General features: G+C 73.4%; 48 protein-coding genes and 1 tRNA gene (1 of these 49 only partly in view). 11 read left to right on the forward strand and 38 right to left on the reverse strand.

The features are described from left to right. Positions 1–351: 351 nt before the first annotated feature. A complete protein-coding gene (locus ABTY61_RS33610) occupies positions 352–1,473 on the reverse strand; it encodes an NHL repeat-containing protein (RefSeq protein WP_350508937.1) in 1,122 nt (373 codons plus the stop codon). A 115-nt stretch (positions 1,474–1,588) separates the two neighbouring features. Beyond that, a complete protein-coding gene (locus tag ABTY61_RS33615; protein ID WP_350508938.1) occupies positions 1,589–2,245 on the reverse strand; it encodes a TetR/AcrR family transcriptional regulator in 657 nt (218 codons plus the stop codon). Positions 2,246–2,337: 92 nt separating this feature from the next. Between ABTY61_RS33615 and ABTY61_RS33620 the strand changes: the two genes are divergently transcribed. Further along, positions 2,338–2,973 carry an NAD(P)-dependent oxidoreductase gene (locus ABTY61_RS33620; protein WP_350508939.1) on the forward strand — a complete coding sequence of 212 codons (636 nt, stop codon included), beginning with the start codon at positions 2,338–2,340 and terminating at the stop codon, positions 2,971–2,973. Between the two features lie 232 nt (positions 2,974–3,205). On the opposite strand, the gene ABTY61_RS33625 is transcribed toward ABTY61_RS33620, so the two are convergent. Then, on the reverse strand, positions 3,206–3,706 hold the full coding sequence (locus tag ABTY61_RS33625; RefSeq protein WP_350508940.1) for a DUF3592 domain-containing protein: 501 nt from the start codon (positions 3,704–3,706) through the stop codon (positions 3,206–3,208). 342 nt (positions 3,707–4,048) lie between these two features. On the opposite strand from ABTY61_RS33625, the gene ABTY61_RS33630 reads away from it, so the two are divergent. Continuing rightward, positions 4,049–4,216, forward strand: a complete 168-nt coding sequence (locus tag ABTY61_RS33630; RefSeq protein ID WP_350508941.1) for an SflA family class IV lanthipeptide — start codon at positions 4,049–4,051, stop codon at positions 4,214–4,216. A gap of 2 nt (positions 4,217–4,218) precedes the next feature. Next, positions 4,219–6,753 (forward strand): class IV lanthionine synthetase LanL, encoded by a 2,535-nt coding sequence (gene lanL / locus ABTY61_RS33635; protein ID WP_350508942.1) that lies wholly within the window; start codon positions 4,219–4,221, stop codon positions 6,751–6,753. Here the strand turns inward: lanL and ABTY61_RS33640 are convergent. Together ABTY61_RS33640 and ABTY61_RS33645 are read right to left on the reverse strand one after the other, a co-directional pair. Then, positions 6,750–7,112, reverse strand: coding sequence for a hypothetical protein (locus ABTY61_RS33640; RefSeq protein ID WP_350508943.1), 363 nt, complete (start codon positions 7,110–7,112; stop codon positions 6,750–6,752). The genes lanL and ABTY61_RS33640 overlap by 4 nt on opposite strands. Positions 7,113–7,242: 130 nt before the next feature. Continuing rightward, positions 7,243–8,052 (reverse strand): hypothetical protein, encoded by an 810-nt coding sequence (locus tag ABTY61_RS33645; protein ID WP_350508944.1) that lies wholly within the window; start codon positions 8,050–8,052, stop codon positions 7,243–7,245. A 349-nt stretch (positions 8,053–8,401) separates the two neighbouring features. Between ABTY61_RS33645 and ABTY61_RS33650 the strand changes: the two genes are divergently transcribed. Both ABTY61_RS33650 and ABTY61_RS33655 read left to right on the forward strand, forming a co-directional pair. Then, entirely contained in the window at positions 8,402–8,584 is a 183-nt protein-coding gene (locus ABTY61_RS33650; RefSeq protein WP_350508945.1) for a hypothetical protein, read from the forward strand. Positions 8,585–8,641: 57 nt separating this feature from the next. Continuing rightward, positions 8,642–9,037, forward strand: a complete 396-nt coding sequence (locus ABTY61_RS33655) for a hypothetical protein (RefSeq protein ID WP_350508946.1) — start codon at positions 8,642–8,644, stop codon at positions 9,035–9,037. Between the two features lie 87 nt (positions 9,038–9,124). Here ABTY61_RS33655 and ABTY61_RS33660 read toward each other — a convergent pair whose 3' ends face one another. From ABTY61_RS33660 to ABTY61_RS33680, 5 genes are all read right to left on the reverse strand, one after another. Further along, positions 9,125–9,814, reverse strand: coding sequence for a DUF4232 domain-containing protein (locus ABTY61_RS33660; RefSeq protein ID WP_350508947.1), 690 nt, complete (start codon positions 9,812–9,814; stop codon positions 9,125–9,127). A 172-nt stretch (positions 9,815–9,986) separates the two neighbouring features. Next, positions 9,987–11,759: an ABC transporter ATP-binding protein gene (locus ABTY61_RS33665; RefSeq protein ID WP_350508948.1), complete on the reverse strand. Its 1,773-nt coding sequence runs from the start codon at positions 11,757–11,759 to the stop codon at positions 9,987–9,989. 140 nt (positions 11,760–11,899) lie between these two features. Continuing rightward, positions 11,900–12,160 carry a lasso peptide biosynthesis PqqD family chaperone gene (locus tag ABTY61_RS33670; RefSeq protein WP_350508949.1) on the reverse strand — a complete coding sequence of 87 codons (261 nt, stop codon included), beginning with the start codon at positions 12,158–12,160 and terminating at the stop codon, positions 11,900–11,902. Between the two features lie 36 nt (positions 12,161–12,196). Continuing rightward, positions 12,197–12,631 (reverse strand): lasso peptide biosynthesis B2 protein, encoded by a 435-nt coding sequence (locus ABTY61_RS33675; RefSeq protein ID WP_350508950.1) that lies wholly within the window; start codon positions 12,629–12,631, stop codon positions 12,197–12,199. Positions 12,632–12,752: 121 nt separating this feature from the next. Then, on the reverse strand, positions 12,753–14,585 hold the full coding sequence (locus ABTY61_RS33680; protein ID WP_350508951.1) for an asparagine synthase-related protein: 1,833 nt from the start codon (positions 14,583–14,585) through the stop codon (positions 12,753–12,755). A gap of 480 nt (positions 14,586–15,065) precedes the next feature. Between ABTY61_RS33680 and ABTY61_RS33685 the strand changes: the two genes are divergently transcribed. Together ABTY61_RS33685 and ABTY61_RS33690 are read left to right on the forward strand one after the other, a co-directional pair. Beyond that, positions 15,066–15,203, forward strand: coding sequence for a hypothetical protein (locus tag ABTY61_RS33685; RefSeq protein WP_350508952.1), 138 nt, complete (start codon positions 15,066–15,068; stop codon positions 15,201–15,203). Between the two features lie 490 nt (positions 15,204–15,693). After that, positions 15,694–16,632, forward strand: a complete 939-nt coding sequence (locus tag ABTY61_RS33690) for a hypothetical protein (protein WP_350508953.1) — start codon at positions 15,694–15,696, stop codon at positions 16,630–16,632. Positions 16,633–16,692: 60 nt separating this feature from the next. On the opposite strand, the gene ABTY61_RS33695 is transcribed toward ABTY61_RS33690, so the two are convergent. From ABTY61_RS33695 to ABTY61_RS33720, 6 genes are all read right to left on the reverse strand, one after another. After that, entirely contained in the window at positions 16,693–17,607 is a 915-nt protein-coding gene (locus ABTY61_RS33695) for an alpha/beta fold hydrolase (RefSeq protein ID WP_350508954.1), read from the reverse strand. Between the two features lie 284 nt (positions 17,608–17,891). Continuing rightward, a complete protein-coding gene (locus ABTY61_RS33700; RefSeq protein ID WP_350508955.1) occupies positions 17,892–19,457 on the reverse strand; it encodes an AAA family ATPase in 1,566 nt (521 codons plus the stop codon). A gap of 65 nt (positions 19,458–19,522) precedes the next feature. Beyond that, entirely contained in the window at positions 19,523–20,104 is a 582-nt protein-coding gene (locus ABTY61_RS33705; RefSeq protein WP_350508956.1) for a hypothetical protein, read from the reverse strand. 20 nt (positions 20,105–20,124) lie between these two features. Further along, on the reverse strand, positions 20,125–20,310 hold the full coding sequence (locus ABTY61_RS33710; protein ID WP_350508957.1) for a hypothetical protein: 186 nt from the start codon (positions 20,308–20,310) through the stop codon (positions 20,125–20,127). Further along, positions 20,307–22,097, reverse strand: coding sequence for a hypothetical protein (locus ABTY61_RS33715; protein ID WP_350508958.1), 1,791 nt, complete (start codon positions 22,095–22,097; stop codon positions 20,307–20,309). Before ABTY61_RS33715 ends, ABTY61_RS33710 begins: the two co-directional genes overlap by 4 nt. Positions 22,098–22,137: 40 nt before the next feature. Then, the gene (locus ABTY61_RS33720) at positions 22,138–22,614 is read right to left on the reverse strand and encodes a hypothetical protein (protein WP_350508959.1); all 477 of its coding nucleotides are present in this window, start codon (positions 22,612–22,614) and stop codon (positions 22,138–22,140) included. 196 nt (positions 22,615–22,810) lie between these two features. Here ABTY61_RS33720 and ABTY61_RS33725 point away from each other — a divergent pair, with 196 nt between their 5' ends. Beyond that, entirely contained in the window at positions 22,811–24,715 is a 1,905-nt protein-coding gene (locus ABTY61_RS33725; protein WP_350508960.1) for a caspase family protein, read from the forward strand. A 19-nt stretch (positions 24,716–24,734) separates the two neighbouring features. Here ABTY61_RS33725 and ABTY61_RS33730 read toward each other — a convergent pair whose 3' ends face one another. The 6 genes from ABTY61_RS33730 to ABTY61_RS33755 form a co-directional block, all read right to left on the reverse strand. Further along, positions 24,735–28,904 (reverse strand): CHAT domain-containing protein, encoded by a 4,170-nt coding sequence (locus ABTY61_RS33730; RefSeq protein WP_350508961.1) that lies wholly within the window; start codon positions 28,902–28,904, stop codon positions 24,735–24,737. Next, positions 28,901–29,554, reverse strand: coding sequence for an RES family NAD+ phosphorylase (locus ABTY61_RS33735; protein ID WP_350508962.1), 654 nt, complete (start codon positions 29,552–29,554; stop codon positions 28,901–28,903). Before ABTY61_RS33735 ends, ABTY61_RS33730 begins: the two co-directional genes overlap by 4 nt. A gap of 4 nt (positions 29,555–29,558) precedes the next feature. After that, entirely contained in the window at positions 29,559–30,221 is a 663-nt protein-coding gene (locus ABTY61_RS33740) for a hypothetical protein (protein WP_350508963.1), read from the reverse strand. Continuing rightward, positions 30,218–31,369: a macro domain-containing protein gene (locus ABTY61_RS33745; protein WP_350508964.1), complete on the reverse strand. Its 1,152-nt coding sequence runs from the start codon at positions 31,367–31,369 to the stop codon at positions 30,218–30,220. Before ABTY61_RS33745 ends, ABTY61_RS33740 begins: the two co-directional genes overlap by 4 nt. Before the next feature lie 154 nt (positions 31,370–31,523). Then, on the reverse strand, positions 31,524–32,222 hold the full coding sequence (locus ABTY61_RS33750) for an NUDIX domain-containing protein (protein WP_350508965.1): 699 nt from the start codon (positions 32,220–32,222) through the stop codon (positions 31,524–31,526). Beyond that, complete coding sequence (locus ABTY61_RS33755; protein ID WP_350508966.1) at positions 32,219–32,602, reverse strand: DUF4406 domain-containing protein; 384 nt, start codon at positions 32,600–32,602, stop codon at positions 32,219–32,221. The genes ABTY61_RS33750 and ABTY61_RS33755 overlap by 4 nt, the downstream gene beginning before the upstream one ends. A 49-nt stretch (positions 32,603–32,651) precedes the next feature. Between ABTY61_RS33755 and ABTY61_RS33760 the strand changes: the two genes are divergently transcribed. Continuing rightward, entirely contained in the window at positions 32,652–33,413 is a 762-nt protein-coding gene (locus ABTY61_RS33760) for a DeoR/GlpR family DNA-binding transcription regulator (protein WP_350508967.1), read from the forward strand. A gap of 85 nt (positions 33,414–33,498) precedes the next feature. Here the strand turns inward: ABTY61_RS33760 and ABTY61_RS33765 are convergent, their stop codons facing one another. The 4 genes from ABTY61_RS33765 to ABTY61_RS33780 form a co-directional block, all read right to left on the reverse strand. Then, a complete protein-coding gene (locus ABTY61_RS33765; RefSeq protein WP_350508968.1) occupies positions 33,499–34,860 on the reverse strand; it encodes a threonine/serine exporter family protein in 1,362 nt (453 codons plus the stop codon). Further along, complete coding sequence (locus ABTY61_RS33770) at positions 34,857–35,084, reverse strand: hypothetical protein (protein ID WP_350508969.1); 228 nt, start codon at positions 35,082–35,084, stop codon at positions 34,857–34,859. Before ABTY61_RS33770 ends, ABTY61_RS33765 begins: the two co-directional genes overlap by 4 nt. Beyond that, complete coding sequence (locus tag ABTY61_RS33775; protein WP_350508970.1) at positions 35,020–36,645, reverse strand: aminotransferase class V-fold PLP-dependent enzyme; 1,626 nt, start codon at positions 36,643–36,645, stop codon at positions 35,020–35,022. The genes ABTY61_RS33770 and ABTY61_RS33775 overlap by 65 nt, the downstream gene beginning before the upstream one ends. 63 nt (positions 36,646–36,708) lie before the next feature. Next, positions 36,709–39,561, reverse strand: a complete 2,853-nt coding sequence (locus ABTY61_RS33780) for a helix-turn-helix transcriptional regulator (protein ID WP_350508971.1) — start codon at positions 39,559–39,561, stop codon at positions 36,709–36,711. A 168-nt stretch (positions 39,562–39,729) separates the two neighbouring features. Here ABTY61_RS33780 and ABTY61_RS33785 point away from each other — a divergent pair, with 168 nt between their 5' ends. Further along, the gene (locus ABTY61_RS33785) at positions 39,730–42,543 is read left to right on the forward strand and encodes a helix-turn-helix transcriptional regulator (protein ID WP_350508972.1); all 2,814 of its coding nucleotides are present in this window, start codon (positions 39,730–39,732) and stop codon (positions 42,541–42,543) included. Positions 42,544–42,632: 89 nt separating this feature from the next. On the opposite strand, the gene ABTY61_RS33790 is transcribed toward ABTY61_RS33785, so the two are convergent. Together ABTY61_RS33790 and ABTY61_RS33795 are read right to left on the reverse strand one after the other, a co-directional pair. Further along, on the reverse strand, positions 42,633–44,807 hold the full coding sequence (locus ABTY61_RS33790) for an MMPL family transporter (RefSeq protein ID WP_350508973.1): 2,175 nt from the start codon (positions 44,805–44,807) through the stop codon (positions 42,633–42,635). A gap of 106 nt (positions 44,808–44,913) precedes the next feature. Further along, on the reverse strand, positions 44,914–45,498 hold the full coding sequence (locus ABTY61_RS33795; protein ID WP_350508974.1) for a sigma-70 family RNA polymerase sigma factor: 585 nt from the start codon (positions 45,496–45,498) through the stop codon (positions 44,914–44,916). Between the two features lie 353 nt (positions 45,499–45,851). On the opposite strand from ABTY61_RS33795, the gene ABTY61_RS33800 reads away from it, so the two are divergent. After that, a complete protein-coding gene (locus ABTY61_RS33800) occupies positions 45,852–46,004 on the forward strand; it encodes a hypothetical protein (RefSeq protein ID WP_350508975.1) in 153 nt (50 codons plus the stop codon). 135 nt (positions 46,005–46,139) lie between these two features. Here the strand turns inward: ABTY61_RS33800 and ABTY61_RS33805 are convergent, their stop codons facing one another. The 10 genes from ABTY61_RS33805 to hypB form a co-directional block, all read right to left on the reverse strand. Next, positions 46,140–46,442 carry a hypothetical protein gene (locus ABTY61_RS33805; protein WP_350508976.1) on the reverse strand — a complete coding sequence of 101 codons (303 nt, stop codon included), beginning with the start codon at positions 46,440–46,442 and terminating at the stop codon, positions 46,140–46,142. A gap of 22 nt (positions 46,443–46,464) precedes the next feature. Beyond that, entirely contained in the window at positions 46,465–47,001 is a 537-nt protein-coding gene (locus ABTY61_RS33810) for a hypothetical protein (protein WP_350508977.1), read from the reverse strand. A gap of 130 nt (positions 47,002–47,131) precedes the next feature. Next, positions 47,132–48,808: a DUF885 domain-containing protein gene (locus ABTY61_RS33815; RefSeq protein WP_350508978.1), complete on the reverse strand. Its 1,677-nt coding sequence runs from the start codon at positions 48,806–48,808 to the stop codon at positions 47,132–47,134. Positions 48,809–48,885: 77 nt separating this feature from the next. Beyond that, positions 48,886–50,574: a phospholipase D-like domain-containing protein gene (locus tag ABTY61_RS33820; protein WP_350508979.1), complete on the reverse strand. Its 1,689-nt coding sequence runs from the start codon at positions 50,572–50,574 to the stop codon at positions 48,886–48,888. Positions 50,575–50,810: 236 nt separating this feature from the next. Next, a tRNA-Met gene (locus ABTY61_RS33825) sits at positions 50,811–50,887 on the reverse strand. 224 nt (positions 50,888–51,111) lie between these two features. Next, complete coding sequence (gene hypE, locus ABTY61_RS33830) at positions 51,112–52,212, reverse strand: hydrogenase expression/formation protein HypE (RefSeq protein WP_502895472.1); 1,101 nt, start codon at positions 52,210–52,212, stop codon at positions 51,112–51,114. After that, positions 52,205–53,329 carry a hydrogenase formation protein HypD gene (gene hypD / locus ABTY61_RS33835; RefSeq protein ID WP_350508980.1) on the reverse strand — a complete coding sequence of 375 codons (1,125 nt, stop codon included), beginning with the start codon at positions 53,327–53,329 and terminating at the stop codon, positions 52,205–52,207. The genes hypE and hypD overlap by 8 nt, the downstream gene beginning before the upstream one ends. Then, positions 53,326–53,655, reverse strand: a complete 330-nt coding sequence (locus tag ABTY61_RS33840) for a HypC/HybG/HupF family hydrogenase formation chaperone (RefSeq protein ID WP_350508981.1) — start codon at positions 53,653–53,655, stop codon at positions 53,326–53,328. Before ABTY61_RS33840 ends, hypD begins: the two co-directional genes overlap by 4 nt. A gap of 6 nt (positions 53,656–53,661) precedes the next feature. Continuing rightward, complete coding sequence (gene hypF / locus ABTY61_RS33845) at positions 53,662–55,968, reverse strand: carbamoyltransferase HypF (RefSeq protein WP_350508982.1); 2,307 nt, start codon at positions 55,966–55,968, stop codon at positions 53,662–53,664. Beyond that, positions 55,965–56,610, reverse strand: partial view of a hydrogenase nickel incorporation protein HypB gene (gene hypB / locus ABTY61_RS33850; RefSeq protein WP_350508983.1) — the 3' portion only. It continues 128 nt past the right edge of the window; 646 of the gene's 774 nt are visible here — the last part of the coding sequence; its start codon lies beyond the right edge, outside the window; the stop codon is at positions 55,965–55,967. Before hypB ends, hypF begins: the two co-directional genes overlap by 4 nt.

A 56,610-nucleotide genomic window follows, 5' to 3' on the forward strand; every position in this document is an offset into this window, starting at 1 on the left:
GTCCTGGGCCACGCGTCGGCCGAGGGTGTGCAGGCCCAGCAGGCCTTCAAGGAGCTGGGCTTCGACTCGCTGACGGCAGTGGAGATCCGGAACCGCGGGCGAGAACTTCGGAACCACGACTGCTTGATCAAAACGTTACACCGCCGCGGGTCCCCCGGCCAGGGAGCCGAGCCGGACACGCAGCGGCGCAGCCGGGGCGCACGGACTCACCCCGGCCCGGTCGAGCCGCCGGTGTCCGCGAACACGGGCGGGACTCCCCTGCCGCCCGGCCGGCAGGGCGGTTCAGCCGGACAGCCGGTCGCGGCCCCCGCGACCGGCTGTCCTTCGCAGGGCACCGGGTGGTCCCCGCTCTCAGTGCAGGACGTCGAGGGCGTTGTCCGCGTCGTTGACGAAGTAGACCGCGTCGTGGTCGAGGTCCAGCGCGAGGCCGAAGAGCGCGCCCGCGCCGGGCGGGGTGCCCTCGCTGTTGATCGCCTTGACCGCCACCTGGCGCCCGGCCCGGTCGGTCTCGACGATGTTGCCGTCCCCGCCGTTGACGGTGAGGATGTCGCCCCTGGGCGTGATCGCCATGCCCAGCGGGGCGTTGAGGTTGCCGCCCGAGGTGAGGACCCGGCCGATGCCGGCGCTGTCCTTGCGGGTGAAGGCGTCCGGGATCGCGGTGATCCGGCTCAGCACGGTGTCGGCGACGTAGAGGGTGCCGTCGTGGAGACCGACCCCGGTCGGGCCGACCACCAGCGCCGCCGGGTCCGTCCGCTCCGGGAAGCCGGAGCCGATCACGGCGGTGGCCTCCCGGACCGGCGGCTGGTCGCCCTCGGTCCGCAGGGTGATCCGCAGGACCGTGCCCTGGTCGACCTCCTGACCGCCGCCGTCGACCGTCCCGTTGAGCACGTTGGTGACGAACAGCTGGCTCCGCCTGCCGGTACTGACGGCGGTCATGTCCCAGGGGCCGTTGATGCCGTCCCCGATGATGGTCTCCCGGACGGTGCCGTGCTTGTCGAGCACCAGCAAACAGCCGGCCTGGGCGGTCGCGGACGTGCCGTCGCTGGTGGGCAGGCTGCCGACCACCACCCAGCCGCCGGGCAGCACGGTCAGCGCCGTGGTGAGGCCGACCCCGCCGGGGCACGGTCCCGGCAGGTTGTCCGGGTCGATGGTGGCGAAGGTCGTCCGGGTGCCGTTCGGTGCGATCTGGACCAGCGTGGTACCGGTGCCCTGCAGGCCGGCCGGCGGGTTCGCCGAGTTGTTGAAGTTGCTCACCAGGACGCTGCCCCGGTGCAGGTCGCCGACGGTCTCCCGGATCGTGAACGTGCCGTACGGGTTCACGTCTCCGTTCTCCGGAACGGTGGACGCGACGAGGGACACGGTGTTCAGCCGGTCGAGGAACGGCCGCGGCTCGGCGGCCCCGGCCGGGGCCGCCGCGGCGGTCGGGCCGACGGTCAGCGCGACGCACATCAGCGCGATGGAACGAAGTCTCATGGGTGCTGCCTCCTGGGGCCGCGGGCCGGGCCCGCGGAAGTACTGGGCCAACCCCCCAGGAGGTCACGCTAGGCACCCGTACCGACCCTCTGCGCGACGGCGTCGGCCGAATGCCTCAGGCCTCCGGAGCCTCGATGCCGCCGACCAGGGCGCGGACCGTCGCCGCGGCGAACTCGTCCGGATCGGCGGGGCGCAGCGCCTCGGCCGGTGCCTCGCCGGCGTAGAAGACCTCCAGGAAGGCGCGGTGGAAGCAGGCGCCGATCAACAGCATCGCGGCGGCGTCCGGGTCGACGTCGGCGGCGATCCGGCCGAGCCGCTGTTCGGCGCGCAGGTAGTCGGCCAGGTGGGAGCTGACGTGGTGCGGGCCGGCGTCGTCGAGCTTGCGGCGGTGGGCGGCGAGCAGTTCGGGGCTGGCGAGCAGACCGCCGGCCATCGGGAACGACTGCCGGTAGAACGGCACGGCGATCACCACCACCGCCTCCAGGTGCTCGCGCACCGAGCCCTGCCCGGCCCGGTCGGGGAGTTCGGCGACGGCGGCGGCCAGCCGGGGGGCGCGTTCGCGCAGCACCCGGACGAAGATGTCCTCCTTGTCCCGGAAGTGCTTGTAGAGCGCGGCCTCCGAGCAGCCGGCCTCCCGGGCGATCTCCTTCGTGGTGGCGCGGACGAGCCCGACCGTGCCGATCAGCCGGGCGGCGGCGTCCAGCACCTTTGCCCTGGTCAGGGCTGCTCCGGTCAGCGGCCGGCCGTCCTCGCGGGTCCCCTCGTTCGTCATGGGCACCAGCCTACCTTGACAGGTGGGTGAGCACTCACCCACTCTGGAGGAGAAGAAGGAAGTGAGCACTCACCCACCCCGAGGGAGGGGCCATGAAACTCGCTGTTCTGGGCGCCACCGGCGGCATCGGCCGCCAGCTGGTCACCCTTGCGCTCGCCGACGGGCACCAGGTCACGGCCGCCGTGCGCGACCCGGTCCGACTGCCCGTCCGCCACGACCGGCTGACCGTGGCCAAGGCCGACGCGCTCGACCCCGCCTCGCTGGAGCCGGTGATCGCGGGCGCGGACGCCGTCCTCTCGGCCATCGGCCAGGCCGGCCGGACCGACCCGCTCAAGCCCGCCTCGAACTCCGCCCGCGCAGCCGTCACCGCGATGGCGGCCACCGGGGTGCGCCGCATCCTCGTGGTCAGCGCCGCGCCGCTCAACCGCTCCGGGGCCGGGCAGCCGGTCCTCGCCGCGAAGGCCTTCGGCCCGCTGCTCTGGGCGGTGCTCCGGGACGTGTACACCGACCTGGAGGCGATGGAGCGCGTGCTGCGTGAGAGCGACCTGGACTGGACGGCCGTACGCCCGCCGCGGCTGACCGACCGGCCGGGCCGGGGCCGCTACCGGCACGCCGTCGAGTCCGGCCCAGCCGGGTCCACCGTGCCGCGCGCCGACGTCGCCCGGGCCATGCTGGACCTGGTCGCCGACCCGACCAGCTACCGGCACGCGGTCGGCGTCAGCTCCTGAGCCGGGCGGCGGCCGCCGACCGGTCGCAACGAAGTCAGTCGACCGGGGTCGCGTTGACCTGCGTGGACTGGATCGAGTGAGACAGCTGCGGGTCGGTGTCGGTCGTCCCGGGACAGACGACCTTGACCGGTGCTGTGCGCGGACAGCCCTCAGCGGTGGGTGGGGGTGGAGCGTGCTCGGGAGAGGAAGGTCCTGATGCCGCCGTGGGTGAGCGGCGTGTCGCGGCGGTCCGTCATCCGGACCCACCGCCGGATTCGACGGTGGGCCCGAGGGCTGACAGGTCGGCCTTGTGTCGCGGCGCACCGTACAGCGCCACCGCGGCAACAACCAGAGCGGTCACACCACCGCCTCCGAACATGACCGCCGGAAGCCGGCGCCTGAGGGTCAGGTCGGATGTCGCTTCGAGGTGAGTGGGTTCCGACGGATCGTAGATCACGTCGACGGTGGTGCCGACGTTGCCCGTGACACCGCCGCCGCTCGTCCACTCAGCCGCCAGGCGGGTGCTCGGGTCGAACCCCAGAAGGTACCGGGCGCCGTTCGACCGATGGTCTTGGGCTTGCTCGATGCGAATGATCGTGGCCTGGGCGTGTAGAGCTCGGCTCTCGAAGTCGTGCTCCTGCCTCCCCAGGTGAACCATGGCGCCGATCAGGCCGATGCCGAGGACGGCCAGCGGTATGCCGGCAGCCCAGTGGCGGTTCCGTGGAAGACGCGCGTCTTTGATCCCCCGTCGCATGAGTGGATCATTACATCTCCGGGGCGAGCGCTGCGCATGGAGCGGAACTCCCTTTCAAGAGGCCGCCTGGGAGCCTGCTGCCAGTCGTCGCCGCCCAGCACCAGCCCGCGAACCGACGCTCACCGCGAGACCACCGATGAGAGCGATCAGCCGCGGGCGCGGGCACGTTGACGATTCCTCCACGAATGTGTCCGGGAAGTGGAGTCGATGCGTCCTGACCCCTTGTCAGGCGGAACGTTCCTCCCTACCTTCGTGGATCAGGATCCCCGGCCCGCTGGGCCAGCTCGACGGGCTGCGGACCCGCACCATCACCGGAGGCACCACAAGATCTGGAGGTTTCCCATGCCCGGAACCATGATCGAGGAGATCCGCGACGCGGGTCCACTGCTGGTGGATGACGAGACCATCGCGTTCGAGGACGACGACCGCGCCGACCGCGAGGCCACGGCCTGTCTCGCCGACCCGTGGGTGACCGCCACCACCCGCTTCGCCTGCGACTTCAACTCCTGACGGTGACCGGTTCCACCGTCGGCCGGCGCGGCTGGTCCGACGAGACCTGGTCGTACCTGAACGACCCGCGGATGCCGGCGGTGGAACACGGTTGGAAGCTGCACGTCTCGACCCGCCCCGGCGAGCTGGACACCGTACTGGCCCTCGTCCTGCCGGTCCTGGCCCGGTACGTCTGCCACGCCAAGTGGGCGAGCGGTCCGGAGGTGCTCCGGGAGCTCAACTCCGGGGTGCGGAGCGCTGGTTCGGTCGGGAAGGCGATCACGGTGTACCCGGCCCCGGGCACCGTCGTCGCACTGGCCGGGGAACTCGTCGCGGTGCTGCGCGGGCGGGAGGGGCCGCAGGTCGTGAGCGACCGGCGGGTCGACCCCGGCGCACCCGTCCACTACCGCTACGGGCCCTTCACCGGCGACTACCGGACCGGACGCGGCGGACGGCTGGAGTCGGTCATGCTCGGCCCGGACGGCCGGGCCTTCGACGGACTGGCGACCGGCTCCTACCGCTGCCCGCCCTGGGCCGAGGACCCGTTCGAGCAGCGGACGACCCGGGCAGCCCCGGCGGCCCACGCGGCCCGGCCCCTGGCGGACTCCCCCGGGCTCGGCGGCGGCCGCTACCGGGTCACCCGCGGCATCGCCCGAAAGCCGCAGGGCAACGTCTACCGGGCGGTGGACCTCAGGACCGGACAGGCCGTGGTGATCAAGCAGGCCCGCGCCTTCGTGGCCGAGGACGAGTCCGGGGCGGACGCCCGGGACCGGCTGCGCCACGAGCGGGCGGTGCTCACCGCGCTCGACGGACTCCCCGACGTACCCCGGGTACTCGACTCCTTCCGGCACGGCTCGGACGAGTACCTGGTGATGACCGACTGCGGCGACCGGGACCTGCGCCGGGCCGTCCAGGAGCACGGCCCGTACGGCACCGCACACCTCGCCGAGCTGGCCGGACGGCTGCTGCGCCTCCTGGACGGCATCCACCGCCGGGGCGTGGTCGTCCGCGATCTGAAACCCGACAACATCACCCTGGACGCCGAAGGCCGCTGCCGGCTGGTCGACTTCGGGATCAGCGCCCTGAACGGCACCGGCCCGGACGGCTCGACGCCCGGCTACAGCGAGCCGGTACGCCGCCCGGCGGGCCGAGCGGCCGAGCCCGCCGACGACTTCCACGCGCTGGGCGCGACTCTCGGCTTCGCCGCCACCGGACTGGACCCGGTGATCGTGGACGGCAACGCCGCCGTCAACCGCGACCGCACCCTGGCCGGTCTGACGTGGGCACTTCCCGGTGAGGAGCACAGTCATCTCCTCGCGTTGATAGGCGAGTTGACGAGCCTCGATCCCGCCGTCCGGACCGCCGGGGCCGCCCGGCTCCGCGTCGGGACGGCGGTCGAGCCACCGCGCCCGCCCGCACCACGGCCCCGGATCGACGCCGACCTGCTCCGGGAGATCATCGAGCACACCACCGCGTACTGCGTCGCCGAGGCCCACCGGATCGCCGACCCGGCGCTCGCCGCCCGGGCCGCCGTCCCGACGCCGATCGACGTCTACGGCGGAAGCGCGGGCCTCGGCCTGGAACTGCTCCACCACCTCCGCCGGCCCGGGGTACCGGAGGCCGTCCAGGCGCTGGCGGGGTGGACGGCGGGCCAATCCCGGCGCCTCTCGCCGGGGTTCTACTCGGGCCGGACCGGGGTCGAACTGTTCCTCGCCGAGGCCGGGTTGCCCGGCGGCTGCGTCGGAGACAGGGACCTACCGGCCCACGGCCCGGACGGCGGGCCGCCGGAGGCCGACCTGATCGAGGGCGTCGCCGGGATCGGGGTCGGCCGCCTGCTGCTCGCCCGGCGCGCGCACCAGCCCGCCGAGCGCGACCGGCACCTGGCCGTGGCCGCCGAGTGCGCCCGGGCGCTGTCCTCCGGCCGGGCCCGCCTGTCGCCCGCCGGTGCCGACACGGTCGGCAGCGCCGCACTGCGTGAGGGCCTGGCGCACGGCACGGCGGGCGTCGCCTACTTCCTGCTGGAGTACGGGAGTTCCAGCGGCGAGTCGGCCGCCCTGCGCCGGGCCGAGCAGGCCTGCGCCCGACTCGCCGCCGTCACCCCGGACCTGATCGCCCGGGCGACCGCACCCGGGGCGACCCGCCGCTACGGCTCCTGGTGCCGGGGCCTGGCCGGGGTCGGGGCGGTGCTGGTCCGGGCCGCCGACCGGCTGGCCGAGCCCGGCTACCTGGACCTCGCCCGGCAGGCCGCCCGCACCTGCGCCGTGCTCGCGCCCCGGATGCCGCTGGTCACCCAGTGCTGCGGACTCGCGGGCGTCGGCGAACTGCTGGTGGACGTCGGCCTCGCGTCCGGCGCCGAGGAGTTCTGGGACGCCGCCGGCACCGTCGCGGAGATCATCCTGAGCCGCAGCGGCGGCCGGCCGTCCCGCCCGGTGTTCCCGGACACCGGGCTCGCCCGGCCGAGCGCCACCTGGGCCGGCGGCTCCGCCGGGGTGCTCGGCTTCCTCCGGCGGCTGCACGACCGGGGCGGCCCGCGCCTCGGCCTCCTCGGCACGCCCTAGGATTCCCGGCTCAACAGCCGCCGCCAGCGCGGCAGTTCGGTGCCGCAACAGGCCAGCGCGAGAACCGTGACGAGCCCCGCCGCCCAGCGCGGGAAGAGCAGCCAGGCGGCCGTGACGGCACCCGCGAGCTCCGCGAGCACCATCAGCACGGTCACCCACCCGGGCACCGCGACCACCGTCCCCGGCTTGTCCCCCGGAGTCTGCAGCACGGCGGGCACACCGATCAGCAGCACGTCCACGCCGATCGCCAACGGGACCGAATGCGGCCAGAGCGCGATCGGCAGGCCGATCCACCCGACCAGCTCCAGCCCGGCTCTCAGGCCGGTGGCGTACCAGGGCTCGGTGTGCTGTCGGCTCATCGCTCTCCCCCGTCGTCGGACCGCGGGGGGAGGCTAGCGCACCACCGATCGGCCGTCACCCGCTACGGCACCGACAAACCTCGACGACCGGAACGGCGGCCGACCGGAAGCCTCCGGTCGAAGACCGGCCCTACGGGACGACCTCGCCCTCGACCACCGGCCCGGCCGCGGCCCAGTAGCCGACGTCCGCCGCCGGGCGCGACCGCAGGTCGTCCCGGACCTGCCCGGCCAGCCGTCGGGTGTCGCGCCGGTTGACCGTCGCACCGATGCCCGCACCCAGCAGCAGCGGGGTCACCGACGGCAACCGCCGCATCCAGCTGCGGGTGAGCCGGCGGCGGACCTGCTGGCGGACCTCCGCGCCCAGGGCGAGCGCCGCGAAGCCGGCCGGGCGGGTCAGCAGCATCGCGTCGATCCCCCGGCGGTTCGCCCAGGCGCCCAGGTAGGCCCCGGCCCGCTGGGTGGCGCTGCCCTGCGCCGGGACACCGTAGACCTCGTGCAGTTCGGCGATCAGCTTGACCTCCACGGCCGCCACCGCGAGCGTCTCGGCCGCGATCTCCAGCGGCATCGCGGGCGGCACCGGCAGCATGGCCGCGGCCCCGACCCCAGCGCCGAGCGCGGCGGAGGCCCGGGTGGCCCCGGCGACCAGCAGGTCGGCCAGCCGCTCGGGGTCGGCCGCCTCCGGGTGCTGGGCACGTAGGGTGGCGAGGTCACGAACCGGGATCCGCGGCGCGGCCCGGACCAGCTGCTCGGCGAGGGCCTTGCCCCCGACCGCCGCTCCCCTGGCCGCCGCCAGCCCGCCACTGCCCAGCAGCCGCGCCCCGCTCGCCACCAGCGCCCGGCCCCTGCCGCGCTCCGCCCGGTACTCGGCGACCTGCCACGCCCCGGTCGGCCGCTCGGCCCCCTCGACCAGCTCGGCCAGGCCCTCGGCCAGGCCCTCCATCGGGACCGCATCGGCTCCGCCGACGGCCTCGGGCCGCGCCGGGCCGGCCTCCGAAGCCCGCTGACCTGAACGCCCCGGCCGCTTGAAGCGACCCGGCCTATGGAAGATCGCCATGCCCTTGGGGTACCCCGTCCGCCCACCCGGCACGCCCCACTCCCAGGATCAGCCCGGTGACCCTGGGGACTGGGATGATCGGCGAGACCGACGACCCCGCAACTACACCCCGGCCCCTGTCAGCAACCGCTCCATGGGCCCGACGGGAAGGTACGGCGAGGCCCCCGCGGCCTCCGCGACGCGCGCCGAGGAGCCGGCGAGGAGCCGGAGCAGGGCGGGGAGCGGAAGGTTCCGGTTGACCGGCGACCGCGCGGCGCCGCAGGGTGACGCGATGGCGCCGGTCGGTGTGATCATCGCCGGGACCGCGGACACCGTGATCAGCTGCTCGAACGTCTCCTCGGCGACGACCTGTTGCTCGACGGGCTATTGCCCGCAGCTCGACCCGGTGGTGTCACGGCTCGGGTTCTCGCCGCTCTGAGCGTCCACGATATGGTCGGGGCCGAGAAGCGCAGCGAGACGCACGGGGGAGAATCCGTTGAAGACCTTTTCGTGGGGCAGGCGGAAACCCCAGCAGGGGCCCGCGCAGCGACCGGTTCCCCGACGCGAGTACCTGCCCGGCGAGCGAGAGGCCCTGCTCATCGGCATCCTGCTCGGCACGGACACCGATGTCCGGCTGGACGAACAGTACGACGCGGCCTCGGACTTGGCGGCCTTCCCCTCCGACGCGGTGGTCGCGGCCCTGGCCCGGACCGCCGGTGATCCGGCCCAGCCGGACGAGACCCTGGTGGACCTGTGCGCCGAGTCGATCGCGGAGATCTGGATCCACCGCGGCGCCGTCGACCACGACCTGCTCGCCCGGCTGACCCCGCGCGGCCGGCGCGAGGCGGAGCGCACGGTGGCCCACCGCGCACCGGAACTGCTCGCCCGCTGAGCCCCGCGCCCGGTACGCCCGAGGGCCGTGCGGCCCGGCGACACCCGCCGCCGGGCCGCACGGCCGCGATCCACCAGTGGCACCGGCTTAGTTCGGGGCGGCGGTCATCGAGGTGACGGCCTCCGCCACGGTGGCCCGGTAGATGCTCATCTTGGGCTCCAGGACCTTGGCGTCGGCGCCGAGCGGGAAGTTCTGGGTGTTGGACAGGGGCATGTTGGTGCCCTCGTCGTCGGCCAGCACGTTGATCTCGTCGATGCCGGGGGCGGTGCCGGCGGTGGCACCGCTCGGGTCGAGGTCGATCACCGCGTAGGCCTTCTGGCCCGCCGCGACGGTGAACCGCGTGGTCCCGCTGGCGAGGATCGGCTTGATGTTCTTGCTCTGGTCGCGCGCCGTGGCGTTGCCGAGGTCGACACCCGGGGAGGAGCTCAGGGTGCAGGAGTTCCCGCCGGTGTTGTGCACCTCGATCACCCGCTGGCTGGGCGCCCCGGAGCGGGCCGACACGTGGATCGAGAGGTTCCGGATGTCGCACGGGTGGCCGGGGCCTGAGTTGGTGCCGCCGGACGGCGCGTGCGTGGCGGGGCGCGAGCCCGTACCCGTGGTCGGCGCACCCGCCGTGGCCTTGCCGCCCGCCGTCGGCTTCGCGGCCACCGTGGTGGGCGCGGCGGCCGTCGGCCCGGCGGCCGTGTCGGTGTTGTCGGGCCCGCAGGCGGTCAGCGCCAGCCCCGCGCCGACGAGGACGGTGGCGACGAGCAGCGGACGACGGTGGCGGACGGACATGGTGGCTCCCCGAGGACGGTGTGTGCTGACTGCTTGGAACACTTCACAAGACGTCGGCCCACGGCATTCGGTGGCACACCCCGCGTCACAATCGCCAGGACATGACAGGGACGGGACCGTGACACTCGTTCGGGGGCAACGCAGTTGACAACCGCGCCCCCGTGATGATCAGTCAGCGCTGCCGCTGCCCCGACAGCTGCCGGAAGTCCGGGTGGCCGCGCAGGAGTTCCGCGTAGGTACCGGTGGCGGAGGCGGTTCCCCCGGAGAGCATCACCACACTGTCGGCCGCCTCGATGGTGGACATCCGGTGGGCGATGACCAGCAGGGCGCACTCCTCCCGGAGCTTGTGCAGGTTGACCGTGAGGGCGGCCTCGTTGGCCGGGTCCAGGTGGGCCGTGGGCTCGTCCATCAACAGCAGCCGGGGGCGGGCGAGTACGGCGCGGGCGATGGCGATCCGCTGCCGTTCGCCACTGGAGAGGCGTACGCCGCGTTCCCCGACCTCGCTGTCGAGCCCGTCCGGCAGGCGGTCCACCTTCTCGGTGAGGTTGACGAGGTCGAGCATCTGCCACAGCCGCTCGTCGGTGGAGTCGGGCGCGGCGTAGCGGAGGTTGTCGCGCAGGGTTCCGTGCAGGATCGGGCAGTCCTGTTCGACCCAGCCGATGCGGGAGCGCCACTGGGCGAGGCCGAGGTCGGCGGCGGGCTGCCCGTCGATCCGCAGGCTGCCGCTCCACGGCTCGTAGAAGCGGTTGATCAAGGCGAAGGTGGTCGACTTGCCGGCCCCGGACGGGCCCACCAGGGCCACCAATGCGTTCGGCGGCACGGTGAGGTCGAGCCCCCGGAGGACGGGGGCGTCCCGGCTGTAGCCGAACCGCAGGTCGCGCAGCTCCAGCGCGGGCGCCGGCCCGGTCGCGCCGTCCGGCGGCCGCAGCGGTGGAACGGTGGCAGGACCAGGACCGGCGGCACGGCCGGGCGCGGCAGGAGCGGCAGGCCCGGCGGGCGCGCTGTCCTCGACGGGAAGCGTGTAGACCTCCTGGACCCGCTCGGCGGACCCCTTGGCCCGGTTCACCGAGGCGATGCCCTCCATCAGTTCGGTGACGGGCCCGGTGAGTTGTGAGGCGTACAGCAGCATCGCCACCAGAGCGCCGAGCGACAGGGCGCCCTGGTCGACCCGGGCGGTACCGAACAGCAGCACCAGGATGAAGGCCGCGTTGATGGCGAGCTGGGCCGTGGGGGCGACCACGGCGGTGAGCCGGGCGCTGCGCACCGCCGCGTCGTAGGCCCGGTGCGCCAGCCCGTCCAGGTGGTCGATCTCGCGCTGTTCGGCGCGGTTCGCCCGGACGGTGCGCAGGGCGGACAGGGCGCGTTCCAGCCCGGCCGAGATCGCGCCCACCGCGCTCTGCAGTGCCGTCGACGAGCGGCCGATCTCCGCCGAGAGCCGGTTGATCACCAAGCCGCAGCCGAGCAGCACGCCCAGGATGAGCAGCATCAGCAGCGGGTCCAGCACGAACATCGCGACGACGCTCCCCAGGGCGACGCACAGGTTGGTGGCGATCTGGACCGAGACGTGGGTCAGCGCCTCCCGCAGCACCACCACGTCCGCGGAGGCGCGGGCCATCAGGTCGCCGACGCGCAGCCGGTCGAAGGCGTCCATCCGGACCCGCAGCAGGTGCGAGATCAGGCCGGTCCGCATGCCCAGCACGAAGCGCTCACCGGTGCGCTCCAGCAGGAAGGTGGCGCAGGCGCCGATCAGTGCCTGGGCGAGCAGCAGCAGGACGAGGACGGCGCACGGGAACAGCAGCGGGCGGTGCGCGGTGACGGCGTCGACCACGCCCTTGGCCGCCAGGGGCTGCCCGACGCCCACGCCGGCGGCGGTCAGGGTAAGGAGCAGGGCGACGCCCAGCGGGCGCCGCTGCCCCCGGGTCAGGGTCCACAGCTGTCGGAGCATCGTGCGTACGCCTCGCTTCCTGTCACGTCCTGTCACGTCCTGTCGCGTCCTGTCGCGTCCGGTCACGTCCTGTCGCGTCCTGGAACGTCGCCCCTTCGGTCGGCCCCTTCGGTCAGCCGGTTCCGGTCAGCCGGTTCCGGTCAGCCGGTCTCGACGAGGCCGGAGGTGCGGAGCCGTTCGGTCATCGCCGTCAGGTCCTGGTGCGCCTGGGTCGGCGCGATGTCGAAGTGCTCGGCGAACTCCTCGGCCACCTGGTCCAGGGTGCAGCCGTCCAGCAGGCGCTGGAGGGCGTAGGCACCGGTCTGGTTGAGCTGCCAGTAGTGCCCGGTGCGCCGGCTCAGCAGCACGGCGCCGTCGTGGGTGTCGGTGGACACCGTGTGGTCGGTCAGACGGAGTGTCATGAGGTCCTCCTCGGGAGGTCGGGGCGCGGCCGGCCGTCAGGCCGTGCGCGCCGGCTGCTTGGGGGCGACGGTGACCAGCGGCCGGAAGTAGCCGTCGGGGTAGGGCTCGTCGATGACCCGGCCCTCCGCCTCGACCCAGGCGTGGGCGGCGAAGGGCGTGGTCCGCACCCCGGCCTGCCAGGTGGGCCAGGCGCCCTTGAACCGGCAGAGCAGGGCGGTGGCGATGGACCGCTGGAGGCAGTTGTGGACGGCGCAGCGCAGGCTGACCGCGACGACGGCGGCCCGGGCCGCGGAGGCCTGGGCGGCGGTGCCCGGGCGGGCGCCGGTGCTCAGCAGGCCGAGGACGGCCTGCAGGCGGTCGGGCCGCAGGGTGGACAGCGGCCGGGCGACGGCCACGGCGGTCAGCGGCAGCAGGCGCCGGTGCAGGGGCAGCCGGGCGCGGGCCTGGAGTGCGTAGGGCGGGCTGGTCACAGCATCTCCTCGGGATGGGGTACACGGCGCGGGTGACCGGCGCCGCTCGGGGCCTGGCTGCTCGGGGCCTGGCTGCGCAGTGCAACGCTGGGCAGTGCAACGCTGGGCAGCGCCCGACCGCTCACGGCCGGCCGCTCAGCGTCGGCGTCGCGGCGCGGCGGGCGGCGACCTCCCGCAGCCACAGTTCGGCGCCGATCGTCGCCTCCAGCTGCGCGGACCAGACGTCCTCGGTGCGCGGCGGCGTGATCAGGGTGGTGCGGAGCCGGTCCGGGTCGATCAGGCCCCGGCGCGCCAGCTCGGAGTCCTCGAACAGGTCGAGCAGGTCGGGGACGTGCTCCTGGAGGGCGCGGTCGACCGGCTCCTCGCAGTCGCCCTTGGTGGTCCGGTCGAGGATCACCCCGGGCACCAGCCCGCGCATCGCGGTGGCCAGCACGGGCTTGTACTGCCAGGGGCTGTACCGCTCGTGCGGCCGGACGGCCAGGACGGCCTCGACCACCCGGTCGTCCAGGTACGGCAGTTCGAGCGGGAGCCCGGAGGCGGTGTACTCCCGGCTGACCAGCCGCAGCACCGGGCCCGCGCTGCGCAGCGCGGTGAGGGCCTCGTGCTGTCCCCGGTCCCGGGCCAGCGGGACGACCTGGTCAGCGACTCGGTGGAAGACGGTCCGGGTGGTCCGCACCGCGTCCCCGGTGGCCCAGGGCGTGGCCGGGAGCCGCTCCCCCCAGCCGAGGGCCGGGGCCCGGGACGGCGAGGCGGTGCGGGCGAGGTCGTCGGCGCACTGCCGCCACCAGGTGCCGAGGTCACCGCCGCGCAGCAGTCCGGTGAGGCTGGGCAGCAACGGCCAGCTGTTCAGGGCCCGGTGGGCGTTCAGCTGGCGCCAGGCGGTCACCGGTCGGTGGAGGAAGAGGGTGCGCAGGTAGGCGGTGCCACCGGTGAACAGCTCGTCGGCCCCGTGTCCGGCCAGGTGCCGGGTGGCGCCGTGGTCGACGAGGTGCCGGATTCCGAAGCGGATCGCGTTCATGCCCCGGGTCGCGGCGCGCGGCGCCTCGGTGTCGACCGCCCAGTACGGCGGGGAGAACACCGGCGGGGCGTCGGTGTCCGGCACGGTCAGGTGCTGGGCGTCCGGCAGCAGGCGGGCGGCCTGGGCGGCGTACACCGGGTCGTCGTTGATGGCGCTGCCGCCGGTCCAGCAGAAGGTCAGCAGGTCGGGGCGGTTCTCGGCGGCGAGGAAGCACAGCGAGGTGGAGTCCATGCCGCCGGAGAGGTCGGCCGACAGCCGGCCGGCGGGCCGGCGCAGGGCGACCGCCTCGCGCAGGCGCTCGCGCACCCCGGCGGCCCCCCGGGACAGCGGGAGGTCCGGCTCCGGGGGCTGCCACCAGCGCACGGCCCGGGCGGGGCCGTCACCGGGCAGCAGCAGCCAGGAGTCCGGGGCGACCGCCCGCACGCCGCGCCACCAGCTGCGCTCGCCGAGCGGGGCGAACAGCATCCCGTACGTGACGCTCGCGGCGATCAGGTCCTCGTCCGGCTCCGCGCCGATCAGCCCGGCCAGCACGTCGGCCCGGTCGGCGGCGACCGGCACGCCGTCCAGGTCGGCGGTGTACACCGCCCTGGCACCGGTGACGGTGCCCTGGAACCGCACCCGCCCGTGGACCGAGGCGATCAGGTGGGTGTTGCCGGGCAGGCTGCGGGCGAGCGCGTCCAGGTCGGACAGCTCGCGCACCGTCCTGGTGAGGGAGTCGAGGCGTGCCTGCCCGACCGGGCTCAGCCCGTACACGGCCACCCGGACCGGGCCGGCTTCGGACACCACCAGGTCCTCCGGCGGCCAGGCGCCGACCAGCCAGGGCCGTCCGGAGGCGTGGGCGACCGACTGCGGCGCGGTGTCGCCGAGTTGACGATGCACCCGGGCCCCGTCCGGGGAGTCCGGAAGGACCACCAGGTGGTCGTTGAGCGACTGCACGTGCCCACCCCCAGGTTTCCCGGCGGCGTCCGCGCCGCCGGCGTGTCGGCGGCTCTGCGTGCGCGCCGGTGCCGGTGCCGCGCGACCGTCCCCATCAGGGCGTTCGGCCGTTCGGCGCTCTTCTGCCGGAACCGTGCACCACCGGGGGAGGACGACACAACCGGGCAAGGTCCACTTCCCCTATGGATCACGCCATTCACGCACCGAAAGGATGAGGAAGATTGTCTTTCCATCACATTCGAATTCCGTCAAGAAAGCGCTTGGCATGGACACTCCTGTTGCCACAGTTCACTTCTGTGCCCCAACTACCGTTCGAGCCAATCAGGCCGAAAAACGTTCCGTCATCGATCCACCTGCGGAAACGTGAATCCGCCCGTCAATGGCCGAATCTGATGAGTCGACTGGACACTCCCGGTGGCCACCGGTCCCAATGGAGTCACGCCATCCACGGGCTTCGGCCCCGATGCAGAGGAGATCACCATGGCCAAGAACATTCAGCTGCCCAAGCGCTACACCCCGCCCACGGCCGCCAAGGTCGGCGACTTCAGCAAGGACACGGACGGCACCATCTACACCAAGAAGGACGCGACGACCTTCGGGTTCAAGAAGCCGCGCTGACCTCGGCTCAGCTGATCCAGGCTCGATCACCACGGCCCGCCGGCCTCGCCGGCGGGCCGTTCCCATTTCACGGGGATTCGCATGCCGACACACGAGGGATTGAACCGGCGAGGGCCGCTCGCACGTTGAGTATCGGAACTCCCGTGACGGCCGCGGGAAATACCGAAGTTCCCGACCGGAATCCGGTCCGGGAATTTCGACGTGTACCGACCTACGGTCGCCCCGCGGCCGCAGTGCCCACCCGCGAGCTCCCGCCCGCCGGCTCGCGCCGGTACCCGCACACCCCCGCCCGCACCCGCACCCCCGCCCGCACCCGCACCCGCACCCGCACCCGCCCCTGCGTGCCCGCGACAAGGACTTGGTATGAGCACGGCAAAAGCTCCCCCGTCCCGCGTCCATCATCTGGACGGACGGACAGCCGAGTTGATGTGGTGTCCGGGCTCAGCACGCACGGACAAACTCCCACCCCCTCACACTCGGGAGCAGACGCATGCGCACACCCCTCAAGGCCGCCGCCCACACCCTCACGGCGCTGGCCCTGGCCGCCCTCGGCACCACCGCCCTGGCCACCGGCGCCGAGGCGCAACCCGCCCCCGCGGCCGCCCACTTCGGCGCCAAGCCGCTCCACCCCGGCACCACCCCGCGGGCGGCCACGGCCAGTGGCAACACCCTGTCGGTCGGCACCAACGCCAGTCAGGGCGTGGTGTCCCCCACGCCGAAGGTGTACCTGGTGTTCTGGGGCTCACAGTGGTCCTCCGACCCGGCCGGGGTGGCCCCCGACATGCAGAACATGTTCAAGGGCCTCTACGGCAGCCAGGACACCTGGGGCACCATCCTCAGCCAGTACTGCGAGGGCGTCGCCAAGGGCACGACCAACTGCGGAACCAAGGGCATCCACGTCCAGCACCCGGCCTCCAGCCCGCTGGCCGGCGTCTGGTTCGACAAGGCGGCCGCCGCGCCCGCCAACGCCACCGCCGCCCAGATCGCCGCCGAGGCCGGCAAGGCCGCCGCCCACTTCGGCAACACCACCCAGGCGCCCAACCTCAACGCCCAGTACGTGGTCGTGTCCGCCACCGGCACCCACCCGGACGGCTTCCCCAACTCCGGCTTCTGCGCCTGGCACGACAAGACCAGCAGCTCCTACGGCACCCTGGCCTACACCAACCTGCCGTACATCCCGGACACCGGGGCTGGGGCCTGCACCACCTTCACGGACGGGCGGCTGCTCTCCGGCATCGAATCCACCGAGACCCACGAGTACGCGGAGACCGTCACCGACTTCTGGCCCAGCATCGGCTGGAACGGCGGCGGCGGTGAGATCGGCGACGAGTGCCAGAACCTCGACGCCTACGTCAAGCTGAGCACCGGCACCTTCGACCTCCAGGGCCTGTGGTCCAACAGCGCCAACAAGTGCGTGACGCACGGCTGACGACCGCCGCGCGGAGCGTGGGGGCCGGGCGGAACCCGGCCCCCGCGCCACACCCCCGGGTCACCCCAGGCTCAGCACCGCCCGGGCGAAGGCCTCCGGCGCCTCCTGCGGGACGTTGTGCCCCACCCCGGGCAGGGTCCGCACCTCGCACGGACCGGTGAACCGCCCGGTGCCCTGCTGGTCGGCGGGCGCGATCACCCCGTTGTCCCCGCCGACCAGCACCACCGCCGGCACCCCGATCGGCGGCCGGGCGGCCAGCCGCTCCTCCAGCGCCGCGTAGCGCGGGTCCCCCTCCACCAGGCCGTAGCGGTGCCGGTAGGAGTGGACCGCCACGTCGACGAAGTCCGGGTTGTGCAGGCTGGCCGCCGACGCCGCGAACGCCTCCTCCGCCCCCGCCCAGGTCGGCGACCAGAGGCGCCAGAGCAGCCGGCACAGCTCCTCCCGGTTGCGCTCCAGCCCTTGACGGCCTCGCTCGGAATGAAAGTAGTACTGATACCAGAGGTTGCGCTCCGCCTCCGGCGAGGCGGGCTCCATCGCGCGAGCGATGTCCTGGACGGTGTAGCCGCCCGCCGCGACCAGGCCGTGGATCCGCTCCGGCCACAGCGCCGCCGCCGCGCAGGCCGCCCGCCCACCCCAGTCATAGCCGCCGACCACGGCACGCTGGATCCCCAGCGCGTCCATGAACTCCAGCAGATCCTGCGCGAGCGCGGCCTGCTGCCCGCTACGCACCGTCCCCTCGTCCAGGAACCGCGTCGGCCCGTACCCGCGCAGGTACGGCACCAACACCTCCCGGCCGGCCTCCGCGAGCAGCCTCGCCACCTCGTCGTAGGCCCGCACGTCGTACGGAAAGCCGTGCAGCAGAATCACCGGAGCATCGGTCCTCCGCCGGCGCTCGCCGGTCCGGTGGTAAGCGATCTCCAGCACCGGCGTCGTCACCCGGTTCAGCTCGTACAGTTCACGGGAACTCGCAGTCATCCGGCCATGCTCGCACGCTTCAGGAGCAACTGACCGAAGGTCAGCAACAGGTCCGACCAGCCCCGACCGCAACCTCGGCCGTCAGGGCCGCAGCGACGCCGTGCCGAAGTCGAAGCGCCGGCAACGGGAGCCCGCAGCGAACCCTCCGCGCCCCGGTCTTCCGCCTCTGGTCGGCCGCGTACACGCGAGGGGCCTCCTCACCGCCAGACCCCTCATCGTCGTCGCAGGCCACTCACCCGACAACCGCTGCTGTTTCACCCACGCCGAGCACCTCCGACCGGTGGTTACTCGCTCATGAAGACAACGCGGCGGGGTGTACCGGAGGTACCGGACGTCGTGGTGGTCGTGGTGCGGCCGGCCGGGACGGCTCGGTCGCGGCCCCAGGTGCGGATCTCCTCGATCTGTTCGGGGTTGGTCCGGCTGAGCGGCGTGGTGTTGGCGAAGGTGTCGAGCACGAACGACGGGAGCAGCTTGGCGGCTCCGCCGTTGAGGTGCACCTCGGCGCCGACCTCGTGGAGGGCGGCTTCGATGTCGGAGCCGGCGAATCCCTCGGAGAGGTCGACGAGACGGTCCACCTGGTTCGGGTCGGGCTCGACCTTGACGTACTTGCGGTAGTAGAGATCGATGATCTCCTTGCGGTCCTGTGCGTCGGGGAGGTCGACGAAGAAGAGTTCATCGAAGCGACCCTTGCGGAGGAGCTCGGGCGGGAGGCTGCGGACGTCGTTTGCGGTGGCGACGACGAACGCGCGGGAGTCCGACTCCTGGAGCCAGAAGAGGAACTGGCCGATGATGCGCTGCGGCACGCCGGACATGTCGTGGCTGCCGGCCAGCCCCTTCTCGATCTCGTCGATCCACAGGATGCACGGCGCCACCCGGTCCGCGGTCTCCAGCGCTTCCCGCATCCGGCCCTCGGACTCGCCGAGGTACTTGCCGTGGATGCTCGCCATGTCGAGTCGGTAGAGCGGGAGTTGCCACTGCGAGGCAATGGCCTTGGCGGACAGCGACTTGCCGCAGCCGGGCACGCCGACCAGCAGCACGCCGCGCGGCGGTCGCAGGTCGGTGCCGCGCAGATCGGCGTGCATCAGTTCGTGCTTGCGCTGGAGCCATCCCCGCAGGCTGCTCAGGCCCCCGACGGAGTAGTCCGCGGCCTTGAGCTGGACCCGCTCGAGGCCGGCGAGGTCGCTGAAGATCCGGTCCTTGGCCCGGGCCAGCGCGAGGACGTCGTCGCGCTGGACCGATCCCTTGGCGACGATGGTGGCCATCAGGTTGACCGCTTCGGCCTCGGTCACGCCGAGCAGAAACTCCGAGGCACGGCGCGCGTCGTCCTCGTTCCATTCGATCGGCACCACGCCGTGGTGGTCGTCGAGGAAGCTCTTGATGGTGCCGTACATCTCGTCGGCGTCCGGCAGTTCGAGCTGCAGGCTCATGCCGAGCCGTTGCAGTCCGCTCCAGATCGGGCTGTCGGTGATCAGGACGATGCTGCCGGCGTTGGCATCGGCCAGCCGGGCGAGTTCGGCGACGTGCCGGGTGAAGTGGGTGTCGGTCTCCAGCCCGTCCGGGTCGACCAGGATCAGGGTGGCCTGCGGGCGGCTGGTGAACTGGGCGGCGGCGAACTCCATGGCGCCGGTCAGGGAACGGTCGTCCTGGACGGTGGCGTTGGAGCGCAGGTCGCGCAGGCCGGTGGCCCTGGTGTAGATCCAGAACGGCTGGCTGCTACGGCGCGACCGGGTGGCCACCTCCTTCACCAGCCGCAGCGCCCGCTGCTGCTCGATGGTACGCAGGCCGATCACCGGAACTCGCGCGGTGAGGTAGTTGTCGAGGTCGTCTCGGCTCTCGGCGTAGTTGGACATCTGGGCCTCGGGTCTCAGGTCTCGGTTCGGCGGCACGGCGGTAGGACGGCGGGTCGAGGACGCGGTCAGCCCGGGACGATGCGGCGGCGCGGCCCGTCGGCGGGGTCGTAGGACCAGCCGCCCGGGTCGGCCGGGGGCGTGGCGGTGATGACGGCGGTGAGCGGGTTGTCGCGCAGGGTGCGGCGGCGGGCGTCGACGGCCTGCTGGTCCTGCTCGCGCGACGCCCGGCGCTCCAGCTCGTGCTCCAGGTCCTGCTGGGCCCGGCGGGTCTGCTCGTCGATGATCGCGGTCAGCTTCTCCCTCAGGTCGGCCGGGAGCTGCGGGTGGCCGGCGAGCGCCCGGATCCGGTGCAGCCCGGTACGTGCCTGGGCGAGGGCGCGGCCCGCGGCGAACTCGTCGTCGGCCGCGTTGACAGCCGCGACGAGTGCGTCCGCCCAGGCCTGGAGGCGCTGTTGGAGCGCTTCCCTGATCCGCGCCCCGAGCCGCTGCCAGGTGTCCTCTGGGAAGTCGGCGCGCGTGAGCGCGGGCAGGCCGGTGTCGTCGACCGGTTCGCCCGCCGACCAGCGTTCCAGGAAGTCGGCCCAGGCGTGGTAGGCGCCGCCGAGTGGTCCGGGTGTTCGCCCTGCCTGCTGCCCGGCCGGTGTCACGCGCCGCCGCCAGGCCGGTGTCACAGCCCGCTTCCGGGGCGGCGCACCGTCACCTCGCCCGGCGGCAGCGGTTCCCAGTCCGGCAGGCCCGCGACGATCCGGCGCAGCCGGCTGGTGGAGCGCTCCGTGGTGGGCTTGGGGCTGGCCGCCCACGGGGAGGCCGCGGGGCGACGCGGTGGTGGCGGGGCCGGGTAGGGCGTGGTCACTGCGTTCCTCCGGATTTCGGCGTGGCGGCGGCGGGTCGGACGGTGCGCCCGTCGAACGGGCTGTGGGCGTGGCCGGCGGCGGCCAGTGAGCCGATGAACTCGCGGGTCCGGGTCTCCACCTGGTCCGCGTTCCGGTAGGCGGTCTTCCAGTCGGTGTACTCGGCGCACGCGCCGCGCAGTTGGTGGAGGGAGTCGTTCTTGGCGCGCGCCAGCAACTCCTTGGCCGAGTCCGTGGCCTTCCGGGCGGCCTCGGAGCGGGTGTACAGCACCACTCCGCAGATGCCACCGGCCAGGACCGCCAGGCCGAGGGCGACCGCGATGTTCATCGGGCCGACAACGAACAGCAGCAGCACGAGCGCGCCGCCGAGCATGACCAGCTGGCGCTGCAGCGGGTAGGCCAGCGAAGCCAGGAATGGGGCGGTGTGCTGGTCCCAGTGCTGGGCGAGCGACTGTTCCAGGGCGGGGAGCGGGGTGTTGAACGAACCTGCCCACTGAGGCAGCTTGAAGACCTGGGCCCCGACGGTGTGGCTGGTGGCGAACACCGCGTGGACGTCCGGCGGTTCGGCCATCCGGTAGTCCCGGCTGAAGCCGGCGTGGGCCTGCGCGAACCACTCGTGGCAGGCGGCGACGGCGAGCCGCTGGGTGGAGGCAGAGGCACCGATGGCCGAGGGATTGAGTGCCGCGGTGGACTGGATGGTGAGGTAGTCGAGCGTCTCCTCCAGCGAAGCGGAGTCCACGTCCACGGCCCGCCTGGCGGCGTCCAGGTCGCCGTCGCACGCCACCACCGCCTGGTTGAACGCCAGGTCGCGGCGGAGCGGCAGCTCCTCGTTGTCGTACTCCGAGACCAGCCGGTCCAGGATGTCGTCGATGGCGTCCTCGAGCCGCTCGGACGGGAGGGACTCGCCCGCCATCATCGCGGTGTACTTGGCGAGGATCGCCTGTTGGGCCCGGGCCGCGGCGAGTACGGCGTCCAACTGCGGCCACTGCGGGGACACCTGGGAGAGGCGGGGGAACTCGCCGGCGGCCGATGGTGCGCGCAGGCTGTCGATCTCCGCACGCCACCGACGTACCTGGGCGGCCCGGGCCTCGTCGTCGCCGAGCAGGGTCTCGCGCCACCGCCCGAGCGTCTCATGCAGCATCTCGCGGCCGCCCGCGCCGAAGGCCCCCTGCGAGATGGACTCCAGGATGACCGCGAACTCCCGACCGAGCGCGGCCGGGTCCTGGGCGATCAGGTAGTGCCGCAGCCACCGCACCGCAGCCTGCTGGCGGCCCTGTCTGCGCAGCACCAGCGCGAAGAGGAGCGAGGTGCGCTCCGGTGAGCGCCGGAACGCCTCGTCCACCGCCCGCTCGCACAGCGCCGGGTCGTCGGCGGACCAGGCCGCGAGGGCGACCAGGGCGGGTGCGAGCCAGTAGCGCGGCGTCTGGATCATCAGCTGCTCGCTCACCGAGGTCACCGTCGCCTCGGACACCAGGCCGAGGTCGAAGGCTTGCAGCATGCCGACGGCGGTGCGCCGGACCACCTTGTGGTGGCCGAACTCGTGGTCGACCTTGTCCTGGATGACTCCGATGCGGGTCTCGGCCCGCTGCACGTTGGCGGTCAGCTGGGACTGGTGGACGAAGGCCAGGAAGTCGGCGCGCAGTTGCTGCAGTTCGCTCTGGGTCTGCCGCTGCGCGATGCCGACGGCGGAGACCTGACCAGACACCTGGCCGACCTGCTCGGAGAGCCGGTTCACGAGTCTGTCGACCTGCGCCACCTGGTTGCGCAGGACGTAGTCCACCTCTGTCATGCGGGTCTCCGTTCACGGTGGAGCAGTCGGCGGGGCGGGTTCACGGGCGCACCACGCTGCCGTCCGGGAGCACCGGCAGCACCAGGCCGCCGTCGTACACCTCGACGAAGGCGTAGGCGCCGGTGCGCACCAACATCCGGGCGGCCGCGAAGGGGTGGGGCATCGGATCTCCGGGGGCGAAGTGGTCCACGATCGAGCGGAAGAGGTTCAGCTGATGGTCGACGTACGGTGCACCGAGGTAGCAGGTGGCGAGGAAGCCGAGCGGGACGTCGCCGAACTCGGTGGTGTAGTGCTCCTTGAGCCAGTCGGCCAGCTCGCTGCAGGCGGCCGGGTCGAGTCCGGCGTCGAGTCGGCGTACGGCGTTCAGGAAGCCCACCGGCCTCGCGCGCAGCCGGTCCGCCCCGACGCGGGTCTGTGGCGGTCGCCCGCCGGTGGCCGGACCGCTCGCCGCAGCCCGACCGGGCGCGGTCGCCTGGCCCGGTCGCACGACGCGGCGGGGCTGCTCAATGAAACCCATGAATCCCCCGGTGGCCATGGAGTGACACCGCGCTCACACCGCGCGGCCGAGAAGGGAAGGATAGTGATCGCACTGCCATATTGCGAAGCCGTGCAGGTGATCGCACGCGCATGGCCGGATGACGACCTGTTCCCGCCCACCATTCGCCCGGCCGACCGGACCACCGGGGCGGTGTCCGCCTGGAACACTTCTGCTCATGAGGACGGTTTTTGCACTCCTGGTGGGGATCAACGACTACTCGGCGCTCGGCCGCGCTTCGCTCCAGGGGTGCGTCAATGACGCGGCTGCTGCTGAGCATTGGCTGGACGCGAAGGTGACTGAGCCGGTTGTGCGGACGCTGCTCGATACCGACGCCACTGTGCGTGCGGTCACCGACGGCATCCGCGGACATCTGGGGCAGGCGGGGCGACAGGACACCGCACTGCTCTGGTTCTCCGGCCACGGGACCGAGTTCGACGCCACGGCCGAGCAGCTGAAGGTCGAATCCACCGGCCGCTGCCAGGCCCTGGTCTGCGCCGACGGGCCGTTGCCGGACAAGGAGCTGGGGGCCCTGCTGGACGAGGTCGCTGCCCGCGGCGCCCATGTCGTCGCGGTCCTCGACTGCTGCTTCTCGGGTGGCGCGACCCGGGACGCCGAGGGCAGCGCGCGCCTCCTTCCACCGGATCCGTCCTGGGGGGCGCTCGCGACAGCCCGCGACGTCACCGGTCCTTCGGCCGTGCCGGGTCACGTCCTGCTGGCCGCGAGTCGGTTGAACCAGCCCGCGTTCGAGGACTGGTTCGACGGACGCAGGCACGGCGTGTTCACGCACGCGCTCCTCGGCGCACTCGGCGAGCAGGGCGGCCCGGAGCTGAGCTACCGTCGGCTGATGGCGGCCGTGCAGTGCCGGGTGCAGGGCTCGGGTGACCGCCAGCACCCGGTCCTGCTCCCCCTGGAGGCCGGTGGCCCTGCCGACCGGCCGTTCCTCGGCGGGGCCGTTCGCGCCCCGAGCCCTCACCTGCTCCGCCACGGTGCTTCGGGCTGGGAGGTGGACTGTGGAACCGTCCACGGACTGCGCGGCGGCCCGGACGCCGGCGGTACCGAGTTCAGCGTCGAGCCCGGACCCGGCAGCCAGGACCGGCACCTGCTGACCGCCCGGGAGGTCAGGGTCGACCGGACCCTGGTGGAGCCCTCCGGCTGGTCACCCGATCCGGCGCTCAGCTACCCGGTGACGCTCGCCGCGCTCGCCCTGCCGCCGGTGTCGGTACTGGTGGAGGCACTGGAACGCCCTGCGGTAGCTGACGAGTTGACCGACTCCCTGCGCACCGCCCGCTCGCCGCTGCTGCGCCTCGTGGACGATCCGCGGGACGCGCCCGGGACGCTGCTGCGGGTCGCCCTGGACCGGGCAGAGGCCCGAGTGGAGGCCCGGGTGCTGTTCCGGGACGGCTCCCCCGCCGTCCCGGCGCTGCCGTTGGCGGGTTCGGACGACGCCCGGCGGATCGTCGACTGCCTTGTCCACCTCGCCGGTTGGCATCAGCTGCGCGACCTCGCCAACCCCGATCCCTCGCTCGGATCCCACGTCCGGGTCGAGGTGACACCCTGGGGCGGCGATGGCCCGATCATGCCCGAGGGCTCCGGTGAGATCGTCTGCAGTTACGGTCGCGGGCCAGGCGGCTGGCAGGAGCCGAGGGTGTCCGTCCGCATTCACAACCGTTCGACAGGCAAGGCCCTCTGGTGCGTCCTGCTGAACCTCACGGACAGCTACGCCAGCCGATCGGTCCTCTTCCCCGGGGCCTTCATCGCCCCCGGCGGCACCGGTTACGCGCTGGACGGCGATCCGGTTCACCTCAGTCTCCCGTCCACCCGACCGGTCCGACCCGGCGCCTACGTCCGTGACTGGCTCAAGCTGATCGTGGCGGAGGGCGAACTGAACACCGTGCCGTTCCAGTTCGGGCCCTGGGACCCGACGCTGCCCGCGGACCGGCAGGCAGGCCGGACGGCGGACGGCGTGTTCCGCCCGCTCGCCCCGGGCGGCAGCCGGGACATGCTGCCGGGCTGCCCGGCGGCCTCCCCCGGCCGCTGGGCAGCGCTCACCCTCCCGCTCCGCACGGTCGTCCCGGACTGACCCGCCGTCACCGCCGTCGTCACTGCCCCAGGTGGGTGAAACCGGCCCAGGCCGAGAGGTCGTCCGGCTCCACCACGGCGGCGCGGGCGGCCAGCGCGCCGGGCATACCGGGCGGCAGCCGGCGGTCCGGGTCGAGCATCCACAGCTGGGCCTGGCGCAGCGCCCGGCCTGCCTGTTCCTGCTCGCGGCGCAGGAAATGGTGGGTCATGAACATCAGGACCGAGGTGGCGTCGTCGGGAACCGGCCACAGTGAGCCGATCACCGATCGGGCTCCGGCCACCAGGAACGCCGTGGCAAGGCTGTACGCCTCGTTGTGGCCGCGCCCGGACACGTGGCTCCGGCAGGCCGCCAGGACCACCAGCTCCAGCCCGTCGCCGCCCCGCCCGGCCGCCTCGGTCAGCTCCTCGGCGGCCAGCTCACCGCCGCTGAAGGAGAGGTACGAGCTGTAGCGCTGGTTGGCGGCCACGGTGGCATGGCAGGCCAAGTGCAGGACGCCACCACCGCCGCGGCGCAGCCAGGCGAGCACCTCGGCCGGCGTGCCCGGGCCGTCGGCCTCGCCCGCCGCACGCCGCCCGAGGAAACTGCCCCGCGGGTAGAAGGCCCGCTGCACCGCGTCCGCCTCCTCGCCGGCGTAGCGCAGGTCCCCGGTCGGATTGCCGACCACCAGGGCGGCGCCGGTGTGCGGTAGGGACGGCCGGGCGGCCACGTCGCACAGCAGCCGGGCCGAGGCGGCGTAGGAGATCTCGGCCTGCTCGACGGCGTACCGGCGGCGTCCGGTGGCGTCCGGCTCCGACCAGGCCGCGTGCCACGGCACCAGGCCGAGGGCGCCCATGGGCACCAGGATCAGCGACGGCGGGCGGGTGCGGCCAGGTGGTGGCACGAGCAGGTCCAGCAGTGGCTTGACCGCCGCGTACCAGGCCCAGGAGCACAGCCGGTCCAGTTGCCGGCGCAGCGAGGTCGAGTCGGGAGCGGCAGCGTGCGGGGCCGGCCCCATGTCCCGGACGGACCGGTCGGCCGGGGTGTAGTCCCGCAGGGGTGCGGCGTCCTCCTTCAACAGCGGCAGCGGCAGCCAGTGCGCGCCACCGTCTGCGGTGACCAGGACCGCCGCCCCGCCCCGGTCGTCGGAGGCGGGCATCAGGTAGACCAGGGCGTCCGCCCGGCAACTGCGCAGCGCCTCGCCGATCTCTGCGGGGGCCGGGGTGCCCAGCAGCCGGGCCGACGGCCCGCCGTCCGGGCCGAGGGCGGTCAGCGCGGTCAGAACGCGGCGGCGCAGTTCGCTCGGGACGCCGCCGGACCCGGTCGAGCCGTCCGCTCCGCCAGGCGGTTCGGCGCCGCCCGCGGCCCGCCACTCCTCGGCCAGGTCGGGCCGGCCGGTGGCGGTCAGCAGCTGGGGCACCGTCATCGCGGTGTTCGCGGCGTGCAGCACCAGTCCACGGCAGGCGTCCAGTGCCTGGACGGCGGCTTCGGGGACGTCGTCGGCCAGGCACCAGGCGGCCACTTCCAGGGCCGCGACGGTGGCCGCGGCCGCGCCCTCGGCGGCATGCCCGGTGCCGGACTGGAGCAGCGCCGCCCAGGAGTGTCCGCGCAGCGACTCGAGCCCGGCGAGGCGTCCCCGGCGGCGGTCGTCGCGGGCCGGGTCGGCGCGCAGCCGGTAGGCCCGGCCGAGGGTCAGGCTGCACACCGCCCAGAGCCGGTGCTCGGGGCCGCCGGCCAGCTGGGCGGCCCGCTCCAGCAGGTCGATGCCGGTCCCCAGCTCACGGCGGTCGCCGCTCCGGGAGGCCTTGGCGCAGTGGGTGCTGCCCAGCACGAAGGCGTAGCGCAGCCAGTCGTCGCTTTCCTCGTCGGACAGGTCCAAGGCCTCCCGGAGCAGGGTCATTCCTTCGTCGAGAAGCCGGCGGTCGGGCCGGTCCACCCCCCGTGCGATGCGGGCGATACCCGCGTCCCCCAGCACCCAGGCACGGTGGTCGCGCGGCAGCCGCGCGGCTTGGCGGCGCAGTTCGTCGAGGGTGGCACCACCGTGGTTCGCCATGGCGGCGGTCGGCAGGCCCAGGCTCCTGGCGAGGTGGTCGCGGCCCATCCGGGCGTTCTCCAGCAGCGTCCACAGCTCCCCGCGGGCGGGGTCGTCCTGGTCGAGCGCGCCGTGGACCTCGGCGAACCGCGCGATGGCGCGGTCGGTGCCGGCCAGGTCGCCCTGCCGCGCGTACCGAATGGCCTCGATACCCGCGACCTGGCCGTCGATGAGCGACCGGAGGTAGGGGGTGGTGCCGGGCCGGTCGCGCAACCGGGCAATGGCGCTCGCGGCCGTCTCCACCTCGTCGAGACCGCCGCGTAGTTGACCTCGCTGGCCCTGGACGGCCGAGCGCAGCAGCTCGATGCCATCGGTCACCCGCCCGTCCTGGCCGGTGCGCAGGTCGCGGGCCGCGTCGATGTGCTCCAGCGCCCCTTCCAGGCCCGACCCGTCTCCGGCCGTCGCCTCGTTCAGGCCGATCAGGCCGGCGATGGCGTGGACGTTGCTCAGCCCGGCGGCATCCCCCTTCCGGTGCTGCAGTGCGGCCTTCAGGAGCACGGTCTTCTGCTCGGCGGTGACGTGCGTGCCGTGCGGATCGAGCAACGGCACCAGGCCGTACAAGAACGCGGCCGACTCGCCCGACTCGCGGCTGTCCGGGTCCATCACGTGCCAGGTCCGGTACAGCCGGTCGAATTCCGCGGGCAGCCGGTCGACGCCGCCGATGTCGTTGGCGAGACCGTTGAAGTCCTGATCGCTGAGGTTCAGGAAGGCCCCGCCGTGTCTGACATCCGCCAATGTCCCCATGGTGGCGCGGTGGGCCTCCTGGAAGAGGGCATCGACCTCGGGGCCCGCCTCGGCGAGGCCCTGGCGCACCAGCTCGTGTCTGACCCAGCCGTGGCACATGACGGCCATCCGCCGGAACTCGGCGCCCCGGCTCTCGTCTTCGAGGGCACGCCCGCTGGCCGCGGCGAGCACCGGCAGGCGCGCCGGGTCGCCGTCCGCCCGGTAGCGGGCCCACTGGAGAGACGCCACCAGCAGGCCCAGCGGTGCGGCCGAGCCGCCGTCGCGTTCGGGCTGCCAGCGGTCGAGAGCCCGCTGCAGCAGGTGGAGCGCCCGGTCTCGTCCGGCGTCGTCGTCGCGCTCGGTGGCACGCTGGTAGAGCAGCCGTCCGAAGCAGTCCAGGTACGTGGGCAGTAGTTCGTCGACGGCATCCGGCTCGGCGAGCAGTGGCGCCAACTCCGCCTCGGCGGGCCCGACCTGGGTGCTGTCGTCCCAGTGCCACCACAGCATCGCCCGGATGTAGACCATCCGGGCCATTGCCTCGCGCCCCCACCACGGTCGCTCCGCGGACTGCTCACCGGCCTCGACCAGCGCTCGGCCGAACTCGGTCCGGGCCTCCGTCAGCAGGTCCCGGTCCCGGGCACGCTGGCCGTGCATCATCTGGGCGGTGGCGAGTCCGTACCGCAGCAGCGGAGCGTCGCTGTCCGGCGCGGCCGTCTCGAGAGCCGCGCGGTAGTGCCGGACGGAGGCCTGCGCGTCGGGCAGGTCACCGCCGGTCCGGTACCGCTCGTGGTGCAGTGCACCGGCCTCCCCGTGCAGTTCGGCGGCCTCCGGGCTGCCGGGTGCGTGGTCTTCGAGCGCGGCGTCGTACCGGCGCAGCGCCTCGGAGAGCAGAGCCGCCCGTTGCGGGCCGGGCCAGTCGTCGGCCTGCACCCACCGCAACCGGGCGAGCCGGGCCACCAGGTACCTGCCGAGCACCCTGAGGTGCTCGAACGACGACCCGGCGACCGGTTCGGCCAGGCCGTCGACCAGCAACGCCCAGGCCCGGTCGAGCAGTTCTGGTTGCGGCCGGTCGTCGTACCGGAACAGCAGCACGCGGGCGCGGAGGATCCGCCAGGCGGCCCAGATCTCCTCGTCGCCGATCTCCCCGTCGCTGGACTGGGCGAAGGCCCGCTCGAACGCCTCGTCCGCCAGGTGCAGGTCCTCCGGGCGTGCCTGCCGCAGGAAGAGCTGGTAGCTGAAATCCCCGGCGACGGCCCACGCCGTCGGCGCCTGCGGGTCGTCCGCCCGCAGACCCGCCAGCTGCTCCAGCAACTCGTCCCGCTCGGCGCGCAGTTCGTCGTCGGAGACCTCGTCCGGGCCCGGGTCCCGGACCGGGCCCGTCGCCTGCTCCGGCGTCACGGGGCGATCCTCGCGTGGTAGGGCTCCAGCAAGGAGTTGAGCCGTCTCTCCCCCTCGGCGGTGTCGAAGTCGACCGGCGGGACGTCCATCTCCTCGATCACGTCCGGCACGCAGCGGTCACCGAACAGGACCACCACCCGGTCGCCGGGCTCACGCTTGGACGGCAAGAGGAAGCCCTGCGCCCACGGGTCGGTGTGCTGACGGATCCAATGACCCCAGTCTCGGGTGAACGGGTACTCGCCGGCCTCCGCCTGGACCAGCCAGGAGTCCTGGGCGACACTCGCCAGCTCCCGGCCGGTCACCAGGGACACCACGTCCAGTTCTGCGGCCAGCCGCAGGAAGGACAGCCGGCGGCCGCGCATCGCGACCCTGGGCACCAGCCGCGGCGTCCCGCCCGGATCGAACGGAACCGACCGCAGCAGCGACTCGCACACCGCCGACTCGGCGGTGAGCCCGGCGTAGAGATAGCCGAACGGGTCGCACCTGGTCGCGTCGAAACGGCCGCCGCCGTAGAGGCAGTGCGCGGGTACGGGATTGAACGCGGTCGCCGGGTGGCGGGCCGCATGCAACCGGTACAGCGGGGTGCCGGCCGGCAGAGTCAGTTTGGCGGGCGTGCCCGGCAGCAGCCGCGGGGGCCTGGTGTTCGCCATCCGGTTACTCCTCCTCCGACAGGTACCTTGCCGCGTCCACGAGTTGGCCGTCCCGCCCGGCACCGAGCAGGTCGGCGGGGTTGCCGCCAAGCCAGGCATTGGCCGACAGCCACCAGTCCGCGACGCCCCACGGGTCGCGTTCGGCATCCAGAACGGTGTTGACCTCCACCACCGTCGGCAACGGCGTGCCCGCGACGCCGAACTGGAAGCCGGGCAGCCGCAGCCTCCCGCCGGGCCCGGTCAACCTCAGCAGCCCGGCACCGCCGGGATCACCGCCCAGCAGCCGCACCTCGTCGGGGTCGAGCGCCGGTACGGCCAGGATCCTCGCCCGGATCGGGCCGAGCACCGGGCCGACCATGCGGTGGCCGTCGAGCACCAGCACGGCCAGGTCGTCCGCATGGAAGCCGAGGTGCGGCCGGTCCTGCGGGTCCCCGGCAAACCGGGCACCGGACGCGTCGTCGAGCCGTCCGGACTCGGCGTCCGGCAGCGCTTCCAGCAGCAGCCGGGCCGCCGCCTCCGCCGCCTGCAGCCGGGTCGGCCCGTCCTGCTCGGCGGATCTCAACGCCTGCAGCCGCGCCTCCAGTTGGCAGCCCGACACGGGTTCCAGCAGGCCGGCCAACCGGTCCCAGTCGGCGGCGGCGGCCGCAAGCACCTGGTACGGGTTCATCGGGTCCTTCCGTCGACGGCCTTCACGGACGTGAGTTGACGTTCGATCAGATCTGCGACGGCGGACCGCCGCACCACGAGGTGCACCTCCCACTGCGCACCGCGGATCAGTTCGGCCTCCACCGCGGCCCAGAGCATGCCGAGACTGACCTCGTACGGCAGCCCGCCCCGGCCGGAACCGAGCAGCGGAAGACAGATCGAGCGCAGCGGAGGATCGAACTGCCGGTGTTCCTCGGCGAGCAGGGCGAGCGCCCGGGCAACCGCCCGGGTCACGTCCGCCGGCAGCACGTCGTAGTCGTTCGTCCCGAGGCGCGGGACCGCCACCGCGGCGTGATAGATCCGCCGGACGCCCTGCTCCACCAGCGCCCCCGCCCCGACCGCCGCCACGGTTCCCGGCAGGACCGCCCGGCTTGGCGCCCCATGCCGGACGACCCACTTCCGCAACTCCTCGTGCACCAGGTCCTCGACGAGCTCCCCGGTCGACCCGCGCAGCGCTCCCACCCGCCGAAGCGACGCCGACACCGACGACTTGTACGGCTCCGGCAACGCCAGGTAGGTGTTGGTCGGCGAGACCACGACGTCCACATCGCGCAGCAGATCCACGGGGTGGACGTGCACCGTCACCAGCGCGGTCCGCTCGCCCACCCGGACCCGCAGCGACCGGTGACCCGACGACGCGGGCGAGAGCGGCCCGACATCCCCCGCTTCCCCTGCCTGGTCCGTCTGGTGCGACTGCGCTGCCCGACCCGGCTGCCCCGCCCGCGCGGCCATCCGGATCACCTGCTCGGCGACCTCGCCCAGCACCAGCGCCTCGTGGTGCTTGCGGAATCGCTCCACGCTCACCCCGTACACGCCCGCAGCATGCTTCCGACGGTCGGCGGGCGGCCAGTCGCGAGTGCCCTGGGCGAGGCCGAGGCTGTACTCGGCGGCCGTGTGAAGGTTACCGGGATCGATTCGCGTCACCGCCAGCCGTAGCAGCCGCTCCACAGCGGCGGGCCGCGACTCCCGCCCGGCCGGCAGGTCGATCATGTCTGCGGCCCGGGCCAGCGCCGGGAGCTCCAGCTCACGCAGCCGTACCAGGCCGACTCGCCGCAATTCCCGCACCTCCCTGAGAACTGACGCGTGGTCCGGCAGGTCGCTGTGCAGCATGCCCGAAAGGATCGCACCGTGCCGAGGGGGGGACAAGCTGGATCCGCCCTCCCATCCAACCACCCCGCCCGGGCGACTTCGGGTCGCTTTCCGGGCGCACCTCGGGCACCCGCCGGACAACCGACGATCAGGACGTCCTTGGGGGGTTCTATGACTACCCGGCCGAGCACTGGTATCGGTGGGTGCCCGCTGTGGCGGCGAAGGGCCCGTCCAGAGCTGCCCATTGCAGGAGCACGATGGTCTTGCCGTCAGCGATGCGTCCGTCGCGGATCATGGCGAGCGCGTCGGTGAAGGGCAGTTCGAGCACTTCGATGTCCTCGCCGTCCTCCTCGAGTCCGCCGCCCTCTCCGGTTCGGTCGGCCGGGGTGTAAGGGGCGGCGTAGAAGTGCAGGCGCTCGGTGACGGAGCCGGGGCTCATGTAGGCGTCGAGGATGTGGGTGAGCGGTCCGAGCGTGACACCGAGTTCCTCGGTGCTCTCGCGCCGGATGGCGGCGAGCGGGTCGTCGCCGTCGAGCAGCCCGGCTGCGGCCTCGATGAGCATGCCGTCCGGGTGGTCGTTGACGTAGGCCGGGTAGCGGAACTGGCGGGTGAGCAGCACGCGGCCGCGTTCGGCGTCGTAGGGCAGGACGACCGCGCCGTTGCCGCGGTCGTAGGTCTCGCGCTGCTGGGTGGTCCAGCGTCCGTCGCGGCGCCGGTGGTCGAAGGTGGTGCGGCGCAGGACGTGCCAGCCCTGGGAGGTGAGCTCCACATCGCGGACCACGACGTCGGGGTTTCGGTGCAGGTCCCGGCCGGCCTGGTCGAGGCCGGTGCGGCCGCGGTGGTCGGGGGTATCGATGCCGGGGCGGGTGTTCACGCGGTCTCCCGCGGGGTGCGGCGGGGGATCTCGTTCACGTCGTGGTAGACGGGCAGGCCGCGGCGGCGGGCGGTGGCGACGTCCTGGTCGGCTCCGGTGGAGTCGCCGGGAAGTCGGAGCACGGCGTCGCAGTGGGCGAGCAGGCGCTCGGCGGTCGGGTAGAGGACCTGGTCGGCGAGGGGGTCGGTGGGGCCCGCGCCGGCCGAGCGCAGGACGGGCAGGGCGACCCACTCCCCGATCACGGGGACGTGGCCGGCGGCGAACACCGGCCAGGCCGCCGCTTCGAGGCGGGCGAGGTTGGCGGCCATGGCTTGCGGGTCGCCGTCGGTGCCGGAGCGGTAGGGGCCGGCGATGAGGATGAGCATGGGCTTGTCGGTCATGGCGCGCTACGATACACGCAGAAACGTGCAAGAACAGGAGAAACTACGGATGCTGGCTGCCGAGAGGCGAGACCACCTGCTGGGTCTGCTCGCCCGCGAAAGCAAGATCGTCGCCAAGGACGTCGCCGCCGACCTGGGCATCTCCGAGGACAGCGTGCGCCGCGACCTGCGCGACCTGGCCGCCGAAGGACTGTGCCAGCGGGTCTACGGCGGAGCCCTGCCCGTCTCCCCGGCCATCGCGGACTACGCAGCGCGGCAGTCCGTCACCCCCGACGGCAAACGGAAGGTCGCCGCGGTCGGCGCCGCGCTCGTACGGCCCGGCAACGCCCTGATCCTGGACGGAGGCACCACCGCCCTCGCCGTCGCCCACACCCTCCCGCCGGACCTGGCCTGCACCGTGATCACCCACAGCCCGACCATTGCGGCCGCGCTGCTGGACCATCCCCAGGCCGAGGTCTTCCTCCTCGGCGGCCGCCTCTTCAAGCACTCGGCGGTCACCTGCGGCGCCGCCGCGGTCGAGGCCGCCCAGAACGTCTCGGCCGACCTGTGCCTGCTCGGCGTCACCGGCGTCCACCCGCAGGCAGGGCTGACCACCGGCGACGCCGAGGAGGCCGCGATGAAGCGTGCCCTGGCCGCACGGGCCGCGGACACCTACATCCTCGCCTCGTCCGAGAAGATCGGCACCGCCTCCCGGTTCCGCGTCCTGCCCTGGGAGGACATCAGCGGACTGATCACCGACGCCGACCCCTGCCACCCGGTTCTCCATCAACTCACCGCGCACGGCGTGGAGATCCTGGCAGCCGGCTGCTGACAGCCACGGCGCGAACGGGGGATCGCAGGAGATGGGCACCGGCCTGCCACGGTGCCTCGACCATCCACGGGAATCGACAACCGCTCTATGGGTTCCGGCCGGCGCCACCGGGGGTGACTGAAGCGGAAGCCGGGTCCGGGAGTCGCCGGACTGCCCCCTGGCGGGCCGTTCCGGGGGCGACTTGGTCGGCGGCGGTGTGCCCGAGTGTGAGACCGCCCGCGATGGCCAGGCCGATGGCTGCGGCTTGGCCGATGGTCAGGATTCCGGGGGCGAGTCGGCCGTGGCCGAGGTGGAGCATGCCCTGGTAGATGGTGTAGCCGGGAGCGAGCGGTGCGATGCCCGCGATGGTGAGCAGCAGTGCCGTGGTGTTGGTGCGGTGCGCGAGGGTCTGGGTGGCGAGGCCGACGAAAGCGGCCGAGACTGCTGCGGCCAGTGGCAGCGGAAGGCGGAACTCCTGCCAGAGCACGAGGTACACGGTCCAGGCGATTGCGCCGGCCAGGCCCGCCGTGAGCAGGTTCCACCCAGTCCCCTGGAGGCAGAAGGCCAGGCAGGCGCAGACCATCGTCGCGGCCAGGATCTCCACGGGGAGTGCGGTCCAGCCGTGCGGGGCGAAGCCGTCCGGCTGGACCTGCGGGGTCCACAGCCCGGAGTGCGCCGCAGCGTAGAGGGCTGCTCCCACTCCGGCGACGATCGCCGCGACGGTCATCGCCACCTCCAGGGCGCGTGCCGCGGCGGTGACCAGGTGACCCGCGACGGCGTCCTGCACTCCGCTGACGAAGGCCGGCCCCGGCAGCAGCATCGCGATGCCGCCGGCGACGACCAGCGGCGCCTGGGTGGTCGTGCCGGTGAGGAAGAGCCCGGTGGCGGTGGCGGTGGCGGCCGCTCCGCCCAGCACCACTCGGTGGAAGCCGGGCACGCCGCGGCGCGACAGGTAGCCGTTGGCACGGTCGATGAAGGCGGCCACCACGGCGGCGGCGACGAACACCGTCGGCCCACCGCCCAGCATCACGGTGAAGAAGCCGCCCAGGCCGGCCCAGGACAGGGTGACCTGCCAGGCGGGATGAGCCGGTCGGGCGGCCTCGATCTGCGCCAGGCGGTACCGCGCCGCGCGGACGTCCAGGCGACGCCGCGCGACCTGCTCGACGAGGCGGTGGACGGCGTCGATGCGCGAGCAGTCCGGAGCGGCGGTGCGCACGACCCGGATCTCGGTCATGGGCACCGCACGCGGCCCGTTGCGGTAGGACAGGGAGAGGGCGCCGGCCGTGACGTCGGCCGTGCAGCCGTGCAGCCCCAGGCCCGCCGCCATCGCGGTCGTCGTCGCCACGACGTCGGCGGCCGGCGCGCCGTAGGTCAGCAGCAGTTCACCGGTGCGCAGGGCGAGCAGCAGGAGCTCACCTGCGTATTCGTCCGCCGGAGGAGCGAGGCGGGCGAACTGACGGACGGTCATCCGGTCGTACTCTCATCCGACAGCAAGCAGACCTCGGCGATGGCGAAGTGGCGGAGCGTCTCGAAGCTGTCGGGCAGGTCGAGGCGGCCTTCGCCGATGTGTCCGGAGTGTTCGGCGAAGAGGCGACGTGCGCGGGCCAGGTAGCCGGCCAGGGCATCCTCACCGTGACGGGCCTTGCCACAGCGATCGTCCGGGGTGTCGAGGTGGAAGTCGGCCAGGCTCAACGGGGGGGGCCTGCGGGGCGAGGTGGTGGCGCCAGAGGCCGGCACCGGGGGTGAAGCGATAGTCGGCGAGCAGGCGGTGGCCGTGTGTGGCGATGAGATCGACCGCCTCGATGATGAAATCCCGGACGGTCTCGGACATGAAGTACGGGAAGCTCACCCGGGTCCAGCCGGGCTTGATGCCTTCGTGTCCCTGCTCGACGATCTCCTCGCGCAGCGCCGCCGAATGGTCGGCGCCGATGTCCAGCAGCCGGTGCCCGTACGGGCCCGCGCACGAGCAGCCGCCACGGGCCTGGATGCCGAACAGGTCGTTGAGCAGCGCGACCACGAAGTTGTGGTGCAGATAGCGGTCCTCGTGCCGGATCAGGAACGAGACCACTGGCAGGCGTCGCACGTGGGTGGGGCCGAGGATGACGATGTTCCGGTTCTGCCGCCAGCGGGCCAGCACCGCCTCCCAGGCCCGCTCCTCCCGGGCGTGGATCAGCTCGGTACCGACCGCCTCCTTGACCCCGAAGGCGAGGCCGGCGCGGATCGACTCGACGATAGCGGGGGTGCCGCCCTCCTCTCGGGCGACCACATCGTCGAGGTAGTACTGGTGCCGGGGGTCCACGAAGGCCACGGTGCCGCCGCCCGGCACAGTGGGCACACGATTGCGGACGAGGCTCCGCCGCACGATGAGCACTCCCGGAGACTGCGGGCCTCCGACGAACTTGTGGGGTGACAGGAAGACGGCGTCCTTGTGATCGAACCGGCCCGGTGCGGACTCGGAGACCCGGATGGGCACGTACGGCCCGGCCGTGGCGAAGTCCCAGAAGGAAAGCGCTCCGTGAGCGTGCAACAGGGAGGCGATGCGGTCGGTGTCGGTGAGGACGCCGGTCACGTTGGAGGCGGCCGAGAAGCTGCCGATGCGCAGGGGCCGGTCCCGGTAGCGGCCGAGCTGGACGCACAGATCGTCCTCGTCGATCCGGCCGTCCGCATCCAGCTTGATGACCACGACGTCGGCGATCGACTCCCGCCAGGGCAGTTCGTTCGAGTGGTGTTCGTAGGGGCCCACGAAGACGACGGGCCTCCGATCCGCAGGAATGGCGTGCGCCGGACCGTACAACTCGGCCAGCCCGACCGGGCTCTGCAGCTCCAGGAGGCCGATGAGCTTGTTCACGGCCGCCGTGGTCCCCGACCCGCAGAAGAGCACCACGTGGTCGTCGGTGCCTCCGACCGCACGGTGGATCAGCCGACGGGCGTCCTCGCGCAGGCGGGAGGTCTGCAGTCCGGTGGCAGAGCTCTCGGTGTGGGTGTTGGCGTAGTGCGGGAGGACCGCCGAGCGGAGCCAGTCCTCGACGAAGTCCAGCGAACGCCCGGAAGCCGTGTAGTCGGCGTAGGTGATCCGCCGGGGCCCGTACGGGCCCTGCAGCACATCGCCGTCACCGATGATGCCGCCCCGGATCCGGGCCAGCAGTGCGGTGGCCGAGCCGGCGGCCCCGGTGCTGCGGCGAAGCCGACGGATCAGTCCGAGCGGCTTCCTGAGGGTCGTGAGGACAGTGCTTGCTTCCGTGCGTTCTTCCACGGACCGCTTTACGAGGAGTTCCGGCCGAAGGTTCAGCGTGACTGCGGCCATCCACGGTCACGATCACCGGCCTTCCTCATGGATGCCGTCCTGCCGGGCGGCCTCGGCGGCTATCTCGACCCTCGACCGGAAGGAGAGCTTGGTGAGGATGTGGGAGACGTGGGTCTGGACCGTCCGGGTGGAGAGCATCAGTTCTGCGGCGATCTCCGGGTTGGACCGGCTGTCGGCGATCCGGCGGGCGACGCGCAGCTCCGTCGGAGTCAGGCTCTGCCAACCGGAGGTGGCCCGCGCCCGGGGGCCACGCGCGCCGAGGCGGACCCCGGCCGCTCGCAGCCGGGCCTGCATACGGCGGAGCCCCCAGCCGGCGCCGAGCCCGGTGTAGGCGGCCGCCGCCTGGCCCAGCCGGTGCCTGGCCTCCGCCGGCCGCCCCTGCCGGGCCAGCAGCTCGGCCGCGTCCTCCAGGGCGTTCGCCCGGTGCAGCGGACGCGCGGAGGCCGCGTAGTGGTCGGCGGCCGCCAGCAGGGGCGCCGGATCGGCGTCGAGCAGTCCGGCGGCGTGCCGGGCGGTGTGCTGCCAGGAGACGATGCCGGGCCCTCGGGAGGTCGCGGTGCCGGCGAGGGCGGCGGCGGTGGCGGCCGTCGCCCGGTCACCGACCGTCAGCGCCAGCCGGACGACAACCGGCAGCCACTCGAACGGATCCTCCGGGCCGGTCGCGAGCTGCGGGTCGAGGACGGGCAGCAGTGCCGCCAGCGCCTGGTCCGGCCGTCCGGCGCGTTCGGCGCAGATCGCACGCGCCATCAGGAGCCAGTGGGCGGCGCCACGGTCGGCGGGAGTCCGCAGCGGGTGATCCCGCAGCAGTCCCGACTGCGCCTCGCAGGTGGAGGCGTCGTCCTGCAGGCCGGCCACCAGCGCGGCCAGGCCGCGCGCCCGGACGGCCGCGTGCTGGTACTCCTCCCCGCCCAGGTGCTCGATCTCGGCCAGGGCCTCGTCCCACTGCCCGGTGCGGAAGCGGTGGGCCGCGATCGCGACCGTCGCGTCCTGGCCGTACAGCCGGTTGGGTTCGCCGAGACGACGGATCTCGGTGATCTCCTCCTCGGCCTCGGGGATCCGGTCCTGAAGGCCTGCGATCACCAGCCGCTGGGTCCGGAGCAGGCTCTCGACGCGGGGGTACGCGCCGCCCGCGCAGAGCCCCAGGCTGCGCCCGCTCAGCTCGAAGGCGCCGTCGAGGTCGCCTTCCTCGACCCGGGCCAGCACCACCTGCATCCAGGAGGCGTAGGCGACGGCGAAGCTCTCGCCCGAGCGTTCACCGCCCGCCAGCGCGCCGACTGCCGCCTCGGCGGCCTCGGCGGGCCGGCCCGAGCGGTACAGGTAGAAGGAGTTCTCGGCCTGCAACCGCGCCCTGGACCGCTCGCTGATGCCCTCGATCGCGGTGGCGGCGGTCAGCAGCTCCGCGGCCTCCCGAGCCCCGCTGCCGGTCGACGAGCGGGCATAGCGCGTCTCGGCGAGCAGCCAGGAGGCCTCGGCCGCCACCTCGGGCGCGCAGGACGGCGCGGCCAGCAGCTGACGCGCAGCCACTTCGGCCTCGGCGGGCCGGCCCAGCGCGTTGAGTGCCTCGACCGAGCGCAGCCGCAGGCCGGTCCGGTCCGCCTCCCGGCAGTCCCCGTCGACGGCCTGCGTCAGCAGCTCCAGGGCGACGGCCGGCGAGCGGGTGACCAGCTCGCGGGCGTGCCGGGTGACCCAGCCGGGCAGCCACGCGTCCGCCGCCGTGGAGGTCGCCCGGACCAGGTGGCCGGCCACCTGGTCGATCGGCGCACCGGCCAGGTCGAGCGCCTCCGCCGCCTGCCGGTGCAGTGCGCCGCGCAAGCCCGTCGGGACGCTCGCCACGAGGGCCTGCCAGATCATGTGGTGACGGAATCCGAGCCGCTCTCCGGCCGGGTCCAGTACGCCGGCGGCGAGTGCTTCCTCAAGCACCGGCACGAGGGTGACCAGCGAACGGCGCGACACCGCGGCGAGATCGGCGGGCCGGAACTCGGTGCCCAGCGCGGCGGCGATCCGAAGCGCCGCGCGAACCCCGGGGGACAGCCGCTGGACCCGGTCGGTGATCGCCGCCCCGAGCGAGAGGTCGTGACGGCCGGGTATGAGCTCGAACCCGTGCTGTCCCTCGGTCAGGCCGCCCTGCCGACGGAGCAGGGCCGTCAGCTCGATGAGGTGGAGCGGATTGCCGCCGGCCCGGTCGAGTGCCCCCAGCAGGGACGGTCCCACCGGGCCGCCCAGGGAGGCGGCCGCCAGAGCGGCCGCCTCGGGCGGGGCCAGCGGCTCCAGTTCCAGCACGAGGCCGCCGCCGCGCTGCAGCGTATGCACCGCGAGAGCCTCGGTGCCGGCGCCGGTGCCGGGTGTCACGGAGGCCGCCACCGCGAGCGGAAACTGCTCGGCGTGGCGAGCCAGGCGCAGCCAGAGCGTCGCCGAGGCCTCGTCCGCCCGATGGAGGTCGTCCACCACGACGAGCACCGGGCCGGTCGTGCACTGCTGTTCCACCACCCTGAACAGCCGCTCCGCAGTGGCCGGCACCGGATCGGTCATCCCGGCGGCCGTGTTCCGGGCCGAGGCCGCCACGACGGCTCGGTACTCCGCCCGCAGCCGCCCGGAGCACGGCTGGTCCCGTTCCAGGAGGTCCAGGAACGTCCCCAGCGGGAAGTGCCGCTCCGACTCGTTCGCGGTGCTCCAGAGCACCGCGAAGCCCGACTCCCGGGCGCGGTCGGCGCAGGCCCTCAGCAGGGCGGACTTCCCGATCCCGGCTTCGCCCCTGAGCAGGACGGCACGCCCTTGGCCGGCTGCGGCTGTGGACAGGACATCATCGAGCTGCGAGGACTCGGCCGTTCGACCGATCAGTGCTGCGGTCGCCCGGCTGGTTCTCATTCTCAGAATTATCGCATTGGCTGGCATTCGTCAGTTTTGGGGGTGTCCGTACCTGAAAAGCCGGTACCCGAAGAGCTCGTATCCGTGGGTCTGGGAGACTGGTCCGAGTGCCGGGCCGGCCCCGGCGGGCGTGAGCCCGACGCGCTGAGCAGCTGTGATGGTCGGGCGATGGTGAAGTGGATCTCGATGGTGGTGACGGTGCAGGGCCGTGGGACCGAGCGGGCGCGCCTTGAACTCATGGTTCGGCAACTGACGGAGGGCCAGGGTCAGGCGACCGTGTTCCGTGGTGAGCCGGGTATCGGGAAGTCGACGGTGCTCGACCTCGTCGAGGCCCTGTGCCGGTCCGCCGGGATCATGGTCCTGCGCGGTGCGGCTGGTGAGATAGACCGGTCGGTGCCGTTCGCCGTGCTCAGCGAGTGCCTCGATGCGGGTGCCGCCGAACACCCGGGGGTCGTCCGGATCCGCAGTCTGCTGCGGGGTGACGAGCGGGTCGGGGCGCCGGCCGGGGCCGTCGGCCAGGAGTTCCTGATCGCCGAGGCCATCCTGTCGACCCTGGACGACTGGTGCTCGGCCGAGCCACTGGCGCTGCTGGTGGACGACCTGCACTGGGCGGACCCGGCCAGCCTGACGGTCATCCGCCGACTGGCGCGTGCGTTGGATCAGCTGCCCCTTCTCGTGGTGGTGACCTGCCGTCCCACCTCGGACACCGCCGCCGTCACCGGGTTGCTGCGCGAGCTGGCGGAGTCCGGCGTCCCGATCACCGATCTCGCTCCCCTGGCCGAGGCCGAGATCGCCGCTCTGGTCGCCGATCTCGCCGGGGGTCTGCCGGGCGACCGGCTACGGTCCCTGGTCGCGGGCGCGGCAGGAAACCCGCTCTACGTGGCGGAGCTGGTCCGGGCGCTGTCCGGCGAGGGCCGGATCGAGCTGCGGGGCCCGACCGCCGAGATCGGCCCGGAGACCTCGCTCATGCCGGCCCCGCTGAGCGCCACCATCCTCCACCGGATCGACTCCCTGAGTGCGCCGACCCGCGAGATGCTCCGCCTGGTGGCACTGCTCGGCCGCGCTTTCGGCGCTGCCGAGATGACCGCGCTCCTCCAGCTCCCGGCCACCGATCTGGTGGAGCCGGTGGTGGAAGCGCTCGCGGCGGGAGTGCTGGAGGAGCGCGGGAGCGGGTTCGCGTTCCGGCACGACCTGATCCGCCAAGTTGTGGTGGAGAGTCATTCCCAGGCGGTCCGAACAGCTCTGCACGAGCAGATCGGGGTCTCGCTGGCCGGTGCGGGCGCGCCTGTCGAGCGGGTCGCGGAGCACGTGCTGGAGGCCGGCCGGCTGGGGCCGTGGGACCTGGCCTGGTTGCGCGCCTCGCTGGATGCCCTCCTGGTGCGAGCGCCGGCACTCGCGGTCGAGCTGCTGCGCCGGGCCACCGCCGGCGCGAGTGCCGGCCTCCAGGACCTGGACTTCGAACTCGTCCGGGCCCTGCTCTGGGCCGGACTGCCGGCCGAAGCCGAACACGCCGCCAGGGCAGCACTCGGGCGCCCCCTCCCGGTCGACCGGGAGGGCGTGGTGCGCGGGTGGCTCGCGCAGGCGCTCCTCCAGCAGGGGCGGCTGGAGGAGACGGTGGCCGAGGTCCGTTCGGCGCTCGCCCTGGAAAGTCTCCCTCTGAACCAGGCAGCGCTCTTCCACGCTCTGGAAGCTCAGACCCTTCACCTCATGATCCGCCCGGAGGAGGCGGAGCGTGCCGCTCTCCTGGCGGTGCGGAACGGGCGGGAGAGCGGCGACGGCTTCGCGACGGCGTACGGTCTCACGACCCAGGCCGCGGTCCTGCTGGTCACCAGGCGCGTCGAAGAGGCCCTTGCTCTCACCACCACGGCCCTCGACCGGCTGAGGGAGGCGGGGACCTCATCCGATGTCCAGCTCTCCCCGCTCCTGGCCCGCGGCTACTGCCTGGCCGACCTCGACCGGCTGGCGGAGGCCCAGGCGGACTTCCGCGCAGGCGTCAGAGAGAGCGAGCGGGCCGGCGTCGCGCTGCTGCCCTGGTACCAGTCCGCGATCGCCAACGTCGAGTTCCTGCGCGGAAACTGGGACGACGCCCTGGTCGCCGTCCAGAGCGGGCTGGACACCGTCGATCCTTTGGACGTGGGCCCCGATCTGCGCGCGATCGCCGCGCTGATCCAGGTGCGACGAGGGCAGCGGAGCGAACACACCGACGTGATCATGGCTGAGGCCGACGACCTTCGCGCACACTCCTACACGGAGTACCTGCACTGGTGGGCGCGAGCCCTGGTGCGGGACGCCGAGGGCGACCCCGGACGGGCCTTCGGCGTCCTCGAATCGTTCCTGTGGAGGTCCGGCGTGCTACCTGAGGTGGTGACCCTCGACCACCTCTTCCCGGACGCCGCTCGGATGGCCTTCGGCCTGGGCCGCTCGGACCGGCTGGCCGCGCTCGCCGCGTCCGCGCAGGAGCTGGCCGGCTTCCAGCCGTCCCCGAACAAGCTCGGCACCGCCGCGCTCTGCCGGGGGCTGGCCGAGTCGGACAGCGCTCTGCTGGCCGAATCCGCCACGGCGTACCAGGCCGCGGGACGCCCGCTGTACGCGGCGTTCGCCCGCGAGAACGAGGCCGTCCTGCTGGCCCGCGCCGGCTCACCGGCCGCCGCCGCCACGGCGGCCGAGGCCGTCGACGGCTACCTCGCACTCGGCGCCTCGTGGGACGCCCGTCGTACCCGGCAGCGCCTACGGGCGGAGGGGGTCACCGTCAGAAGCCGGAAGGCGGCCGCCAGGAGCGAGACGGGCTGGGAGGCGCTGAGCGAGACGGAGCGCGCCGTGCTGGCCATGGTCGCGGAGGGCTGCTCCAACCCGCAGATCTCCGAGCGCCTGTACATCTCCCGGCGGACGGCGCAGTTGCACGTGTCGCGCATCATGGCGAAGCTCGGCGAGTCCTCGCGGGTGGGGCTCGCCGTGACGGCGACGTTGCAACGGCAAGGGTGAGCCACGGGGGGCGGGCAGCGCCGGGACGTCCCGGTCGGGGCGAATCGGCGCTACCCCCCCTTGGTTGGCCCGGGGGACTGCCTTCGTGCCTAGTCGTGGGAGAACCGGAGGGTCGGCAGGAGCCTGCCGAGCCAGGCGGGCGTCCACCAGGCGGCACGTCCGGTCAGTCGCAGCAGGACGGGCAGCAGGACCAGGCGGACGAGTGCCGCGTCGAGCAGCACCGCCAGGCCCAGGACGATGCCCATCTCCTTGGGGGGCAGCGGGCCGGAGAGCGCGAAGGTGAAGAAGACCGCGACCATGACGGCGGCGGCCGCGAGGACGACCCTGCCCGAGTGGGTGAGTGCGGCGGTCATGGCCGTGCGCGGGTCACCGCTGCGCTCGTAGTGCTCCTTGGCCGAGGCGAGCAGGAAGACGGTGTAGTCCATCGCGATCGCGAAGATCATGGCGAAGAAGAAGACCGGTGCCCACCCGTCGAGGAAACCCTGCGGAGTGAAGCCGAGCAGCCCCGCCCCGTGCCCGTCCTGGAAGACCAGACGGGCGGCGCCGAAGGCGGCCGCAACGGCGAGCAGGTTGGTGACGGTGCCGAGCAGGGCGACCAGCGGCGCCTGCAGGGCCAGCAGGAGAAGGACGAAGCCGAGGGCCAGAATGACCCCGATGACCAGGGGGGTCCTGGCATTCAGGACGTCCTGCAGGTCGAGGTTCTCGACGGCCGCGCCACCGACCAGCGCCTGCCCGGGCAGGTGCCTGCGCAGTTCGGCAACGGTCGCCCGCAGGGCGGGGTCCGAGGGATCGGCGGCCGGGACCGCCTGGATGAGAGCCAGACCGGACCCGTCGGCCGCGTTCGCGGTCGGCAGCACGACCGCGACCCCCGGGGTGTGCTTGAGGACGGCGGCGGCCTCTTCGGCCCGGGCCAGGGGCGTCACGATCTGGAGGGCGCCGGGGGCGCCGGGACCGAACGCCTTCTGAACGGCGACGTAGCCCGCCCGGGCGGAGGAGTCCGCCGGGATGACGGTGATCGACGGCATGGCGGTCCGAAGCCCGATCACCGGCGCGGCAAGTGCCAGCAGGGCGAGCAGAGCGGGGATGCCGAAGCGCAGCGGGTGCGCCCACAGACGGTCGGCCCAGGCGGCGAAGCGGGGCGAGCCGTCGGCGTCCTGGGGGCGGGCGAACGGCAGCGCCGCCGCATCGACCCGGGCGCCGAGCTTGCCGAGGACGGCGGGCAGCAGCGTCAGGGTCGCCGCCAGGACGAAGGTGACCGCGATCATGATGCCGAGCGCCATGGAGCGGAAGGCGGGTGACGGGACGAGCAGGACGGAGGAGAGGCTGACCAGGACGGTGGCGCCGGACAGCGCGACGGCCTTGCCGGCAGTGTCCATGGTTTCGCCGACAGCGCGGCGGGCGTCACCGTGGCGGGCAAGCGCCGCACGGAACCGTACGACGATGAACAAGGCGTAGTCGATGCCCAGAGCGAGGGCGAACATCATCGCGAAGTTCATCGCCCAGATCGACGTCGGCGTCACGTGGTTGAGCAGTACCAGGGCACCGGCCGAGGCCGCCAGCCCTGCCATGGTCAGCAGCAGTGGGAGTCCGGCGGCGATCAGCGATCCGAATGCCAGCACCAGGATCGCGAGCGTCACCGGCCACGACAGCATCTCCGACTGCATCATCGCGTCGTGGTTGGCGGCGTTGAAGTCGCTCCACAGGACGGAGGCGCCCGTGGCGCTCACCTGGACACCGGCCCCGGACAGTGCGCTGAGCGGGCCCTTGAGGTCGTCCGCCGCACGGACCATGGCGTTGGTGTCGGCCTTCGCACCGGCCAGCACGACGGCGGTACGCCCGTCCGGGCTGATCGTGGCGCCGGGCTGGGGCGGCACCACCTCACCGATGCGCGGGTCGGCCTTCAGCAGCGCCGTCGCCCGGCCGAGGACCTGCTGGACGGCGGGGTCGGTCACCGGCCGGTCGGCGGCGACGACGACCTGAAGGGCCGAGGAGGCGTTGCCGTCGAAGTGCTGCCGAGCGAGCTCGCGGACGCGGACCGACTCCGAGCCGTTGGCCTGCCAGCCCGCACCGGCCAGCGAGGAGGTCACCTGCGGAGCGAAGGCGCCGAGCCCGGCGACCACGACGAGCCACAGCAGGGTGACCAGCCGCAGCCGGCCTGCCGCCCAGAGGCCTAGACGGCCCAGGACGCCCGGCGGTCCGCTCCGTTCGGGACGGCGGCTGCCCGGCCCACCCTCCGCTTCGCGGGGATTCCCGGGTACAGCCAAGCCGTCGTGCGGAGCGTGAAGGCGATCAGTCGTTGTCATGCGGGTCTCCAAGGGTGGCAGGTGTGGGCAGGGGGGTTCCGGTCGCGACGCCGGACGGAGCGCTCGGCTATGTGACCGAGTGGTGCTCCCGCAGGGTCGACCTGAGAGAGCGGAGGGCGTAGTGGCACCGGGATTTGACGGTGCCCGGGGGGACGCCGAGGATCTCGGCTGCGGCGTTGACGGAACGGTTCTCGAAGTAGACCTGGGTGACTACGGCGCGATGACGATCGCTCAGGGACTCCAGCGCCTCGCGGACCCACCAGCTCGTCAGGAGCGCGTCGATCTCGTCCGCGACCGCGACCGCGCTCTCGCCGACGGCCGTGTCCAGGTCGTCGGAGCCGACCTCGACGGGCCTGCACTCGCGCGAGCGCAGCTGATCGATGAGCAGGTTCCGGGCCACCCGGTAGAGCCAGGGCAGTGCCGTTCGGTGGTCGGCGGAGAGGATCTCGGGGTGGTGCAGGGCGCGTATGAAGGTCTCCTGCGTGAGGTCCTCGGCGAGCTGCGGATCTCCGAAGGTCCGCTTGGTGAGGTAGGACAGGACCGCAGAGCGGTGCATGGCGCTCAGGCTGCGGAACGTGACCTCGGCCATCCGGGCGTCGGCGGCCGGGGATTCGTTCACCTGAGCGGGCCCGCTCGGGGTGAGCGTTCGCATGAGGATCCTCGTGAGTTCGATGAGGGGTGGCTGTGCCGGCCGGGCCGACGATCGAGGTTTGCACGGGGAGCGGGAGGGGAATATCCGTCGGCTGAGTACGTTCGGGCGCTCCGGTGGCGGAGTACACCGCCCCTGGTCAGCTACCCAGGGCCTCGCAGTACACGAGGACTTCTCGTCGGGCTGGCCTTCTGACCTGCGATGATGTGCCGGTCGGCGGATATCCGGCCGAGACCGCGCGGGGGCAGAGGAGTGGGTGGTGACCGGCAGTACCGAATGCTGAGGGGGCGCCGCTTCCTCAGCCGCCCCCTCGGGTGTCAGCCGTAGGCCGTCAGCGCCGGGAGGCCGGCGCGGCCTTGGGCGCGCCCGCCGCCGCCCGACTGGCCTGGGAGGAACGGACCGGCCCCGGAGACCGGCACTCCCCCGCCGGCACTCCGCGCCCGCGCTACCCGGAGATGGTCGCCTTCGCCCTGGACCGCACCGAGGGCACCGCGGCCGCGGACGGGTGACGCGACGAACCGCGGACTCGGCGCGGGTGACATGACATCAGGATCGGGTGGAGCACCATCCGCAGCTGTCCGAGACCTCCGGTGCCGGGGAACCGCGTTCCATCGCCCTCTCTCCGACCTCCTCGGGCGCCTGCCTCAGCCGTCGACACCCGCGCCGCCGACGAGGTCGTCGCGCAGGGCCGACTCGGCCCGGTCCGCCGCGTCCTCGCCGCCGATCAGCTCGACCTGGACGGAGTCCGGCTCGCCGGAGAGGTCCTCGACAGCGGAGAAGGGGACCCCGTGGCGGGTCAGGATCTCGCCGACGGTGACGGCGTCCACGCCCTCGGGGACGCTCACGCGCAGGAACAGCCGGCCGTCGTCCTCGCTCCGGAGGGTGGGCCACTGGTTCTCCGCGCCCTTCGCCGTGCGGTCCCGCTCTTCCCCGTTCTGGTCCGACATGTCGCCCTCCGATCACGGGCAGTCACAGCTGGGAGATCACCGCCGCGAGGACGAGGGCGACCTCGACCAGCAGCAGGAGGGTGGCGCACTGGTAGTACCGGGCCAGCCGGACGATCTGCGCCTTGTTCCCGTTCAGGGTGTCCACCAGCCGCAGCACCAGCGCCCGGTCCACCGGCGGGGTGTCCGCCCCGCCCGGCGGCGGGTCGAGCACCTCCAGCACCCCGTGGCCGAAGGTGAAGTTCCTCGGCCAGAGCACCAGCATGACGACGACTCCCTGGACCAGGACGACGCCGAGCAGCGACACCGCCGCCCAGAGCGGGAACTGGACCCCGGTGCTGTCCCCGATCAGGTGGACGGACGAGGAGAAGGTGACCACGAAGGCGGCGGTCGCCAGGATCCCGGTCGCCCTGGTCCGCAGGTTCCCGACCGTACGGTCCTGGGCATCGCACAGGCTCATGGCCACCTGGTAGGCCAGCTGCACCCGCTGCTGTTCGGCTGTTCCCGCCGGAGCCGGGCCCGGCTCGGGGAGGTTCCGGCCGGCTTCCGTGAGGTCGTCCATCACGCCTCCTGGGATCGGTCCGACCCGTCCCGAGGTGCGCGCCCGTGCTTCCTCGGCCGCTGATCCCACGATAGTCGCAGCCCGGTGGGGTGTCGACGGAGGGCCGCGGGGCCGCGCGGGGCCTGGCCCACTACACCTCGGCGAGCCGGGCGGCCAGGGCGTCCAGGCCGAGCGAGCCGTGGGTGAGGACGGTGCCGTGCCAGGCCCGCAGGTCGAACGCGGCGCCCCGGCGGCGGCGGGCCTCCTCGCGGCCCCGCAGCCAGACCCGTTCGCCCAGCTTGTAGCCGATGGCCTGGCCCGGCCAGCCCAGGTAGCGGTCGATCTCGCTGCTGCGGCGCGGGAGTTCACTGCCGTGGTGGGCGGCCATGAACGCGGTGGCGAGCTCCGGGGTCCAGCGTTCTCCCGGGTGGAAGCCCGCGTCGGCGGGGATGACGAGTTCCAGGTGCATGCCCAGGTCGACGATCACGCGGATGATCCGGAGCATCTGCTTGTCCAGGTAGCCGAGGCGCCGGGCCGGGTCGGTCAGGAAGCCCAGTTCGTCCATCAGGCGCTCCGCGTACAGCGCCCAGCCCTCCTTGTCGGCGCTGACCGCGCCGAGGGTGATCTGGTAGGTGCTGAGGTTCTCGGCGCAGGCGGTCCAGCGGGCGGTCTGCAGGTGGTGGCCGGGGACGCCCTCGTGGTACCAGGTGCTGACGAGCTGCCAGGTGGGGAAGGACCGCCGGCCGAGGGTGGGCAGGTAGGTGCGGCCGGGGCGGCTGAAGTCGAGGCTGGGACCGTTGTAGTAGGGCGCGCCCGAGCTGCCGGGCGGCGCGATCCTGGTCTCGACGCGGCGCATCGGGCCGGTGATGTCGAAGTGGGTGCCGTGCAGGGCGTCGATCGCCTCGTCGATGACCTCCTGGAGCCAGGCCCGGACGTTCTCCTCGCCCTCGACGGCGTGGCCGTGCCGGTTGAGGTGCTCCATGGCGGCACGGGGGTCGGCGCCGGGGAGGATGCGCTCCGCCTCCACCCGCATCTCGGCGAGCGTGCGGTGGAACTCCTCCCAGGCCCAGGCGTACGCCTCGGCCGGGTCGATGTCGGCGCCGTTCGCCCAGCGGGCCGAGCGCAGGTAGCGCTCACGGCCGACGGCGTCCGGGGTGGTGGCGGCGGCGGGCAGGTAGGTGTCGTGGAGCCAGTCGCGCAAGGCCGCCGCGGCGGCGGTCGCCCGGTCGGCGGCGGCGTCCAGTTCTGGCCGCAGCCGGGCGGGTCCGGCCGCCGCGAAGCCGGTGAACCAGCTCGTGCCGGTGCCGTTCCGGCCGGTCCAGGCGTCGAGTTGGGCGATGGTCGCGCGGGCCTGCCGGGGCGCGCTCAGCAGCCCGCGGCCGATGCCCTCGGCCAGGGTGGCCCGGTAGCCGTCCAGGGCGCCGGGCACGTTGCGCAGCCGGCCGGCGACGGCGGCCCACTGCTCCTCGGTGTCGGTGGGCATCATGGTGAACACGCCCCGCACCTGGTGCAGCGGCGAGTTGACGTTGCGCAGCGCGCGGAAGTGCTCCCCGGCCTCGTGGACGGCGAGTTGGGCGGTGAGCCGTTCGCGCAGCAGCCCGGCGCAGTCCCGGTCGGCGGCTCCGTCCGGGGGCGCGGCGGCGTCGAGCGCGGTGAGGGTGCGCCGGGCCGCTTCGGCGAGTGCCTCGAAGCCCTCCGGCGACAGGTCCGGCTGCCGGTCGTCCTCGGGGTGCAGGCCGAGTCTGGTCGCGACCGCCGGGTCGAGTGCGGCGACCTGGGCGACGTGCTCGTCGGCGATCCTGCGGGCGGACTTCGGCGTCTCGGGCATCCCCCCATGCTGGCGCAGCGGCCGACCCGTCGTCCAGGGCCCCTCGGCCCCGGGCGACGGGTCGGCCAACGGCCGGCTCAGCCCCGGCAGCGGCCCCGGCTGTAGTCGAAGGTCGCGGCGGCCTGCGAGTACTGCCACTGCGGGGCGAGCAGCTGGGCGTCCAACTGCGCGGCGGCGGTGGGGTTCTCGACCAGGTACCCGAAGTCCTGCAGCCAGGCCGGGTAGAGGTTCTTGGAGCCGATGAAGAAGGCCGATCCGTCGACCGAGACCAGCTTGTGGTGCAGCGCGTACGGGTGGCCGTCGGCCCAGGTCGGGGCGGACGAGGCCCGGAACGGGGCGAGTTGGAGGTTGCGGCACATCGCCGTCCGCGCCTGCCCCGGGTCGCCGAGGCGGTCGGTGAGCCGGGCCGCGAGGGTGTCGCTGATCTCGTTCAGCGACTTGATCTGCGAGTAACCGCCGCTGCCGACCGCGCCCCGGTTGCCGGGGTCGCTGACCACGATGCGGACCTTCACCCCGTCGGCCAGCTTGCCGGCGAGCAGGTCGAAGAGCCGGGCGTCGTAGCGGGGCATCGGCGGGCAGGTGCCGGTGACGTCCTGCTGGGAGATGTCGATCCGGCTGCCGGCGCTGGCGACCAGGGCGCGCAGCGCGTTCTCCTCCGGGTTGACCGTCTCGTAGTTCCGGTCGCCGTTGGTGTTGTCGTGCAGGCCGATCGGGCCGCACTTGACGTCGTCGGCGTCGGGCGCCGGGTCAGGACGGTAGCCGGAGGCGGGGTCGGTGTCGCGGATGCCGACGCCCAGGCCGCCGACGGCGATCACCGGCACGGTGCCGGTGGCGGGCACCTGCCCGGCCGCGGGGTTGAGCCGCCTCTCCAGGTCGGGGGTGCACCCGGCGCCGTTCGTGGAGGCGAACCAGGCGGCCGAGAAGACCCCGCTGTTGCGGCAGGTCCAGTCCCACAGGGTGTCCAGGTAGGCGCCGGCGGACGCCGCGGCGGGACCGTTCAGGGCGAGGTCGACGTCCGTCACCGGGTGGGCGGTGTCGAGGTAGTCGTTCTTCCAGTTGTTGATCCCGCCGGTGATGACGCTCTGCCCGTCCACCACCAGCAACTTGGAGTGGTTCCAGGAGAACGCCGTCTTCGCGGTGGTCATCGAGGCCACCTCCAGGGTCACGCTGCCGGCGGCGCCGCCGAGCCGGGCCACCAGGTCGTCCCGGTACTTCGAGGGCAGCGCGGTGATGTTGAGCAGCGGCGCGGCCCCGGCGAGGACCCGCACGTGCGGCCTGTTCCCGGCGGCGACCGAGGCCTTGAGGCCGTCCGCGATGGCGTCCTGGAACGCACCGTCCGGGAACGGCGCGAGAGTTGATATGTCGACGGTCCGGGTCGCCCGCCCGATGTTCTCCCGCATCTTGTCGAGCAGCCGCTTCGTCCCGACCCGCTCGGTGCAGGAGGCGTCGCCCCAGCAGCCCGGCGTCTGCAGCAGCCACCCGCCCGGGTCCCCGGCCGGCGCGTCGAGCCGGTTGCCCGCCGTCCGCTGCCACACCGTCCCCTCGAGCCCGGGCGACACCTGACGCAGCGTCCGCTCCACCGCGTCCAGGTGTGGCGTGGCGTCGGCCGGCGTGGCGTCGGCCGGCGCGGTCGACACGGGCACGGGAGTCGACTCGGCGAACGCGGGAGCGACCGGCAGCACACCGACGGCGGCCGCGACGGCCAGTGCGGAGCCGGCCAGACGGCGGCCGGAGCGGCGGGGGTGGAGGGAATGCGGAGAGAACACGTACGAGTCCTTCATGCGAGGCCGGGGACGTTCACCCGGACGACACCCTTAAATTACCTCAAAGTAACCTGATGTGCTGTCAGGGTCCCATCAAGGCCCCGCGCCCACCGCAGAACTGACGACCCACCACCGCAGACCCGGCCCGGAGGTCACCGCCCCGCCCCCTTGGCCCCGTCGCGCGAACGCAAAAAAGGAGCCGGGGTCGGCGCACCAAGTGCGCCGACCCCGGCTCCTGCTGGTAGCGGGGACAGGATTTGAACCTGCGACCTCTGGGTTATGAGCCCAGCGAGCTACCGAGCTGCTCCACCCCGCGTCGGTGAGATCACCATACGTGACAACCCGGCCGAACGGGAAATCGATATCCTCGCAGGCCCCCGCGACCGGCTCTACGGCGTCCTGGCGGCGAGGGCTCCGGAGATGGTCCTGAGGACCGACGGGGTACTCCACCGTGCCGGCCGAGCGGTCGAGCCCGTCGTAGGCGTCCTGGCCCCCGAGCTGGACGAGGGCGCGCGCCGCCCCGGCCGCCGGAAGGCACCCTCAGCAGATCCGCGGGAGCTGCTCGCCCAGCGGCAGGTCCACGACCCGGGTGCCGCCGAAGCCGGTGCGGGCCACGACCATCCCGGGGTGGTCCTCGACGCACTCGCCGATCACCACCGCTTCCGCGCCGAGCGGGTGGGCCCGCATGGCGGCGAGCACGGCGTCCGCCTCGGCGCGCGGGACGAAGGCGACCAGCTTGCCCTCGTTGGCGATGTACATCGGGTCCAGGCCCAGCACGGCGCAGGCGTTGGCCACCGGATCCGGTACGGGCACGGCGCGTTCGCTCACCACCACGCCCACCCCGGCCGCCGCCGCGATCTCGTTGAGCGCCGCCGCCAGCCCGCCCCGGGTGGGGTCGCGCAGCACGTGCAGGTCGGGGGTGACGGCGAGCATCGCCTCGACCAGGCCGCCGAGCGCCGCGCAGTCGCTGCGCACCTCGACCCCGAACTCCAGCCCCTCCCGGACGCTCATGATCGCCACCCCGTGCAGCCCGATCGGCCCGCTGACGATCACCACGTCGCCCGGGCGGGCCCGCTGCGGCCGGATGTCGACCCCGGCCGGGACGAGCCCGATGCCGGCGGTGTTCAGGTAGACGCCGTCGCCGTGCCCGGCCTCGACCACCTTGGTGTCGCCGGTGGCCACCTCCACCCCGGCGGTACGGGCGGCGGCGCCGAGGGCCCGGGCCACCCGGTCCACCACGGCCAGCTCCACGCCCTCCTCCAGGATGAAGCCGCAGGACAGGTAGGCCGCCCGGGCCCCGCTCATGGCCAGGTCGTTGACGGTGCCGTTGACGGCGAGGTCGCCGATGCAGCCGCCGGGGAAGAACAGCGGCCGCACCACGTAGGAGTCGGTGGAGAAGGCGAGCCGGGCGCCGCCCAGGTCGAGGACGGCGGAGTCGCCGAGGCCGGCCAGGGCCCGACTGCCGTACGCGGGCGCGAAGATGTTCTCCATCAGCTCGGCGGACATCGCCCCGCCGCCGCCGTGCCCCATGACCACCCTGGGGTGGTCGCGCAGCGGCAGCGGGCAGCTCCAGCCCGCAAAGTCCGGAGCGGACGCACCGACCGGGTCGGCCTGTTCGGGGAGCAGCTCGGTGTCAGCCAACGGGGCTCGCCTCCTGGACGGGGCTCGGCGTGCTCAGCCGCCGGTAGAGGTAGTACGCGGCGCAGGCCCCCTCGCTGGAGACCATGGTGGCGCCGAGCGGGGTGCGCGGGGTGCAGACGGTGCCGAAGGCCTCGCACTGGTCGGGCTTGAGCAGCCCCTGGAGCACCTCGCCCGCCCGGCACTCGGCGGGTTCGCTGGTCCGGATGCCCCCGACGTCGAAGCGGTGCTCGGCGTCGTGGTCCCGGTAGCGCGGGGCGAGCCGCCACCCGCTCTGCGGGATGACGCCGATGCCCCGCCAGGCCCGGTCGGTGACCTCGAAGACGTCCTCCAGCATGGCGCGGGCCGCCGGGTTGCCCTCGGGGCGGACGGCCCGCGGGTAGGCGTTGTCGACGATGTGCTCGCCGCGCTCCAACTGCCGTACGGTGCGCCGGATTCCCTCCAGGATGTCGAGCGGTTCGAAGCCGGTGACGACGATCGGGACTCGGTGGCGCTCGGCGAGCGCCGGGTACTCGGCGGTGCCCATCACGCTGCACACGTGCCCGGCGGCCAGGAAGGCCTGGACCCGGCAGTCCGGCGAGTCCATGATCGCCTCGATCGCCGGGGGCACCCGGACGTGCGAGACCAGCATGCTGAAGTTGCGCAGGCCCTGCTTGCGGGCCAGGTGGACGGCCATGGCGTTGGGCGGGGCGGTGGTCTCGAAGCCGATGCCGAAGAAGACGACCTCCCGGTCCGGGTTCTCCCGGGCGACCCTCAGCGCGTCCAGCGGCGAGTACACGACGCGGACGTCGCCGCCCTCGCCCCGGACCCGGAACAGGTCGCGGTCGGTGCCGGGCACCCGCAGCATGTCCCCGAAGGAGCAGAAGATCACCCCGGGCCGGGCGGCGATCGCCAGCGCCCGGTCGATCACCTCCAGCGGGGTGACGCACACCGGGCAGCCCGGCCCGTGGATCAACTCGACCTCATCCGGCAGGAGTTGGTCGATGGCGTGCCGGATGATGCTGTGCGTCTGGCCGCCGCACACCTCCATCAGCGCCCACGGCCGGGTGACCGTCGCCCGGATGTCGGCGAGCAGGCCCGCGGCCAGCTCGGGGTTTCGGAACTCCTCCAGGTACTTCACCGTCCGGCCTCCTCGACCGCCGCCGACTCCGCTACGGGCCCCGCGACTGACTCCGCCACGAACTCTCCCGCCGTCTCCCAGGGGTCGCCGAACTCCTCCTGCAGCAGCCCGAGTTCCTCGAACAGCTCCAGCGTCCTCCGGGCCGACTCCTCGTCCAGCCGCTGGAGCGCGAACCCCACGTGGACGATCGCGTACTCCCCCACCGCCAGATCGGGCAGGTACTCCAGGCAGACGTCCTTGACCACCCCGCCGAAGTCCATCACCGCCATCCTGGTCCCGTCGCGTTCCTCGATCTCCGTCACCCTGCCGGGCACAGCCAGGCACATCCGCTCTCACTCCTCCCGGGCGGCCGACGACCGGCCGGCCACCATCAGCTGGCCGAGCGCCAGCCCTCCGTCGTTGGGCGGCACCCGACGGTGCCGCAGCACGGTGAAGCCGTCCTCCCCGAGGCCGCGGGAACAGGCCGAGGAGAGCAGCGCGTTGGCGAAGACGCCGCCGCTGAGCGCCACCGTCGAGATCCCGTACTCCGCCCGGACGGCCGCGCAGACCCGCCGGACGGCCTCGGCCACCGCACTGTGGAAGCACGCGGCGATCAGCCCGGTCGGCGCGCCCGCGGCCAGGTCCGCCGCCACCGCGGCGAGCACCGGCCCGGGTTCAAGGACCCAGCCGTCCGCCCGCTCCACCAGCCCGAAGGCGTAGCCCGTCGCCGGGCCGAACTCCACGGCGGCCGCCTCCAGTTCGATCGCCGCCTGGGCCTCGTACCCGGCCCGGTGACAGACCCCGGCGAGCGAGGACACCGCGTCGAACAGCCGGCCCATGCTGGAGGTCGGCACGCAGTTCAGTCCGCGCTCCAACTGGCGCTCCAGCAGCCGTAGTTCCTCCTCCGGGCAGACCCGAACCGGCGGCAGCCCGGCCGCCCAGGGCAGCCCGGCGGCGCGCAGGTGGGCGAGCGCCGTCCGGTACGGGCGCTCGACGGCGGCGTCACCGCCGGGCAGCGGCACGTAGCCGAGGTGGGCGAGACGGCGGAAGCCGTCGTAGTCGGCCAGCAGCACCTCGCCGCCCCAGATCGCACCGTCCTCGCCGTAGCCGGTGCCGTCGAAGGCGACGCCGAGCACCGGCCGACCGCCGTCCAGGCCGTGCTCGGCCAGCACGGCGGCGATGTGGGCGTGATGGTGCTGCACCCGGTGCACCGGACGGCCCGCGGCGGTGCGTTCGGCGTGCTGCGTCGAGCGGTAGCCGGGGTGCCGGTCGGCGACCAGCAGGTCGGGCCGCACCCCGCTGACCGTGCCGAGCTGCTCCACCGCGCGGTCGAAGGCGCGCAGGGTGGCCAGGTCGTCCATGTCGCCGATGTGGCCGGACAGCCAGGCGTAGCCGTCGCGGGCGAGGGCGAAGGTGTTCTTGAGGTCGCCGCCGACCGCCAGCACCGGCCGGACGGGCACCGGCAGCGGGAGCGGCAGCGGGGCGTACCCGCGCGACCGGCGCAGCGGCAGCTGCTCGCCGTCCACCACCCGCACCACCGAGTCCTCGCAGGGGACGTGGATCGGCCGGTCGTGGGTGAGCCAGCCGTCCACCAGCGGGGCGAGCGCGGCGAGCGCGTGCCGGTCGTCGGTGACGATCGGCTCGCCGGAGAGGTTGGCGCTGGTCATCACCAGCAGGTCGGGCCCGGGAGCGGCGAGCAGCAGGTGGTGCAACGGGGTGTACGGGAGCATCACCCCGAGGTCGGGGCTGCCCGGGGCGACCGCCGGGAGCTGCGCCGCGAAGCCCCCGGGGCGGCGCAGCAGGACGATCGGGCGGACGGCGCCGGTGAGCAGTTCCCGTTCGACGGGCCCGAGCGGCACCAGCGCCTCGGCGGTGGCGAGGTCGCGGGCCATCACGGCGAAGGGCTTGTCGCCGCGCCGCTTGCGTCGGCGCAGCAGGGCGACGGCTTCGGCGTCGCGCGCGTCGCAGGCCAGGTGGTAGCCGCCGATGCCCTTGACCGCGAGGACCGCCCCGTCGGCCAGCAGCCGCCGGGCCTCGCCGAGAGCGTCCTCACCGTCGAGTTCGGCGCGTCCGGGCACGGTCAGGACGAGCCGCGGTCCGCAGGCGTGGCAGGCGACGGGCTGGGCGTGGAAGCGGCGGTCGGCGGGGTCGGTGTACTCCCGGGCGCAGTCGGCGCACATCGGGAAGCCCGCCATGGTGGTGTTGGCGCGGTCGTAGGGCAGCCCGGTGACGATGGTGTGCCGGGGGCCGCAGTTGGTGCAGCTGATGAACGGGTGCCGGTGGCGCCGGTCGGCGGGGTCGGTGAGTTCGGCCAGGCAGTCGGCGCAGACCGCGACGTCGGGCGGGATCAGGGTGGCGCGGGGCCCGTCGGTGCGGGAGGGGGTGATGGTGAAGCCGGTGGCGCCGGTGGCGGCGAGCGGCGCGTGTTCCACCGAGGCGACCTGGGCGAGCGGCGGCGCGTCGGCGGCGACCCGTCGGCAGAAGGCCTCCAGGGCGGCCGGGCTGCCCTCGACCTCGGCCAGCACGCCTTCCCCGGTGTTGGTGACGCTGCCCGCCAGCCCGAGCTCCCCGGCCAGCGCGAAGACGAAGGGCCGGAAGCCGACGCCCTGCACCAGGCCCCGGACGGCGACCCGCCGCCGTTCGCGGTCGAGCGCCGTCACGGCGTCCCCGGCACCGCGTGCGAGTGCCCCGCAGGCGCGTGCTCGGCGTGCGCATGCCCCGCGTCTTCCCCGTACCCGGCCGCCATCACCGGCCGGTGCGGCGCCGCGCCCGCCAGCACGGCCAGCGCCCGGTCCAGCAGCGCCCCGACCCCGTCCCCGGTCCGGGCCGAGGTGGGCACCACCTCCACGCCGGGGTTGACCCGCTGGACGTTGGCCAGGAACGCCGCCTCGTCGAACTCGGCCGCCGCCGCGAGGTCGGCCTTGGTCACCAGCACCAGGTTGGCCAGCCCGAACGCGGTCGGGTACTTGAGCGGCTTGTCCTCCCCCTCGGTGACGGAGGCGAGCACGACCCGCAGCGATTCGCCGAGGTCGTAGGAGGCCGGGCAGACCAGGTTGCCGACGTTCTCCACGAACAGCAGCCGGCAGTCCTGCGCCAGCCAGCCGTCCAGGTGCCCGGCGAGCATCCGCGCCTCCAGGTGGCAGAGGCCGTCGGTGAGCACCTGCTTCACGGGCGCGCCCGAACGTGCCAGCCGCAGCGCGTCGTTCTCGGTGGCGAGGTCGGCGGTGAGCGCGGCGACGGCGATCCCGCGCCGCCTGGCCAGGCCCAACTCGGCCTCCAGCAGGGCGGTTTTGCCGCTGCCG

This window comes from Kitasatospora sp. NPDC096128 (assembly GCF_040303105.1).
Lineage (GTDB): Bacteria > Actinomycetota > Actinomycetes > Streptomycetales > Streptomycetaceae > Kitasatospora.

What these genes read in the sequence shown, in the direction of transcription:
- ABTY61_RS33610 (WP_350508937.1), bottom strand. Translation starts at nt 1,473, where the DNA reads ATGAGACTTCGTTCCATCGCGCTGATGTGCGTCGCGCTGACCGTCGGC.
- ABTY61_RS33615 (WP_350508938.1), bottom strand. Translation starts at nt 2,245, where the DNA reads ATGACGAACGAGGGGACCCGCGAGGACGGCCGGCCGCTGACCGGAGCA.
- ABTY61_RS33620 (WP_350508939.1), top strand. Translation starts at nt 2,338, where the DNA reads ATGAAACTCGCTGTTCTGGGCGCCACCGGCGGCATCGGCCGCCAGCTG.
- ABTY61_RS33625 (WP_350508940.1), bottom strand. Translation starts at nt 3,706, where the DNA reads ATGCGACGGGGGATCAAAGACGCGCGTCTTCCACGGAACCGCCACTGG.
- ABTY61_RS33630 (WP_350508941.1), top strand. Translation starts at nt 4,049, where the DNA reads ATGCCCGGAACCATGATCGAGGAGATCCGCGACGCGGGTCCACTGCTG.
- ABTY61_RS33640 (WP_350508943.1), bottom strand. Translation starts at nt 7,112, where the DNA reads ATGAGCCGACAGCACACCGAGCCCTGGTACGCCACCGGCCTGAGAGCC.
- ABTY61_RS33645 (WP_350508944.1), bottom strand. Translation starts at nt 8,052, where the DNA reads ATGGAGGGCCTGGCCGAGGGCCTGGCCGAGCTGGTCGAGGGGGCCGAG.
- ABTY61_RS33660 (WP_350508947.1), bottom strand. Translation starts at nt 9,814, where the DNA reads ATGTCCGTCCGCCACCGTCGTCCGCTGCTCGTCGCCACCGTCCTCGTC.
- ABTY61_RS33665 (WP_350508948.1), bottom strand. Translation starts at nt 11,759, where the DNA reads ATGCTCCGACAGCTGTGGACCCTGACCCGGGGGCAGCGGCGCCCGCTG.
- ABTY61_RS33670 (WP_350508949.1), bottom strand. Translation starts at nt 12,160, where the DNA reads ATGACACTCCGTCTGACCGACCACACGGTGTCCACCGACACCCACGAC.
- ABTY61_RS33685 (WP_350508952.1), top strand. Translation starts at nt 15,066, where the DNA reads ATGGCCAAGAACATTCAGCTGCCCAAGCGCTACACCCCGCCCACGGCC.
- ABTY61_RS33690 (WP_350508953.1), top strand. Translation starts at nt 15,694, where the DNA reads ATGCGCACACCCCTCAAGGCCGCCGCCCACACCCTCACGGCGCTGGCC.
- ABTY61_RS33695 (WP_350508954.1), bottom strand. Translation starts at nt 17,607, where the DNA reads ATGACTGCGAGTTCCCGTGAACTGTACGAGCTGAACCGGGTGACGACG.
- ABTY61_RS33700 (WP_350508955.1), bottom strand. Translation starts at nt 19,457, where the DNA reads ATGTCCAACTACGCCGAGAGCCGAGACGACCTCGACAACTACCTCACC.
- ABTY61_RS33715 (WP_350508958.1), bottom strand. Translation starts at nt 22,097, where the DNA reads ATGACAGAGGTGGACTACGTCCTGCGCAACCAGGTGGCGCAGGTCGAC.
- ABTY61_RS33720 (WP_350508959.1), bottom strand. Translation starts at nt 22,614, where the DNA reads ATGGGTTTCATTGAGCAGCCCCGCCGCGTCGTGCGACCGGGCCAGGCG.
- ABTY61_RS33725 (WP_350508960.1), top strand. Translation starts at nt 22,811, where the DNA reads ATGAGGACGGTTTTTGCACTCCTGGTGGGGATCAACGACTACTCGGCG.
- ABTY61_RS33735 (WP_350508962.1), bottom strand. Translation starts at nt 29,554, where the DNA reads ATGGCGAACACCAGGCCCCCGCGGCTGCTGCCGGGCACGCCCGCCAAA.
- ABTY61_RS33740 (WP_350508963.1), bottom strand. Translation starts at nt 30,221, where the DNA reads ATGAACCCGTACCAGGTGCTTGCGGCCGCCGCCGCCGACTGGGACCGG.
- ABTY61_RS33745 (WP_350508964.1), bottom strand. Translation starts at nt 31,369, where the DNA reads ATGCTGCACAGCGACCTGCCGGACCACGCGTCAGTTCTCAGGGAGGTG.
- ABTY61_RS33755 (WP_350508966.1), bottom strand. Translation starts at nt 32,602, where the DNA reads ATGACCGACAAGCCCATGCTCATCCTCATCGCCGGCCCCTACCGCTCC.
- ABTY61_RS33760 (WP_350508967.1), top strand. Translation starts at nt 32,652, where the DNA reads ATGCTGGCTGCCGAGAGGCGAGACCACCTGCTGGGTCTGCTCGCCCGC.
- ABTY61_RS33765 (WP_350508968.1), bottom strand. Translation starts at nt 34,860, where the DNA reads ATGACCGTCCGTCAGTTCGCCCGCCTCGCTCCTCCGGCGGACGAATAC.
- ABTY61_RS33780 (WP_350508971.1), bottom strand. Translation starts at nt 39,561, where the DNA reads ATGAGAACCAGCCGGGCGACCGCAGCACTGATCGGTCGAACGGCCGAG.
- ABTY61_RS33785 (WP_350508972.1), top strand. Translation starts at nt 39,730, where the DNA reads ATGGTGAAGTGGATCTCGATGGTGGTGACGGTGCAGGGCCGTGGGACC.
- ABTY61_RS33795 (WP_350508974.1), bottom strand. Translation starts at nt 45,498, where the DNA reads ATGCGAACGCTCACCCCGAGCGGGCCCGCTCAGGTGAACGAATCCCCG.
- ABTY61_RS33805 (WP_350508976.1), bottom strand. Translation starts at nt 46,442, where the DNA reads ATGTCGGACCAGAACGGGGAAGAGCGGGACCGCACGGCGAAGGGCGCG.
- ABTY61_RS33810 (WP_350508977.1), bottom strand. Translation starts at nt 47,001, where the DNA reads ATGGACGACCTCACGGAAGCCGGCCGGAACCTCCCCGAGCCGGGCCCG.
- ABTY61_RS33815 (WP_350508978.1), bottom strand. Translation starts at nt 48,808, where the DNA reads ATGCCCGAGACGCCGAAGTCCGCCCGCAGGATCGCCGACGAGCACGTC.
- ABTY61_RS33840 (WP_350508981.1), bottom strand. Translation starts at nt 53,655, where the DNA reads ATGTGCCTGGCTGTGCCCGGCAGGGTGACGGAGATCGAGGAACGCGAC.